Origin of the sequence: Caballeronia sp. GAWG2-1 (assembly GCF_023631405.1) — a bacterium.
Classification (GTDB): domain Bacteria; phylum Pseudomonadota; class Gammaproteobacteria; order Burkholderiales; family Burkholderiaceae; genus Caballeronia.
In genome coordinates this window covers 168,967-219,706 of the sequence record NZ_JALQDD010000029.1, presented here as the reverse complement: position 1 = coordinate 219,706, position 50,740 = coordinate 168,967, and the positions used below count along the sequence as shown (strand labels likewise).

Below are 50,740 nucleotides of genomic sequence, written 5' to 3'. Positions count from 1 at the left end.
CCTGTTTGGAGAGCGTTTTACCAACGCACGCGGGTGACTCCGCTAACCGCCTCGCACACAAAAATGCGGACAGGTTCCACGGGCCATCAGCATCGCGCCTACGCTCTCAATCCAGTCCCGCCGCAGCCTGCCATTCCTCAAGCGCTCGTTCGAGACCACTAAACGTCACCGGCTTATGCATATACCCGTCGAACGACGGAAAGTCGTTGTCGCCCAATTCCGTGCGCCCTGTCATCGCGATCATGTATGCATCGTGAGAAGCGCCTTCGGCCCGCAAGCCCTCACACATTTCACGGCCGTCGCCATCGGGTAGCTCGACATCCGCGAGGATCACATCGAAGGTATGTGCATGCGCAAGTTCGCGTGCGACGCCGCAATCGTGAGCAAGCTGAACCTGATGCCCCAGTTTGCCGATCAGCGAAGCAATGCCTGCCGCGAAATCGCGATCGTCGTCCAACACCAGAATTTGCATAAGTCGCCCCGTTCGCGCGTTGGTTGAGTTGCTAGCGACCTATGCAAGGACAGTGCCATCAGCCCGCGATAAACACAGCGCCTTGCGCCGTGTGGCCGAGCCAACGAAGCGAACGGTCGTATCAGCCGCGATTTGGAATAGTTACCGGGCAAGCGCGCTCATTGTTGACGAGACTGCTACGCGCACCAGACGCCGCGGGCCACGCGCACCTTAATTCTGGGGCGGCACATTCGCCTTGTTCCCCGCCAGCGGCGACCCATACCCGCCACTATTCGCGTTGTTAGGCAGTCCATTGACTAGTTGCGCTCGCGGATCGCTCGGATTCAAATTCAACTCTCCCGCCTGCGCATTCCCGTGCGTCGGGTACTGGCTTCCAAGCGGCGCGTCCGGCATGAGCTTGGGGTTGTTCTGAGGCGCGCTCATATCCGTTTCCGCACTCGGCGGATGCAACTGCGCAAACGCGCTCGACGCCGCGAGCAACAACCCCGTAAAAACACAAAGGCGAACGTTCATGACAAAACTCCCGAGGTGGCGGCGCGAAGCGGTCCGCATTGCTTGAGTCTAGACCCGCGCCGTGCGACGAACGCTGATCTCCCTACCGTCGACCAGTCCAGCGTTTGTCTCAAGCGCGCGCTATTTCTTGTGTTTCTTGAGCTTGGCTTTGCGCTTGCCGCGCTCATCGATTATCCGCACGCGATGCTTGTCCTTCATCTTCTTCCATTCCTTGCATTCTTCCTTCGTGCGCAGGCAACCAATGCAGAAGCCCGTCTTTTCATCGAACTTGCAGATGCTGATGCAGGGCGAATCGACTCCCATGATTTATCCGTGAAAGTGCCGCATGGGCGTGACAATGGGCCAACAATTTCGCACGCTGCGTGCCCGCGTCGCCAACTGATTGTTTCGATGATCCTCATAGCGCCGCCTAGCGGTGCCCCGCAAACCCTCACCTTTGACCCGGATTGCGGCATGACGCTTGCTTCATGCGGACAAATGCGTGACACGTCCGTTGCGCCGATGACGCTTTTCCCTCCTCACGAGCGAGCGAATAATTCAAATGCCTCCCGCACCCGGCTCGCGCCGTCCACCCGCCAAAATACTGCCGCCCGACGCGCCTGGCCTGCGCGCGCTGGCGTCGCTGGTGACTGGTGTCATCGTCATATGCGCTTTGTACTTCGGGCGCGCGGTACTTATTCCGATCATCCTCGCGATTCTGCTGAGCTTTCTGCTCGCACCTTTCGTCGATATGTTGCGGCGCATTCGCTTCGGGCAAGTGCCATCGGTGATCGTCGCGGTGTTGCTGGCGTTGTCGGTGCTGACGGCTGTCGGCGCGCTGATCGGCGCGCAGGTCGCGCAACTTGCGGGCGATCTGCCGAAGTATCAGGTCGCGGTAGAACGCAAGATCGACTCCGTGCAGCGCCTGACAGTCGGTCGCGCCGATGAATTTCTCGGGCGCGCATCGCGTGCGCTCAAACGCATTTCGCCCGCGCGCGAGCAGGAGCAGCGCACCGCCGAGAACAATCCCGCCGCCTCGCCGATCGATCAGCCGATGCCGGTGGAAGTGCACGAACCATCGCCGTCGCCGCTGGAACTGGCGCAGCGCTTTCTCTCGCCGGTCATCAGTCCGCTGGAAACGACGGGCATCGTGCTGGTGGTCGCCGTGTTCATCCTGTTGCAGCGTGAAGATCTACGCGACCGGCTGATCCGTCTATTCGGCTCACGCGATCTGCATCGGGCAACCACCGCGATGGACGAAGCCGCGCGCCGCCTTTCGCGCTATTTTCTGGCGCAGCTCGGCATCAACGTGAGCGTGGGCATCATCATTTCGATTGGGCTCGCGGTTATCGGCGTGCCGGGCGCATTGCTGTTCGGCGTGATGACGGCGCTTCTGCGCTTCGTGCCGTATGTCGGGACGTGGATCGCCGCGCTCGTCGCGGTGGTGTTCGCGGCGGCGGTTGGCCCCGGCTGGACCATGCTGATCTGGACCATCGTATTGTTCGGCGTGACCGACATCGTGGCGGGACAGATCGTCGAGCCGCTCCTGTATGGTCACAGCACCGGGCTTTCGCCGTTCGCGGTGATCGTCGCGGCAATCTTCTGGAGCTGGATCTGGGGGCCAATAGGTCTCGTGCTGTCGACGCCGCTCACGCTGTGCCTCGTGATTCTCGGGCGCCATGTGGATCGCCTCGAATTTCTCGATGTGCTGTTCGGCGACCGGCCAGCGCTCACCCCTGCGGAAAACTTCTATCAGCGCCTGCTTGCCAACGATCCCGACGAAGCGCTGGCGCAAGCGGAATCGCTGCTGACGGAACGCTCGCTGATCGCTTACTACGACGAAGTCGCGCTCGAGGGCTTGCGGCTCGCGCACAACGACGTGCTGCGCGGCGTGGTGACGGTGGATCAGTTGCGGCGCATCAACGAGTCGGCGCTCGACATCATCGAAGGGCTGGAGGAAACCGACGATACCGCCGTGCTGCCGCCGCCTCATCGCGAAGATCCGCCCGCGAGTCTGGAGTCGCCGGACGAAGCGGTGCCGCTCGCCTACGAAGCGCCGCCGCCGCATTTCGACGCGCAAGCGGAAGGTCACACGGCGTCGGTGTTGTGCATTGCAGGGCGCAGCGAACTGGACGATTTGGCCGCGACAATCGCGGTGCAACTCTTTAGGAAGCACGGGCTGGGCGCCGATCTGGCGGGCTACGAACGCTTCTCGCGCGGACGCTTCGGCGAAGTGAACCTGCACGGCGTGTCGATCATCTGCGTGGTCTCGTTCGATGCCGCCGAGTCGCCGCCATATCTGCGCAATCTCTTGCGCCGCCTGCATCAGCGTGCGCCGGCAGCCGAGCTGATCGTGGGACTCGTGTTCCCCGAAAGTCCGCTGCAGGGCGAAGCGCTGGTGCGCACGAGTTCGGCGGCGGTGTCGTTCAAGGAACTGGTCGAGGCATGCGTGGCGGCGGCGCGCCGTCAATCGACCGATGGCGTCTCATGGACCGGACTCGATCCCTCGGATGGCGAAGCCGCGCTCGAAGGACCGTCCGCGCCCGAAGAGGACGCGCCGGCGTTGCGCAACGGCTGAAGCCCGCGGCCGCCTTAGCGGTTGCCGTCGAACAAGTCGTTGAGCATGGTGTCGAATGCGGCTTGCGCCTCTTCGAGCTCTTGCAGGGCGGCGTCGAAGGCCGTCAGCGCGAGTTGCGTCGGGCGGCCGTCGCCTTCGGGCGCGAACTGCTTCTGCAAGGCAAGAAAGGCGGATTGAACCTGGCGCGTCGCGTTGACGATGCGTTCCATCGCGCGCGCTTCTTCTTGCCGGTTGGCTTCTGCGGTCATGTGGGGCACTCCTTGTTGACAATGCCCGATATTATCAAGCGCGGAAGCCTTCGCGGTCCAACTCCGACTCAAGCCGTCGCTTTTGGGCCGGCGACCGTGAACAATCTTACCGCTTCCTCCAGCACCGCCGCCACTTCGCCAGGCGCTTGGCCGTCACCGCCGCCTGTTCGACCAGCGCCGCGTTCCGCTGGGTCGGATCGTCGAGATGCGAGACTGCCTGATTCACTTGCGCGATCCATCCGCCTGCTCGCTGCTGGCTTTCGCCACTTCCATGATGATCGTCATACGCGGTTCACTGCTTCGTCGATAGCACGCATCTGGCGCGTCGTGCGCGTGACGAGGCGTGCGTTTCGTGCCGATATCGGCGCCGCTTCGCCGGGCGCTTTATTGCGCGCTCCAGCCGCCGTCGATCTTCAACTCCGAACCGCGCATTTCGCTCGCGGCGTCGGAGCAGAGGAACACGGCGAGATCGCCGATCTGCTCCGTCGTCACGAATTGCGCCGACGGCTGCTTCTCGCCGAGCAACTTCGCGCGGGCGTCGTCGGGCGAGAGCGATTCGCGTGCGGCAAGATCGTCGATCTGCTTCTGCACGAGCGGCGTATGCACGAAGCCGGGGCAGATGGCGTTGACCGTCACGCCGCTTCGCGCGTTTTCGAGCGCGGCGACCTTCGTGAGTCCGAGGATGCCGTGCTTGGCCGCCACATAAGCGGACTTGCCGACCGACCCGACGAGTCCGTGCACCGAAGCGATGTTGATGACGCGTCCCCAGCCGCGCTCGCGCATGCCGGGCAGCGCGACGCGCATGGTGTGAAACGCCGAGCTGAGATTGATGGCGATGATCGCGTCCCAGCGTTCCACCGGGAACTGGTCGATGGTCGCGACATGCTGGATGCCTGCGTTGTTCACGAGAATATCGACCGCGCCGAAGGTTTCGTTGGCGAAGGCGAGCATGGCTTCGATTTCGGCGGGCTTGGTCATATCGGCGTCGTGATGCACCGCTTTCACGCCGATGGCTTCGATCTGCGCGAGGGCGCCGTTCACATCGCCGAAGCCGTTGAGCACGAGATTCGCGCCGGCTTGCGCAAGCGCCGTGGCAATGCCTAAGCCGATGCCGCTTGTCGAGCCGGTGACGAGCGCGGTCTTGCCGGCGAGCGATTTCGATGCGAGTTGAGTCATGGACGGATTTCTCGATGAGTTTGAAGGGAGATGCGCGTTCGGCTGACTTTACAAAACGTCGCTAAGTTTGCCTAGTGCGTAAAACACCGCGCATCGAAACACGGCCGCAAGGAGCCGATGTTATCTTTGCCAGCAACCCCAAGGAGCCCGACCCATGCTCTCACTCATTTACCGCGACTACATTGCCTGCCTGAACGACAAGGACTGGACGAAGCTCGGGCAGTTCGTTCACGACGAGGTGTCGTATAACGACGTGCCAAGCACGCTGGCGGGCTATGTCGGCATGCTGGAGCGAGATTACGAGCAGATTCCCGATCTGCATTTCAATATCGAACTGCTCGTTGAGGACGCGCAGACGGTGGCGGCGCGCCTGCTGTTCGATTGCTCGCCGAAGGGGACGTTCCTCGGCGTGCCCGTACACGGCCGGCGCGTGTGCTTTCGCGAGAACGTGTTTTATCGATTTCGCGATGAGCGTATCGAGCGGGTGTGGTCGGTCATCGATAAGGCGGCGATTGAAGCGCAAGTCTTGTGAATGATTACATGCCATGTAATTGGCGAGCCTCACGCGCGCTCCTACTCTCTCATCATCGCGGTGCAGCCATGTTGGCTGCACCGTTCGAGAACAAGGAGCCTCTCATGTCGAACCATACCGTTCATACGATTCAAACCGCCCCCGAGCAATCGAAGCCTGTGCTCGAACGCCTGCAACGAACCTTCGGCCTCGTGCCGAACATCGCGGGCGCGATGGCTGCATCGCCCACGCTGATCAATGGCTTCATCGGCTTGTTCGAGCGCGTGCACGCGAGCAGGCTCAGCGAGCCGCAGATTCAGACGCTGCTGCTCACCAACGCGGTGACGAACCGCAGCGAATGGGCCGCCGCGTTTCATACGGCGCTCGCGTTGCAACAGGGCGTGAGCCGCGCCGATGTCGATGCCATCCGCGAAGCACGCTTGCCCGCCGATGTAAACCTCGCCGCGCTCTCGGCGCTGGCGCGCACGCTCATCGACAAGCGCGGCCGGATCGATCGCGCCGACGAAGAGCGTTTCATCGATGCCGGCTTCAGCGCCGCGCAGATACTCGATGTAATCGCGGTCGTGGCGGCATCGACCATTACGAACTACACCGGTAGCGTCACGCAACCGCCGCTCGAAGCGCAGTTCGCCGAGTATGCGTGGCAAGCGCCGACACGTTGAGGAAGGCACATGACGGCAGCCGCTCACGCCGAGAAAAGTCGAACGTCGAACGCTATCGGCGACCTGCTGCGTTACTGGCGCGATGTGCGCGGCGTGAGTCAGCTCGGCTTGTCGCTGGACGCGGGCGTATCGCAGCGGCAGATTAGCTTCATCGAAAGCGGCCGCAGCGTGCCGGGCCGGCAGACCGTACTCGATCTTGCCGAGACGCTCGACGTGCCGCTGCGCGAGCGCAATGCGCTGTTGCTTGCAGCAGGCTATGCGCCGCTCTATTCCGATGCGCCGTGGAACGCCGAAGAGATGCAGGGCGTCGTGCGCGCGCTCGAACGCGTGTTGCGTCAGCACGAGCCTTATCCCGCCATCGTCATGGACCGGCATTGGAACGTGCTGATGACCAACGCTGCCGCGCCGCGCTTCTTCAATCGTTTCATCGATATGTCCGCGCGCACGGGGCCGCGCAACATGCTGCATCTGATGTTCGATCCGCTGGGCATGCGCCCGTTCATCGCGGACTGGGGTAACGTCGCGCGCAGTCTCTTGCAACGCGTGCATCGCGAAGCAGTAGGGCAGTTTGTCGATGAAGGCACGCGTAATCTCTTCGATGCCTTGCTCGCTTATCCCGATGTGCCGCGCGACTGGCGCTCGCGGGAAGTATCACGCGGCGCTTCCGCGTTGCCGGTCGTGCCGCTCGGCTTCGTTTTCGAAGGTACGGTGCTCGACTACTTCTCGATGGTGACGACGGTCGGCACGCCGCGAACCATCGCCGCGCAGGAGTTGCGCATCGAGTGCCTCTTTCCCGCCGACGATGCAACGGAAGCGCGGCATTTGGCGACGTTCTCGACATAGGCGCTTGCAGCGCATAGAGTGCTTCATTCGACTCTATGAAGGAGAAACGTATGACGACCACGGACAAGGTTGCACTGATCACGGCGGCGGGCAAGGGCATGGGCGCGGCCATCGCGAAGGAACTCGCGGCCCACGGCTACAACGTCGCGCTGATGTCCCCTTCGGGCAGCGCCGTTACGCTCGCGGAGCAGTTGAACGGCTTCGGCATGACGGGTTCGGTGGCGCAGGACGCGGATATCGAAAAGTTCGTGCAAGGTACGCTCGAAAAATACGGCCGCATCGATGCCGTGGTGAACAACACGGGGCATCCGCCCAAAGGCGATCTCCTCGCACTCGACGACGCCAAATGGCACGAAGGCCTCGACCTCATCATCCTCAACGTGGTGCGTGTGCTGCGCCGCGTAACGCCGGTGTTTCAGAAGCAAGGCGGCGGCGCCGTCGTCAATATTTCGAGCTTCGCAGCGGTGGCGCCGGAGCCGGTGATGCCGGTTTCATCGGCGTTGCGTGCGGCGTTGAGCGCATTCACGCGCCTCTATGCGGAGCGGCATGCGGCGGAAAACATTCGCATCAATTCCGTGCTGCCGGGGTTTATCGATAGCTGGCCGGAAACGCCGGAGATCGTCGCACGCATTCCGGCAGGGCGCTTCGGTAAGACCGAAGAGATTGCGAAGACCGTGGCGTTTCTGTTGTCGGACGGCGCGGGCTATATCACCGGACAGAACATCCGCGTCGATGGGGGAATCGTTCGGGCGCTTTGAATGCGATGCCTGTGTCCGGCGTCGCTTCGTGTGGCCGTGATCTCAAGGCGCGATGGCGTCCGCCGCTTCCTGATCCCAATACGGCGGCAGCGCCTTATAAGGATTCGAACCTGCAAGCGACGTGACATACACGCCGCCCGCGCCATGTGTCTTCGCATACTGAACGACGCCCGGCAACTGCGCGGCCGTTGCGCCATACACCATATGCACGAAGCGGTTCTTCGGATACGCGGCTTGCCAGCTCATCGGTTGATAGCGCGCGTAACTCTTGACCGTGCTCTCGAAGACCACGAACTGATCGGCGGTCGGCAGGCTCGCATAAAGCTCGGGAACGTTCGTTCCCGGGTTACCCATGACCGAGTATGTCGACTTCAATCCCTTGATGTAGTTGTAGATGGACTGATAGAACTGGATGTGCGACATCTGGCTATCGGCCGTCATCTCGTCGATGAAAAAGCCATCGACCTTATAAAGCGTCACGTACGCGTTGATGTCCGCCACGACCGCCGAAAGCGAGCGCTTTGCATACGACGTCGATACATAGCCAATCACCTTGCCGCCCGCCGCATGAAGTCGTGTTACGGCGGCGGCATAGGCGACGTCTTCCTTGATACCGGGACCGCTGTTCGGATTCAGAATGGCCGTGGTCGGAACCTTGCGCGCGGTGGCGGTCAAGCTGTTCCAGTTCGAGACGCTGCTCGTGGCATTGAAATACGAGGGGACGACGACGCTGGTGGCCGTGTTGGCCGTTGTGGCCGCTAAGGCCGTGCTACCGGTGCCCAACAAGGCGGCGAGAGGCATTGCCCACTTCAGACAATTCAAGCATTTTAAAGCTGCGTTCAGCATTTAGCCTCCTGACGCGGTCATTCAAGCCGCTGTCTTTTGGCCCGCCGCACAGACGGCGGGCAACTGGCAAACTCTCGTTAAGAAAGTCCCTTTAGTTTTGCGTCGCCGGATCACTCCGGTTTTGCCCCTCTCCCCTAACGGCAGGCTTTGAGATTTCTTTAGCGTAATAAAAAGAAATCTTTGGCATCGCTTGATGACGCTTGGACGACTCGTTATCTCTCAGCGCGTCGCCAAACGTTTGCCTTAAAGTTCTATTGAACATGGTCGTTAATGCCTAGCAACGTGCACTGGTTTGTTCGATGCATAAGCGGACTTGAGCGGCTAAAGGTCATGTGCTATCGTGCGCGCCCTTGGCATTTAAGCAAAAAAATATTGCTTCACGACCCGCGCAACGCGGGCTTTGCGTAGCGCGATTGCGGCTAGCCGAATGAGCTTGCGGTGACGATTTCCTCAAGGCGATGTCCTTGAGAAAAGCGCGCTGCACTCGTATAAAAATCAAACGGGGAAAAGATCTTGCCGATGGAGAAGTGGACCCGGGCACGCGCCGGTATGTTCTCTTGCGCGCGTGCGGAACGTGCGCCTGAACGTTTCGTGATGCGCGTAATGGCAGCCGTTCTGTTGAGCACGGCGGGCCTTGATCCGTTCATCGCTTATGCGCAAGCGGCGGCGCTGCAGTCCAATGCGCCGCGCGCTTCACAGTCCGCTGCATCTCAACCCAATATCGCTTTCTATTACGCGGCGAATCCGCCTGTCGATCAATTGCAGGCATTCGACGCAGTGGTCATCGACCCGGTAGCGGGCTTCGATCCGTCCATGCATCCGCTTGCGCATACGACATGGATCGCGCGTAATCAAAGCGGCAATGCCGCTGAAATCGAAGCGCTGTGGCAGCGTGGTTATCGCGGATTTTTCCTCGATACGCCAATCGCTCTTGCCGCAGCCCTTCGAATTCATGCGGCGCATCCGGACGCGCGTCTCATCGCGGGTGGCGAGAACATTGCGCAAAGCGCGTTGCCCTATGCAAGCGCGCTATACGCGGTTGTCGGCGATTCGCTGATTCGCGGTATAGACGAAAGTGGTCAGTTCACGGAAGTTCCTGAAGCGTTGCGCGCACGGCGCATGGCGGCGGCGCGCGAATTCACGCAGCAGAGCGGCGTGCCGGTCGTGTCGATCGAGCATTGCAATCGCAACGACCGGCAGTGCGCGCGCGATACAGCGAGCCGCGTCGTGTCCGCAGGCATGCTGCCTTACGTGACGAGCAAGGCGCGCGATGTGGTCGGCATCGGCAAGATAGAAGTGCTGCCGCGCAAGATTCTCGTCGTGCAGGACCGCGATACCAAGGACCCGCTCGATTTAAGCGCGGGGGTGCGTGACCTCGCCACGCCGCTCAATTACATGGGCTACGACGTCGAGTACGCCGACTTTTCGTCGCGCTTGCCGGATAACATCACACCCGACCGTTACGCAGGCGTGGTCGCATGGATTCAGCGCGGCGCGGTGCCCGATGCACAAGTCTGGCAACGATGGGTTGCCGCGCGCATGGCGGATCACATTCCTGTCGCGTTTCTCGGTCAGTTCGGTTTCGATGCAGCCGGTTCCGCTGGCGCCGCGCTCGATCTGCAACCGGTCGGCGGAACGTTCGCGGCGCCCGTCACGGTCGTCAAGAGCGATCCGATGATCGGCTTCGAGATCAGCCCGAAACCGGAACCGCGCGATCTGCAAGGGGTGCGCGTGGGTCCGCGCAGTCAAGCTTTGCTGCGCGTCTCGGCAAGCGGAGAGGAGGTGGACCAAGTCGCGCTCACGCCGTGGGGCGGGTACGCGCTGAGTCCTTACACAGTCGTATCGTTGGACAGCATCGAACAGGAACGCTGGGCCATTCAACCGATGGCCTTCATGAAGGCGGCGCTGCATCTGCAAGACATGCCCGCGCCGAGCGTGACGACGGAAAACGGCCGACGCCTTTTCATGTCGCACGTGGATGGCGATGGCTTCGCCTCACGCGCGGAATTCCCCGGTCCCGACTACTCGGGCGAAGCGTTGTATCAGCAGATATTCACGCGCTATCAAGTGCCGATGACGCTCTCCGTCATCGAAGGCGAAGTCGGTCCTGCCGGTCTGCATCCGCATATCTCGCCCCGTCTGGAAGCCATCGCGCGCAAGATGTTCGCGCTGCCGCATGTCGAGATCGGCACGCATACGTACTCGCATCCGTTTCAGTGGGAACAGGTCGACAGCAAGGGCGCACAGATGGATCGCGGCGGTGGCGACGCGGCGTTCTCGTTGTATATCCCGGGATATCGCTTCAATATCGATCGTGAGATCACGGGCTCGATCGACTATATCAACTCGCGTCTTGCACCTGCCGGCAAGAAGACCGTGCTCCTGCAATGGTCCGGCGACTGCCGTCCGCCTGGCTTCGTCGTGCGCAAGGTGGCCGAGGCGGGCGTCTACAACTTCAATGGCGGCGATACGGTCATCACGAAGTCGGCCAGTAGCTGGACCAATATCGCGCCGGTCGGCGTGGACAAGGGACCCGGCGCGTATCAGGTCTATGCGCCGAATCAAGACGAGAACGTCTATACCAACGACTGGCAAGGTCCATTCTATGGCTTCACGCGCGTGCTGGAAACGTTCGCGATGACCGAGCGTCCGCAGCGCTTCAAGCCGATCGACATCTATTACCACATGTATAGCGGCACCAAGGTGGCGTCGCTGCGCGCGTTGGATCAGATCTTTTCGACGACACTCAAGCAGCCGGTGATGCCGGTCTATGTGAGCGAGTACATCCGCAAGGTGCTCGACTGGCATACCTTCGCGGTGGCAAAAGACATCGATTCGAAGTCCGGTCAATGGCTCGTGCGCGGCAATGGCGAAGTGCGCGAATTGCACTGGCCGCAAGCGGCAAAGCCATCGGTCGATGATGCTTCGGGCGTCACGGGTTTCGCGCCGGGGCCTGACGGTACTTACATCCATATCGATAACGGCAGTGCGCGTTTTGCCATGGGCGGTACAACGACCGCGCCGTATATCGAAGAGGCAAATGGTTTCGTGCGCAACTTTCGCCGCACGCCGCAAGGCATGCAGTTCGAATTTGCCGGCCACTATCAGCCGTTCGTCAAGGTAGCGAACGCGCAGCAGTGCAAGGTTCGCGTCAACGGTCAAAGCGTTGCTGTCCGACGCGATGGCGATTTCCTGCGCTTCGACACGTCGGCCGACGTCGGATCTATCTTGAACTACAAGCCGGTCGAGGTCGCCTGTGCTCGTTAATCGCCCTCGTATTGCGCCAACGTGGCTCGTGATGTTGCTCGCGGGCGTCGTGTTGATCACGCTATGGTTCATGCATCCGCGTGGCGGATTGCGCAACCGCTTGACATCCACCGATGCACCGAGCGATCTCAGCATCGCTTATCTTGAAGCGTGGCTGCGCGTGCAGCCCGGCAACACGGAGATTCTCTCGGTGCTCGGCACGCAATACGTGCGTCTCGGGCGCGATGAAGATGCGCGCCGCATTGCTGACCGCATGGCCGCCGCGCCTGGTGACGAGCTTCATCGCGCCGCACAGTTGCTGCGCCTGACCGTGGATACGCGCGAGACCTTCGCATTGCCCGCGAACGATCCGGGCCGCGAGGCCGCGCTGGTTCGCCTGCGCACGCAACTGACCAACGCGGCGGCGCTGTCGTGGTCGAATGCGGACCTGCAAATGCTGGCCGAAGCGGCTGCATCCGCGAATGCGCAACAGCTTGCGGGGCAGCTCTATGCGCGGCTTGCCGTGCAGGACCCGGCACGACAGACGCGCTGGAATCGCGAAGTGGTGCGCTTTGCCATGTATGGCGGCGACTATCGCGGCGCGGCGGAAGGCTGGTTCCGTTTGCAAGCGAAGGCACCCACGTTCGATGCGAAGCGTGATTGCTTCATCAACGGCATTCGCGCGCTGCAGTCGGGCAATCTGCTCGATGAAGCGCTTGGCGCCGCGAAGGAACATGGCGCGGCGTTCGCGCACGATCACGCGACGCTTGTCGTGCTGCTGAATCTGGCGCGCGCGGCGCATCGGCCGGACCTCGTGGATCGTTATGCAAAGGCGCTCGCGGGTTATGCGCAAGCGCAGCCAACGGATGAAGACGGCGCGCTACGGCTGGTCGCGTATCTTCGCGAGCGCGCATCACAGAAAGAATATGCGTACATGGATGGTTCGCAGCCGATGCATACGCACCGTCACGATGTGCATGTCGTTCGTGTTGCCACGCCTGCATCGGCTCCGAACGCCACGGACGATGTCCCGGGTCTCCTGTACCAATCGTTCCTCGAATCGAACGACTTGCAGAACGCACAGCGCGTCGCGAGCGAACAGGTCGAGAAGAATCCCGGCTCGGCGGTGTGGACGAAGCGGCTCGCTCAAGTATCCGAATGGAATCACGCGTCGCCGCTCGCGCTCAAGATGTGGCTCGCTTACGCGCAAGCCACGCACGACCCGGAAGGCTGGAAAAACGTCATGCGTCTGGCTCCGATGCTCAACGACGACCACGCGTATCTCGCCGCGTTGATCCAGGCATCGAATGCCGCACCCGCCGATCTCAAGCTGCTCGACTCGGTCGTCGCGGCATACGAACGTCTCGGCCGTCCGGACGATGCACTGGCGTTCCTGCGCACCCGTCAGCGCACGATATCGAACGAGGCCATCGTTTTGCGGCTTGGCCAACTCGCGGAACGCTCGGGCCACGACGATGAAGCGCTCGCCGCTTATCGCGCGCTGAACAAGCGCAATCCGGCGAACACGCAATACGCATTGCGCACCGCGAGCCTTTTGTATCGTCATGGCGACTACAAGGGTGCGCTCGATGCCTTGCTCGCTGCACGCCAAGGCGCCAGGAACGATGACATTCTGTTCTGGCGCAACGCGGCGCAACTGGCGCGTCTCCTGCAACGGGATGACATCGCCAACGACGCATACAAGCATCTGCTTGCAAGCGGCGAGGCCACGCCCGAAGACTTGAGCGCCATGACGTACTTCTACGACGCTTATCCAGTCGATGCCGCTCGCACCTCGGAGTTGCAGTATCGCCGCGATCGTTCGCCGCGCTCGCTGGAAAGCGCAGTCCACTATTACACCGATGCCGAGCAATACGGTCGCGCCGATGCATTGCTCAAAAGCCTGAGCCCGGAGCAACTCGCCGTTGCGTCGGAGTCGCCGTCGTTCCTGCGCATTCGCGCCGAATACTATCGACAGACGAACCGTCCGCTCGATGCGCTCGCCGATCTTCAACATGCCGTCACGCTGCCGGGTGCCGCGCTCGACTTGCGCGCGGCATTGCTCTGGACGCTCGTCGACTACGGCACGGATGCGCAATTGCACGACGCGCTCAAGCCATGGCGCGATACGCCCGCGCAAGAGCCCGCGTTGTGGGGCCCGCTCGCTGCTGCCTATATGCGCTTGAACAAGCCTGAAGCTGCGCTCAAGTACTTGCGTCTGCAAGCGGCGTCCGCATCGCGTGATCCGCTGTGGCAGTTGAGCTATGCCGAAGCGCAAGAGATGGCCGGACGCAGCGATCTCGCATGGTCCATTCGCCGCAATGTCTGGCGCCAGATGCAGGACGAGGAAGCGGCCGTTCGCGCGAACACGGCGGTGGGAAAGAACATCGTGCAGACGCGCCAATCGCAAGGCAGTGAAGTGCGTGAACAACTGCAAGGCCGGCGCGTGACGCTGGCATCGATATTCGAGAACGCGGATGTATCGAAGGCATTGCTCATCAACCTGCTCGCAACCGATGCCGGGCGCAACGACGACACCGCCGCACGCCGCACCTTGCTGGGCGATACGGCCGGTTTGCCTGCTGCGCAATTGAAGGCATCGAACGCGAGTGCATCTGCGAAAGAGTCACAACTGACGTCGTCCGTTGCACGCGATGTCGCGCTTGCCTGGGCCATGTCGCACGAAGCGAATCCGTTGGCGAAGCGCTGGCTCGCGCGTCAATACGCCGACGTGCTGGTTCAGCCTTCGGAGCAGTTGATCGCCGTTGCGCTTGCCGACAACGACAAGCCCGCGATGGAACGTCTTCTCGATGATCAGAAGGCGCGTTTGCCGATCTATGACCGTATCGATGCATCGATCGCGGTGGATCGTCCGGGCGATGCACAAAAGCTCGCGTTTCAAGGCCTCGAAGATGCGCCCTATGACGATGAACTTCATGGCCGCCTCGTGCAGACCTCACTGACGTGGCCGCAATTGCTCGATGCAAGCGTCACGAGTTATGTCGAACATCCGCTCGATTACATCGAGCAGACGCTTAGCGGCAGCCTCAAGATCGCGGACAAATACATGATCGGCGTAAAGGGCGTTCAACGCTTCCAGCATTCGACGGATTCATCGCAACTCACCGATGTCCCTTCGGTGGATCGCTCGTTGGAAGTCTTCGCGCGCCGCCAGACTTACGACACGGCGTTCATGGTCACCGTGGGCCGCCGCGAAGCGCTCGACAGTTTTTACAGCGTATCGGCGGGTGCCGAATGGGGCCGAAATTCCGCTTTGTCGCTCGCCGTGAAGGCGGGCTACAACCAGACCGCACGCGAGTCGCAAGTGTTGCAAGTGGGCGGTGTGAAGGACAACGTCGCAGGCACCGTGACGTATCGCGCGACAGAAAACCTCTATGCCACGGGCACGGTCGAAGCCGATCGCTTCTATAGCCAAGCGCGTAACTATCTCGGTAGCGGCGTGCTGTCGACGGGCGAGATCGGTTATCGCATTCGCACGAATTATCCGGACTACACGCTGCGCCTGATGGGCGCGCATGGCGGATACGGCGCAAGTGGCGCCGCCGATGGCCTGATCTCGCGCCTCATTCCGGTGACCGCCGGTCCGGTGAGTGCGGCGAGCTTCATTCCGCAAAGCTACTCGCAATACGGCCTGTTCTTCGGTTTCGGCAACGATCTGCTCGATCAATACACGCGCGCATGGCGGCCATTCTTCGATGCAGGCGTGCTGCACGACTCGAATCAGGGCTGGGGACCGTCCATCAGTCTTGGCCTCGCGGGCACCGTGTTCGGCGGCGATCATGCGGCGCTTTATTTCTCGCATCAGCGTGTGTCGCGTCTCGGTACGCCGGTCACGCAAATCGGTGCGCGCTATAGCTGGTTTTATTGAAACGATTCTGGATCCACGGAAGGGGAAGCAACATGCACGGTATCAAACGACTCGCGCGTTCAGGCGCATGGTGTGTGGCGGCAACCGCGCTCGCGCTTGCAATGAGCGCATGCGGAACGGTGCGTCAGACGGCCGGCCCGACGCTCACGCATGGCGACAAGGTGGCTGTCGTGTCCATCGCCAACTACACGGAAACGCCGGATGCGGGCAAGAGCGCCGAATCCATCGCGGCGAATACGCTGCGCGCAGGCGGTGTCGGTGATGTACGTATCGCTCCCGCCGATACCAACCGCAACGCGCTCTTCGATAACGCGCAACGCGGCGATGGCGACAAATCGCTCGAATGGGCACGCTCGCAAAACGCGCGCTATGTGCTGACGGGGGCGGTCGAGGAATGGCGCTACAAGACCGGCGTAGATGGCGAACCGGTAGTGGGCGTGACCTTCGAACTGATCGATGTCGCGAACGGCTCGGTCGTCTGGAGCGCAACGGGAACGCGTACGGGCTGGAGCCGCTCGGCATTGTCGAGTGTGGCGACCACTTTGATCGGCAATGCGCTGTCGCCGTTGCAAGCGCGCCAGTAAGTCGCCGATCAAGCTTGCCCGCCTGCCGCCGAGATACAGGATGCAGGCCGATACGAAATAAGCACGAGACAAGAAAAGGAAATGGCCGTGAATACCGCAGCCGTCGAAACCAACCCGGGCGCCGCCAAGCGCCACGCGCATCCGTTCGGCAATCTGGGCCGCGTGCGCCGCTTTCTCGCGCCCGCGGTGGCGCGGCCCTTCGCTATCGTCGAAAGCGTCGCGCTGATGCTCATCATGCTGTCTGTCGCGCGCTGGCTTCAGCATGACGATCCCTTACTCGTGCGCGGCGGCTTTCCGTGGCTATGGATGGTGCCGCTGCTCGTCGCGTTGCGCTACGGTACGCTGCTTGGCTTGCTGTCCAGCTCCATCATGTTCGGTGTGTGGGAGTTGTTCTATCCACCGGGCGGCACGTTTCCCGCGTTGTATTTCGCGGGCGGTCTTTGTCAGACGATCCTTGCCGGTCATTTCGGCGATACGTGGGGCAGCCGCGCGGAACGTGCATCGTCGCTGAACGATTATCTGAACGACCGCCTCGTTGCGTTGACCAACAGTCACTACTTGCTGCGTCTTTCGCATGAGCGGCTTGAGAAGGATCTGCTGTCGCGTCCGACGACGTTGCGCGATTCGATCACCGAGTTGCGGCGGCTTTCCGTCGCCGGCGACACGGCGAAGAACGATTCATCGATGCGCGGCGCGGATGGCCTGCTCGAGTTCATCGCGCAAGCATGTCAAATTGAAGTGGCCGCGCTTTTTCCGGTGCATCGCGGCAAACTGGGCATGGAGCCGATCGCCCAACTCGGCGATGCCTTCACGCTCAAGCTCGACGATGAACTCGTCATGCATGCGCTCGCCACGCAAAACGTCGCGCATCTGAAGAACGTCGATTCGACCGTGCCGGTCAGCGAGTATCTCGTCTGCGCGCCGCTGGTTTCCGCCGATGGCGAATTGCGTGCGTTGCTCGTCATCAAGCGCATGCCGTTCCTGTCGCTCAACTTCGACAATCTGCAACTCCTGCTGGTGCTGTTGGGTTACTACGCCGATGGCGTGGCGCACGCGTCCTTCGTGCAGCGCATCGTCGATCAGGTACCCGAATGCCCGCATGAATTCGCGCTCGATCTCGGCCGTCTGACGCGTCTGCAGAAGAAGGCGGGCGTGGCTTCCTCGCTGGTCGCGCTCGTGTTTCCGCGCGATGAAGAAGGCGATGAACTCTTCGAACACGTCATACGCCGCCGCCGTTCGCTCGACGTCATGTGGCCCCTGCAGACGCCGCGGCAATCCGTGCTGCTCAATCTCATGCCCGCAACGGATACGACCGGCATCGACGGCTATCTCGCGCGTATCGAAGCAAGTCTGAAAGCGCAGTTCAATACCGACCTCGAAGGCGCGCGCGTTGGCGTGCATACGCTGCATCTCGGAGGCGAGGAACCTGGCGCGGCGCTCAAGCGTCTTCTCAAGCGAAGTGGCCTCGATGTCTAAAGGGTCCTCACTCCTCCTCGGCGCGCTTGCGGCTATCGTCGCGGGAATCGTGCAATACCTTGCGATTGCGAGCCTGATGCAGGCGCCGGGCGCGTTCGATCCGCTCATGCGCTTCCTGGCTTGGCAGGCCGCAGCGGGTCTGGCCGAAGCCGTTGCGTTTCGCGCCTGGTTGCCACAAAACTATCGCGAGCCGCTCGCGTGGTCGTTGCTCTCGTTGTGGCTTGCGTGCACGTTCGTACCGCTCTTGGGTGGCGTCGTGGTGCTCGTGAGCTGCATCTGGGCAGCGCTCTTTCCCGCGCTCAAGGAAAGCGGCGAACTCGACGATGTCGCGCGTCCCAAGTTCGTCACGTATCTGGTGTCGCGCGTTCAGCATGGCGGCGGCGCGCGCTTGCAGGCACGTCTTGCGAACACGCAGGTGGCATCGACGGATCGACTGTCCGCGCTGGTTGCCATTCAGAGCATGCCGACCCGCACCACCGGCACCTTGCTGCGCGACTTGCTCGCCGATCCCCTGGAAGATATTCGCCTGATTGCATACGGCACGTTGGACCATGCCGAGAACGAGATCATGCAGAAAATCTTCAGAACGAGCAAAACGCTCGAAGCAACCGGGAAGCCGGCCGAGCGTCACGCGCTGAATCGTCTGCTTGCCGAACTCTACTTCGAGCTCGTGTACCAGAATCTCGTGCAAGGCGCGGTCTATAAGCACACGCTGCAGCAAGCCGACCGCTACGCGCAAGCCGCGCTTGAAACCGATTCATCGGATGCCGCACTGTGGCTCATTCGCGGACGTTTGGCGCTCGCAAGCGGCTTGCCCGATGAAGCGCATGAACACATTGGCTGCGCGCTCGAGCTCGGCTTTCCGCGCGAACGTCTCGTTCCCTGGCTTGCCGAAGCGGACTTTCTGCGCGGCGAATATTCACGCGTGGCGAACCTTCTGGCGACGCTCGGCAATGCCGCTTCGTTGCCCACGCTCAAACCGGTTGTGAAGTACTGGTCATGATGAAAGAACTCCCGATCCGCCGCGCCGCCAATGCCGATGTCTGCCTTCTCCTCGAAGGCACGTTCCCGTTCGTGCGCGGCGGCGTATCGAGCTGGGTCAACGAGATGATCCGCTCTTACCCCGACACACGCTTTGCGATCGTCTTCATAGGCAGCCAGAAGTCGGACTATGCGGGCGTCGCTTATGCATTGCCCGACAACGTCGTGCATATCGAAACGCATTACCTGTACGAGCCGACCACGGCGGATTTCAAGCCGCGCGCGGCCGCTGGCGACAGCGCCGCGTTCGTGCGCTCGCAGCAGTTGCACGACACCTTGCGCGACCCGCGTAACGGCCGCGATGCTGGCGCGTTGCTCGCCGACATGATCCCGATGATCGGCACGAGCGGCGCGCTCAACGAAGAGCAGTTCCTCACGAGCCGCGCGGCGTGGCATACCATCGTCGATCAATACGAGCAGTTCTGCACGGACCCGTCCTTCACCGATTACTTCTGGACCGTGCGTATCATGCACAAGCCGCTGTGGCAGCTTGCGCGCGTGGCGGAGCAGTTGTTGCCGGCCAAGGTTTATCACACGGTATCGACGGGATATAGCGGCTTTCTCGGCGCGTTGATGCACTACCGTACCGGACGGCCCTTGCTGATCTCCGAGCATGGCATCTATACGAAGGAACGCAAGATCGACTTGCTGCAAAGCCAGTGGATTCGCGACAACCGCGGTGTGTTCGAACGCGACATCTCGCGGGTGAGTTACTTCCGCGAACTGTGGGTGCGTTTCTTCGAAGCGATCGGTAAGCTTGCCTACGACGCCGCCGACGATATCGTCGCGCTCTACGAAGCGAATCGCCAGCGTCAGGTGATGGACGGTGCGCGTGCCGAGCGCACGCAGTGTATCCCCAACGGCATCGACGTCGATGCGCTCGGGCCGCTCGTCGCGCAACGCAAGCCGCGTTCGAATCGCGTGGTTGCGCTGATCGGACGCGTGGTGCCGATCAAGGACATCAAGACTTTCATTCGCGCGATCTTCATCGCGTCGCGCAGCATGCCGGACCTGGAAGGCTGGATCATCGGACCGGAAGAAGAAGATCCCGCTTATGCGCTCGAATGCCGCGCATTGGTGGAGAGTCTCGGCTTGAGCCGCAATCTCAGGTTTCTCGGCTTTCAGCGTATTGACGACATGCTGCCGCAAGTCGATGTCATCGCACTGACCTCGATCAGCGAAGCGCTGCCGCTCGTGGTGCTCGAAGGTTTCGCAGCGGGCGTGCCGGCCATCACGACGGATGTCGGGTCGTGCCGCCAATTGATCGAAGGCGTGGATGAGGAAGATCGCGCGCTCGGATCGGCGGGCGGCGTCGTGCAGCTTGCGGACCCGGCCGCGTTCGCGCAGGCCGTGCTGTCCTTGCTCGCGGATGAAACGCGCTGGCAAGCCGCACAACAAGCCGGTCTCGCACGCGTGCGCCGCTATTACACGAAGAAGCAGATGATCGACCGTTATCGCGCGCTGTATGACCGTCTGTCGGCACTGCCGGATCGCGCGCGCAGCGGCATGTCGGCCAGCGCCGCGCAATGCCCGATGCATCATCACAAACCGGCAGGCGCCGCGAAAGAGCCGCTTGCATCGCAGGAGTCACGCTGATGGCCGGCATTGGTTTCGAATTGCGCAAGATCATGCGCCGCGACACGCTCGCGGGCGTGGCGCGCGCGTATGCCTATGCAGGGTTGATCAGTTCAGGTCCGCTCATTCTGTCGATCTTCGGCATTTTGATCATCGGGCTCATCAGCCTGGCTTCAGTCATACCGAAGTTTGCGATCGTGCAGTTTCAGGTGTCGGTGACATATTTGATCGCGCTTAGTCTGATATTGACAGGACCGTTGCAACTCTCGTTCACGCGCTTCATTTCCGACCGCTTGTTCGAGAAGCGCGATGACCTCGTGCTGTCCAATTACAACGGCGTCGTGCTCGTGTCTTCGGCTCTTTCGAGCGTGGTTGCGGTCGTTGCGATGTTGCTGGGCTTTCGTGAAGAGCCGATCGTCTATCGCCTGTTGATGATTACCGGCTTCGTCGTGGTCGGCAATATCTGGATCGCGGTGATCTTTCTGTCGAGCGTGAAGCAGTATCGGCAGATTCTTTACGTGTTTGCCGTGGGTTATGCGTGCGTCGTTTGTCTTGCGCTCGCACTGAACGGCTATGGACTCATCGGTTTGCTGGGCGGCTTCGTGGCCGGCCATATCGTCTTGCTGGCGGGTTTGTCGGGCTTGATTTACCGTAACTATCGCAGCGAGCGCTTCGTGTCGTTCGAAGTGTTCGAAGGACGTTATGCCTATCCTAGTCTTGCGCTCGTCGGCTTGCTGTTCAATATCGGCGTGTGGCTCGACAAGTTCATGTTCTGGTATGCGCCGGGCACGGGTACGCGAGTCATTGGGCCGCTGAATGCATCGGTGATCTACGACATCCCCATTTTTATCGCTTACGTATGCGTGATGCCGGGCATGGCGACGTTCCTCGTGCGTATCGAAGCGGACTTCGTCGAATACTACGACGCGTTCTACGACGCCGTGCGCAGCGGCGCGACGCTGCGCCATATCAGCGAGATGCGCGACATGATGGTGGGCAGCGTGCGTGCCGGACTCTATGAAATCATCAAGGTGCAGACGGTGGTGCTGCTGCTGATCGTTGCGTTCGGTGAGCGCGTGCTGGGCTTGCTCGGCATCTCGCCCTTGTATATGCCGCTTTTGGTCGTCGATGTCGTGTCCGCGAGTCTGCAAGTGCTGCTGCTCGGCCTGCTCAACGTCTTCTTCTATCTCGATGGACGACGCACCGTCATGAAGCTCACCGGCGCGTTCGTCCTGTTGAATGGCCTTTTCACGGGCATTACGTTGCGGCTCGGACCGGATCTCTACGGCTATGGGTTCGCACTGGCGTTGCTCGTCGTCGTGGTGGCCGCCGTGAAGGTGCTCGACCGCAAGTTCCTGTCTCTCGAATACGAGACTTACATGCTGCGCGGCTGAGTGGCTTAACGACATGAACAGATTCGTCCGACGATCTGGCCTGCGCGCATTGCTGCATTTCGCGCGAATCGCCGCCTTCGGGGCGATGGTGACGGCCGCGCACGCGCAAACGCCATCGGTCGCGCTGTATTACGGCGCAAATCCGCCTGTCGAGGAACTCACCGGTTTCGATGTCGTCGTAGTCGAGCCCGATGCACATTTCGATCCGCAAGCTCATGCGGATACGCACACGGCGTGGTTTGCTTACGTGAGCATCGGCGAAGTGAATCCGCATCGCGCTTACTTCAAGGCAATTCCGTCTGCGTGGATGCCTGGCGTGAATCAGGCGTGGGCGTCGCATGTGGTGGATCAAACGGCGGCGCAATGGCCGGCGTTCGTCGTGAACAAGGTTATCGCACCGTTGTGGAAGAAGGGTTATCGCGGCTTCTTTCTCGATACGCTCGATTCGTATCAGCTGATCGCCACGACCGATGCCGCGCGTGCGGCACAGGAAGCGGGACTCGTGCGCGTCATTCGCGCCATCAAGGCGCGTTATCCGGAAGCGAAGCTGATCTTCAATCGCGGCTTTGAAGTACTGCCTCAAGTGCATGAATCAGCCTGGATGGTCGCGTTCGAATCGCTGTATCGCGGCTGGGATGCAGGCAAGCAACGCTATACGGAAGTACCGCAGGCCGACCGCGACTGGTTGCTGATGCAGGCCACGACCATACGCGATCGATACCATCTGCCGGTCCTTTCGATCGACTATTGCGCACCCGCCGATGCCGATTGCAAGGCCGCGACGGCCGCACGCATCGCGGCCGACGGCATCGTGCCCTTTGTCACCGACGGCGCGCTCGCCACGGTAGGTACAGGAGCGCCACCAGCGAATTGAACGCAACGAAGAACAACATCATCTGAGAGAGCAAAGCCATGTTTGGCATCGTCGGCGCCGTACCTAACGCAATATCGTTCCCTTATTGATCGAAGGGCTGCACGGATGTGGATAAGCCGCGGACTCTGGCAAAGTCGGTCACGGTGGAGTAAGGGGCCGTTGCGAACACTGAGCAGCAGCGTGTTCCTTGGCCTCACCCATTATCCCCACCCGCCACGGCCAGCACCGCACCCGTGATATACGCAGCCTCATCCGAGGCAAGAAAGAGAATCGGCGCTATCTGCTCGTCGAGCGTGCCGTAACGCTTGAGGAAGGTCGACTCGGTGACCTGCTTGACCGCCTCGCCCATCCATGCTTTCTCTTGCTCGCTATCGCCTGAGGCGTTACGAGGCACTCGTCGCGGAGGTGCCTCTGTCCCGCCGGGCGCAGCCGCAACGACGCGGATGTTGTACGCGCCATACTCCATCGCAAGCGATTGAGTCATCGCGTTCACGCCACCCTTCGCCGCGGAGTACGGTACGCGCCGAATCCCGCGAGTCGCATTCGATGAAATGTTGACGATGGTGCCGCAATCCTGCGCGAGCATGTACGGAAGCACGGCATGACACGCGTAAAGCGTTGGCATAAGCGAACGCCGAATCTCCGCATCGATATGCGCGGGCTCGAACTCCGCGAAAGGGCGCATGCGAATGGCGCCGCCCACGCCGTTGATGAGAATGTCGATCCGACCGAACCTGTCCTTTGCAAAAGCCATCGTCGATGCCGCACCGTCGTAGGTTTCGAGATCGGCGACAAACGCAGCCGCATCATCGCTTTGTGCTTCAGCGGCGACTTCCGCCACGAAGTCCGCTCGATCGACGAATAGAACCTTCGCTCCTTCCGCGATCGCACGAAGCGCAACGCCCCGCCCGATCCCTTGCGCCGCGCCTGTGACCACCATGACTTTGCCGACGAATCGGTTGGTGTTCATGCGGTCTCCGGCGCGGCGTTAGGGGTGAACTTCTCGTAGTGGAAGCTATTCGGCTTCACGCCGGTATCGTCGAAGTACTTGCGCACGGCATCGACCATTGGAGGAGGACCGCAGAGATAGACATCGACGTCACCGTCATTCAATGACTCTGCCGACATGTGCTGCGTGACCCAGCCTTTGCGTGGATGATCCGATTCGGCGTCGGCCACGACGGTGCTGTAAGTGAAGTGCGGGAGCTTCATGGCATACGCAGCTATTGCATCGGTTTGCACGAGGTCGAGGTCTCGCGTCACACCGTAGATGAGATGAACCCTCTGCTGCGCGTTTGTCCGGTATAAGACTTCCAGCATCGACAAGAAGGGCGCTAAACCAGTGCCACCCGCAAGAAAGAGCAACGGCCGCTCGACGGGGCGCAGATAGAAGCTACCCAGCGGCCCGGTCAATTGGGTCTTGTCGCCCGGCTGCGCGGATTCGAGCCAGGTACTCATCACGCCGCCTGGAATTTTTTTGATCAGGAAGCTGACCTTGCTTGCACCAGGCGCGGAAGAGAACGAATAGGAGCGATGCTGCCCGCTGCCCGGCACATCGATATTGACGTATTGACCGGCGAGGAACACAGGCGCGGCAGCTTCGACATCGAATTCGAGCACGACGGCTGCGTCGTTATGCGGTTCGACCTTCGCGACGGTCACGGCGAATTTGCTTTGCTCGGTCTTGCACACTACTGACGATGCCGGCACTGCAATCACGCAGTCGCTTTGCGGCACCATCTGGCACGTGAGGACAAGGCCGGTTTCCTTTTCGTCGTCGCTTAGCGCGTCTTCGATATAGTCGTCGCCGAGGTCGTACGCGCCGCTTTCCGCGCGGCATTTGCAGGTGCCGCATACACCGTCGGAGCAATCCATCGGCAAGTTGATCCGGGCTCGAAATGCGGCATCGAGGACCTTCTCGCCCGCCTTGCATTCGACAAAGCGAGTCACGCCGTCTTCGAAGTTCAATGCGATGTTGTAGCTAGACATGTTGTCTCCTGCTTCGTGTCTCGTTCCCATCAAGCGCTTCAGACGTGATAGACGTCGAGTACCTGGCGGATATAGTCGTTCTTCAACGCAATCTTCTTGCTGGCAATCAAGAGACGGTCATCCACCTTGCGGAAGGTAACGAAAATGGTGCCGAAGAAATAGTCGGTCATCTTGTAGCGATGGCTCTGCGTAGTGAAGTTGTAGCGCACGTCCACTTCATTCGCGCGTTCGGCCAGCAGCTCGACGTTCGTCACGTTGTGGCTGGTGCGCGGTTCCGGCATCGACGCACCGCTGCGCTCGGTCTTGATGCGGAACACTCGATCTTCCAGGCCGCTGCGGTCGGCGTAGTACATCAAGGAGATTTGACTGTGCGGGTCGTCGGTGAGCTTGTCATCGTCGTTCCAGGCGGGCATCCAGTACTCGACGTCTTCGGTGTAGCAAGCGAGCCACTCGTCCCACTGACGGTCATCCAGAAAGCGCGCCTCTTGATAGAGCGCGGCACAGACCTTTTGATAGTCGATGCTCATACCGTCGCCTCCGTCTGTTCCTTGCGCAGAGCTTCGCGCATGACGTGCATCCAGTACTCGTGTTGCACCACGAAGAGCCCTTCGTCTTCGCTGCGCTCGCCCGAGATAAGGGGCTTCAGTCCCATGCCTTTTGCATTTGCATCGGGTCCGTGCACCCATAGCGGCGCGCCGCGCGACATGTCGTTCCACATCGATGTCGTGCTCGCATAGCCCGCCTGACACGCGCGAAATTCTTCGAGGTCGTCGCTCGTGCCCATGCCCGAGACGTTGAAGAAGTCTTCGTATTGACGAATGCGGATGGCACGGCTTTCCGCGCTTTCGCCTTTGGGTGCGAAGCAGAAGATGTTCACTTCGGTCTTGTCGACGCTGATCGGGCGGATCACGCGAATCTGCGTGCTGAACTGGTCCATCAAGAACACGTTCGGATACACACAAAGATTGCGTGTCTGATTGACAATGTACTTCGCCTTTTCGTCGCCCACGCGTGCTGCGATCTCTTCGCGATGTTGATACACCGGACGCACTTCCGGATTCATCGTGTTGGTCCAAAGCAGGATATGTCCATGCTCGAAGCCATATACGCCAGCGACGGACTTGCTCCAGCCGTTGGCATCGACGGCCTTCGTGCCTTCGACCTTGCGACGGCCCATGGTTGCAGCGTAGTTCCAGTGCACGGTGCTGACGTGATAGCCGTCGCAGCCGTTTTCCATCTGCATCTTCCAGTTGCCGTCGTAGATGTACGAGGAATTGCCGCGCAACACTTCGAGACCTTCAGGCGCCTGCGAGACGATCTGATCGATGATGACCTTGGTCTCGCCGAGATAGTCTTCGAGCGGCATGACGTCTTCGCTCAGGCTGCCGAAAAGGAAGCCACGGTAGTTCTGAAAGCGCGCAACCTTCTTCAAGTCGTGCGAGCCTTGCTTATTGAACTGCACCGGGTACTCGGTCGTCTTCTCGTCCTTGACCTTCAATAGCTTGCCTGCGTTGGAAAACGTCCAGCCGTGGAACGGGCACGTGAAGCTGCCCTTGTTGCCGTGCTTGCGACGGCAGAGCATCGCACCCTTGTGTGCGCAGGCGTTGATGACGGCGTGCAATTCGCCGACCTTGTCACGCGTGATGACGATCGGCTGACGGCCGATCCACGTGGTGTAGTAGTCGTTGTTGTCTGGAATCTGGCTCTCGTGCGCGAGATACACCCAATTACTCTCGAAGATGTGCTTCATCTCGAGCTCATACAAATCGGCGTTCGTGAAAATATCGCGGCGGCAGCGGAACACACCGCTTTCCTTGTCATCCTGAACGGCGTTGTTCAGCAAGTCGTCCAGTTGTCGCGCTTTATCGATGGTTGCGGGCATGACTCGTCTCCCTATGCAGGCTTCGTGCGAAGCGCTTGCATCGGTTCAAAGAATTTGCGAAAGAGGTTTGGCCGCGTAACAGCGGCGGCCGCGTGGGCGGTTAAGCCGCGACAGATACGCGAGGGCGATTGACCAACTGGTTGTCCTTACCCTGAACCAGCGGAGTCAACTCGATGTTGAATTCGATTTCCTTGTACGCGTCGGACTTGAGTCCCAGCGCAGCACCGCCCGTCTTCCCGATCACGCGCGGCACGAGTTCTTCGCGAGTCGCATAGGCAAAATCATCCCAGACGAGCGGGTCGCCTTCGATGTTGATTTGCGTCGTGAGCTTGCGAGTCTTGTCGCTAGTCACGAAGAAATGCACGTGCGCCGGACGATTGCCATGGCGCGCGATGAGGTCGAGCAGTTGCTGAGTCGCGCCGTGCGGCGGGCAGCCGTAACCCACGGGCATGAGCGTGCGGAATTCGTATTTGCCATCGGCACCCGTCTTTACCGCGCCACGAAGATTGAAGGCGTCTTGCGCGCCCGTCGGGTCGAAGTGCGAATAGAAGCCCTTCGAGTTTGCGTGCCAGCATTCCACGACCGCATTCGGTACGGGCTTGCCATCCGGGCTCGTCACCGTGCCGCGGATGATGAGCGGACCCGCGTCTTCGTCCGCGTTGATGTCGATTCTGGAGACACCATCACGCACCGGAGCGCCGGCAACGTACAACGGACCTTCAATGGTGCGCGGCGTGCCGCCGTGGATATCTGCTTCACGGTCTTCCGCATCCATGCGGATGTCGAGATACTTCTCGATACCGAGACCAGCGGCCAAGAGTGCAGCCTCGCCATCTTGTCCGAGCTTGTTGAAGTAGGTCACGCCGGCCCAGATCTCGTCGGGTGTCATGTCGAGGTCGTCGATGGCCTTGAAGAGGTCACCCAGCAAGCGATGAGTGATCTGCTTGGCGCGTGCGTTACCGTCCTTGCTTCCGAGATTCGCAGCGGCCTTCAAGAGGTCCTGCGCTTCCTTTGAATCGAACACTTTGACGCTCATTTGTCTGCTCCTGAATCTCTTGTTCGGTGGGGGTTAACCCTCGTTTTTCCCCAGTCCGTATAATGTTTGGAAGGTATGATCGGCGGCGAAAACAGAGTGTGATTGCAGAATAATGAGCCGCTAGAGCGCCGTCCAACACTGATTTGGTATCGGGCTATACCAAGGAGGTATAGAAATGGAATTGCGACACTTGCGCTATTTCGTGGCCGTGGCGGAAGAGCGGAACTTCACGCGCGCCGCGCAGCGGCTCAACATCGCGCAGCCGCCACTGAGCCGTCAGATTCAGCAGCTCGAAGAGACGCTGGGCGTTCAACTGCTCGAGCGCAACTCGCGGCCGCTCAAGCTAACAGAGACGGGCAAGTTCTTTTATTCGCATGCCGCGCAGCTGATTGCGCAGACGTCCGAACTCGAATCGATGACAAGGCGCGTTGGCAATATCGAACGCAGCTTGTCCGTTGGTTTCGTAGGCTCGACGCTATACGGCATGCTGCCCAAGATCATCCGCCGCTTTCGCGACGAAAATCCTACCGTCGAGTTGAGCCTGCATGAGATGTCGACGATGGACCAGCTTCGCGCGCTCAAGGACGGTCATATCGACGTGGGGTTCGGTCGAATCCGCAATGAAGACGCGAATATTCGCCGGGTCATTCTGCGGGAAGAAAAAATGATCGTGGCGCTTCCGCAGGGGCATGCGCTCTCGGTTCTCAAGCCGGTGCTCGCGCTGCGTGACTTGCTCAACGAAACGTTGATCGTCTATCCGAAGGCGCCTCGCCCGAGTTACGCGGACCAGGTGCTTGCCGCTTTCAAGGACCGGGCGCTCGAACCCCGGCGAATTTACGAAGTGCGCGAGCTGCAGATAGCGCTTGGTCTCGTGGCGGCGGGTGAAGGCATCTCGATCGTGCCGAGCAGTGTGTATGGCCTCAAGCGTGATGATGTGAGTTACAAGGACCTGGACGACCCCACGCTGGTTTCGCCCATCATCATGAGCATGCGAGCGCTAGACGAATCGCGCGACATACGCGAGATGCTCGAATTGATTTATCGGCTCTACGATGAGGAACACGTGCCTTACGCGCCCCGCACCGACCGGGGGCGCTAAGTTTCGATACCTGGCGAGTATGGCATTAGACGTCGAAGGTCTTGGACAAGGTGTTATTCGCCGTTCGATACTTCGTTCAACCCATCCACTTCGCCAATCCAGGTATGAACCCTCACATCGAATCCGTCGAGGCGATTCTGGTCGATTTACCGACCATTCGCGCGCATCAGCTTTCCATGGCGACGATGCAGCAACAAACCATGGTCATCATCCGCCTGCGTTCGAGCGATGGCATCGAGGGCATCGGCGAAGCCACGACTATCGGTGGCTTGTCTTACGGCGAGGAAAGTCCCGAGGGTATCAAGCTGACCATCGATACTTACCTGGCTCCGGCGCTCGTCGGACAGGACGCGAACAATATCAACGCGGTCATGCTCAAGCTGAACAAGGTCGCGCGTGGCAACCGCTTCGCCAAGTCGGGGATCGAGACGGCGCTGCTGGATGCGCAAGGCAAACGCCTTGGCGTGCCGGTGTCCACGTTGCTCGGTGGCGCGGTTCGCAAGACGCTGCCGGTGCTGTGGACGCTTGCCAGCGGCGACACGAATCGCGATATCGAAGAAGCCGAGATGCTGCTCGCCGAACGCCGCCACAATGTGTTCAAGCTGAAGATCGGCCGCCGCGGCGTTCGCGATGACGTCGCCCATGTCTCGAAGATAAAGTCGGCTTTGGGTGACCGGGCCAAGGTAACGGTAGACGTCAATCAGGCATGGAGCGAAGTCGATGCCACGCTCGGCATTGCAGCGCTGGAAGCGGCGGGCGTCGATCTCGTCGAGCAACCGACGCCGCGTGAGCATCGCGGCGCGCTTGCCCGGCTCGCCGCGCGATTCAACGTGCCCATCATGGCCGATGAAAGCGTGACCGGTCCCGAAGATGCCCTCGAACTCGTGCGCGACGCATGCGCCGATGTATTCGCGCTGAAGATCGCGAAGTCCGGCGGCATCTTCGGCATGATGCGCACGGCTGCGATTGCCGATGCAGCGGGCGTGCTGCTTTACGGCGGGACGATGCTAGAAGGGAGTATCGGTTCCGTTGCTTCCGCACATGGCTTTAGCGCGCTTCCGCAACTCGCTTGGGGTACGGAGCTCTTTGGGCCGTTATTGCTCAAGGACGACATAGTGACCGCTCGTCCGCGGTATCGCGACTTCGATCTGCATATGCCGGCAGGTCCGGGGCTGGGGCTGCAAATCGACGAGGAAAAGCTGGCGTTTTATCGTCGCGACAAGAAGGCCTGAAGGTTCATTGCCGGATGAGACATGACGCTTGTTTTCGCTTTGCGGAATCAGCGTCGCCGCTTAGGAGGAAATATGCTGTATCTCGTAAGAATGGCCGTGCATCTGCCGCACGACATGCCGCAAGCGCAAGCTGAAGACATCAAGGCTCGCGAGAAGGCGTATTCGCAGCAATTGCAGCGTGAAGGAAAGTGGCAGCAGTTGCATCGCGTGGTTGGTGAGTACGCGAATTTCAGCGTCTTCGACGTGGACTCGCATGACGAGCTTCATACGATCTTGTCCGCGTTGCCTTTGTTTCCGTTCATGACGATGCAGGTGACTGCGCTGGCGCATCATCCTTCTTCTATTCGCTAGCCGCGACTCACGCGATTAGTGATCTTTAGCCCCCTGACGCAAGCGCCTAAGCTGCGTGAACGCGTAGATTGCATAATCCTGAGCCGCGGCCGCCGGGTCCCAGTTGATTGCGCGGCCGATGTCGGGCCACGCTGCTCCGCCTTCCAGCATGCACTCGATAGTCGAAATGTGGCCTTGCGTGACGAGGCCAATTCGCACTTGCGAGTTCTCAGAGAGGTATTTGTTGGTCGTAGGCATGGCTCTGGCTGCTTTTCTAACGGTTGCTTCAATGGCATTACGTTGTCGGGACGTCACGGCTCCGCGTGCATCCTCGGACGCCTGGGCCATGCTTCTCGTGTACCAAAGTAACGTCACAGGGCTGCGGTTTCTATTCGCTACACCACACATCGGCGCGGCCGTCGAAAGGCTACTTACGGGAATGGCGACGGGCGTTTGAAGTCGCACGCTCCGACGCAATGTCTCGACTCATCTTCCGACAAAGAAGGACGTTTGCGCGATGTGCGGTAAGCTAGAGGGCTTTGGGAGACACTTTATGACGCGTTACGTACAGGAAGAGCTCACCGACTTTTGGGGACGCCTGACACCTTACCTCGCGTTGCTCGAATCATCGCAAGAGGGCGATGCGGAACCCGTCAAGGGTCCGATTGGACGCGTAACTGTCGATACGCACGACCGCCAGGCCTTTGCGCTTCACACCACGGATGCAGTGCAGGCCGACGATGCCTCGGACACGCCGACAGGCCAAAGCGCAACGTACACGCGCACCAAGTCGATGGGCGGTGAGTGGGGACCGTGGCAGCACGAAACCTACGTTTAAAGCTTTAATTGAACGATGACACATTGCCAGTGGTTCCTGATCTCACCAGGGCCGCCGGCTTTCAACGGTGCTTCATGCCTTCGAGGAAACCGTAGCGATGGTTGCCTGCATCACCGCTATCAACTTCGGCGCCGATTGAGCATCGCCAATAGCGAACACCTCGCCGGTACAAACAGTCAGAAGCCTGCCCGCGTTGACGACCTTGCCCACGGCTAGAAACGACGTTCCTATTGCGGGCCGCAGAAAATTCACCTTGAATTCCGCCGTCACCACGTCGTGCCCTTCCGGTGCCTTGGTTAAAGCGGCATAGCCACAAGCATTGTCCACGATGCTCGTAATCACACCGGCATGAGCGAAGCCTTGCTGCTGCGATAAAGCCGCTGAAAAGGGCAGACTGATTCGGACTTCGCCTTCGGATACCGACGTCAATGTGGCGCCAAGCGTTTTCATCAAGCCTTGAGCAAAGAAGCTCGATGAAATTCTCGATTCGATATCGTTCATGTCGCGCGTTATGGATAGGCCGGGGATGCCTTTAGTCTAACGGCACTTAGGCTCGTGCGCCTCAAGGCTTATGGCAACTGAAGATGGCGTCGAACAACTCGAATTTTCCTTCGGTCGTCGGAAGCACGCGAGTTGCGTGAGTAATGGCGTTATCGAGCGATGCATGATCGAGCGCCTGTATCACGAGCAGCCCGCAAAAAGCGCCTTCCTGACTACGCCGCATCGACTTTTCTCGTGTGGCAATGGACGTTCCGTCGGTTTGAACCGTCATCGCTTGAACGGTGACGACCCAATCGAGCCGCGCCAAAGCGTCGATCAGTTCTTGCCCTGTCGAACCGGTCAACTCGTCCGGCATGATGTCTTCAAAGCGTGCGATGGCGATATGACTTCCATATCCGCCGACATGACCCCCCTTCAGCACCACTGAACCCCCGCCACGCCGGAAGCGCATCAGGTTCGGCATGATTCGTCGCGTCCATTCGCTCGGGTCGTTGAGACGCGAAAGATAGCCGGTACTCGACATCACGTTCGCAGTGTCGAGCTCGTAGAGCATGAGGTATTCCGAAGGCTTGCTTGCGCGACGCTTGAATACGCGGCCCGAACGAAATCCCGGCACGCCTACCCGCTCGAAGACATGTTCACGCGTGAGCCAGTGCAAGTAATCGGTTTCGTTGTGTGCTTCGATCGTGCTCCAAATGGCGAGCAAACCTGTGTGTCGATCGGTCATGTGCTTTCTCGCGGTATCGATTGAATGGTGGATGGAGGCGTGATTCCACGCGTCTCAGTAAGTAGCCTGATGCGCGCTCGGATTCTGTTTGCCGATGACGTCGTCGGTGGAATCGAGCCGATTCATGTCGATGCCTTTCGTCTCCGGTCCGATCGCGATCATGCAAAAGGACAGCGCATTCAACGACGCCACGAGTGCGACCAATGTCCACGGCGAGCCGTGACTGAGATTCAAAAGCCACGTGGCGACAACCGGAATCGGGCCGCCTGCGAAGAGGCTTGCGCCGGTGAACGCGAGTGCCGATGCCGAGTATCGGACGTTCGTCGGAAAGGCTTCCGCAAACGCGACCGGCTGAATGCCCGTCTGAACCTGAACGAAGCCCATGAAGAGGCCCATGGCGATGGCCATCGTCGCAAAGTTCTTCGTGGCGAGCAGCGGGAAGTAGAACATCATGATGACGAACGTCGCTGCGGATGCGATGAGCAACGCGCGCTTTCGGCCGATGCGGTCGCTCAACAATCCGCCGAGAATGGAACCGGCGATTGCGCATGCGTTGCCGATCATTAGCAGCGTGAACCCAGTCTGCTTCGGCACGCCGAGCGAGTTCGTTAGATAACCGAGCGTGAACACGACCGCAAGATAGAACAGTGCCGTGGGGCCGCAGAAGAAGAGCATCATGCGAATGATGGTCTTGTAGTGAAGACGAAACGCGTCCTTGAGCGGGCTGCTTACGTTGGCTACCGCAGACTGCTTCATCTGCACGAATGCGGGCGTTTCCGACACGCGCAGACGAATGTAGATGCCGACGATCACGAGCAGGAAACTCATGACGAAGGGAATGCGCCAGCCGTAACTCGTGAAGGCATCGGCGCTCATTGTCGCGGATAGAATCAACAGAACGGCATTGGCGAGGATCTGACTCAGCGGCGCACACATGCCGATCAAGCCGGAGTATTTTCCGCGCCGGTCCGCGGGCGCGTGTTCGAGCGCCATCAGTTGTCCGCCGGTGGATTCGCCACCGAGCGCGAATCCCTGGATGATGCGCAAGACGACGAGCAGAATGGGCGCGAGCATGCCGATCTGCAGGTAAGTCGGAAGCAAGCCCATCAACACGGAGGTGATGCCCATCACCGAGACCGTGCCGAGCATGAGGTTGCGCCGTCCGATTTTGTCGCCGAAATGGCCGCAAATGATGGCGCCAAGCGGCCGCGCCGCGAGACCCACGCTGAAGGTCGCGAGCGACGCCAGCAGCGCGGAGTTTGGCTCCATGCTCGGGAAGAAGAGTTTGGGAAGCACCGTGGCCGCGACCGAACCGTAAAGCGTGAAGTCGAACCATTCGAGCGCCGTTCCGAGCGTGGCGGCGCTTACCGCGCGATTCGCCATGGAGCGTTGCGAGCCGTCCGCGTTTTCCATTCCCATTTGTGTCTCCTCCTGATGTGTCAGAATCGATCTTCGGGTTATATATTTAGTTATACGATTTAATGAGGACGCGTTTTCAACGCTTTGTTTCGCCGCGCATCAACTAGCGATGCTGACCGCGAAGTTAGGGCCTTTCATCGCCTGACGAAGCATGGGCGACACTCCGCTTGCTTCAGACAGCTCTTTCGACGTCGACATCAATGACGGCACGAGCTCTTTCATCTTTGCGTCGGTCAATCGCGACATGGGTCCCGCGATGATGAGAATTGCGCGAACCTCGCCGTTCTCGGCATGCACGGTTGTCGCCATCGAGCTCATCGCAGGCAAGAACATGTCGTGCGTGGTTGCGTAACCGTTGGCGCGGGCGGCATCGATATGCGGAATCAGTGCCTTGAACGTCGTGGGCGCGTTCGGGCCGAAATCCGACGGCACGCCGAATCCCTGTTTCGATACGAGCCGCATGACTTCTTCGTCGCTCTTGCCCGCGAGCCAAATCATTCCCGCCGCGCTGCAGGACAACGTAACGGGGCGTCCCATCTCCGGGTCGTAGCGAATGCCTTGCCGCGCGCCTTGCGCCTTCGCGACATAGATCAGTTGTTCGCCATCGACGATTGCAAGCCGCACCAATTCTCCCGATGTCGATGCGAGACGCTCCAGAATGGGCTGCGCAATATCGACGACGCCGCCCGCGCTCAAGAAACGCAGTCCAAGCGACGGCATCTTCATGGTCAGCGTGAATTCCCCGCGCCGTTCGTCTTTGCGAACGTAGTCCTGCTCCATGAGGTCGGCGAGCAAGCGGTGCGTCGCGGTAATGGGCAGGTCGAGACTCGTCGACAACTCGGAGAGCGTCTTGCCCTCTGGCGAGTTGGCAAGCTCTTCCAGCACACGAAGAATGCGTTCAGCGACGGCGCTCATGGTCGGGGCATCGGACGGTTGTTGTTCGTCGACTCGGGGTATGCGTGCCATTCTAGTGAAAAGTCTTTGCAAATTGCAAACTCTTTTCACTTTTATGTTTTGGATGTTTTTGGGGCCCGGGGTGTTCACCTATCCCGAGTCGACGGAAGACGGGTGAAGTAAGCCTTCAACGCTTCGACCGCTGCGCGAACCTTCGCAGGCTCGGTGCTCTTCTTCGGCGATACCAACGTCACCGGTAGCACAGGAAGCCGCCAGTCTGGAAGCACATGAACGAGCGTCCGACGCTTGATCGAGCTTTGCGCGTCGATATATGCCAAACGCGCAATGCCTAAACCTTGTTCGCAGATCTGTTGAACCGTGGGTTGTGTAGTGCTTGCAATGCGCACTGGCGCGCGCACCGTCTCTTTCACGCGCTTGTCTCCTTGCAAATCGAGGACGAGCGAAGGTGCGTCATCGTCGGGCGTGCTGGCGTTCTGGCCGGATTCGTCCAGTTCGCGTTCCAGCGATATCCAATGATGCGTCGTCAGTTCTTGCGGACTTTGCGGCGTGCCGTGACGCTGCAAGTACGCCGGCGAGGCGCAGAGAATCGTTTCGAGTTCGCAGAGTGGACGGCCGACCCAACCGGAATCCGCGAGCTTGCCAACGCGAATGGCGATATCGACGCGCGCATCGATGAGATCGACCATCTCGTCGCTGACCAAAAGGCGCAGTCGCAACTTTGGCCACGTGGAAAGGACCGGAGCCAGCGCGGGCGCGATATACGACCCGAAGCCAATCGGCGCGGCGACGCGCAATTCGCCGGTTGGCGCGTCCCGTGCCTGAGCGAGCGATTCGGACGCTGCTTTCCACGCCTCGATCAACCTCAGGCAATGGGCGTAACAGCGCTCGCCGTCCTCGGTCAGCGTCAATTTGCGCGTCGACCGATGAAGCAAGGTCACACCGGATTCCCGTTCAAGCGCCTTGATTGCCTGACTCACCGCCGATGCACTCATCCCTAGACGCGCAGCGGCAGCGCTCATGGAACCGTGGGAGACGGTCTCCGCAAAGATCACGAACGGCCGAAGATCATTCATTTTGAAGTGTGACTTAAATTTGATTGTCGTTTTCGGCGGATTATAAATCGCTGCTTGAGAAGCTAGCATCCTCGTATCGCTATTTTTTTAGAGGATGTCACGTGAAAGTCGCTCTCATTGGTTCGACCGGTTTTGTTGGAACGCATCTCAAGAAAGAACTTCTTCAACGAGGCCACGAGGTCACGGTATTGCTTCGCAACGCCGCAAGCGCGGCGTCGTCCGAGCGTCTCAAAGTCGTTGTCGGCGACGCGTATTCGTGGGAGTCGGTGGCGAACGCCGTGCGCGGTCACGATGCCGTGGTGTCCGCGTTCAACCCCGGATGGAACGACCCCGAGCTGTTCGAGAACTTCACTCGCGGCAATTCGGCAATCGTTCGCGGCGTCGAGGCAAGCGGCGTTCGGCGCTATGTGGTCATTGGCGGCGCCGCGAGCCTGTTCGTCGCGCCTGGCGTGCAACTCATCGATACCGACGAGTTCAGTTCGCATGTGCCGGCGAACATCATTCCGGGCGCAACCGCCGCCCGCGACGCGCTCAATGCAATTCGCGGCAACACGGTCCTGGATTGGACTTTCGTAAGCCCGCCCGCTTTTCTCGAAGAAGGTGAGCGCACGGGTTCTTATCGACTTGGCTCGGAAAACCTTTTAATGGATGGCGACAAGCCGGCCGGCATCTCCGTCGCCGATTTAGCGGTCGCAGTGGTCGATGAACTGGAGAATCCAAAACACGTCAGAACCAGATTCACGGTTGCGCGCGAACTTTGAGCATTCGAAGCCGCTGCGAGATTCCATGCGTGGACGTAAGACGCAAAACGGACGAGCAGACTCGTTTCGAGTCCATGGCTTGCGCGAGAAGTCTTATAATGCTTCTACTCCACGCATCGATGGCGATACGGCTCATCGAACAAATACTACGCACATGGCTTATCAAAACCCTGAAATTACCCGCCTCGTCGCGCAGCAGCAAGCGCTGGAGCGGCAGTTGAACGAAGCTAAAGAACAAGAGACGCAGCTCGTACTGAAGGAAATCGTTCAGAAGATGCGTCAGTACGGTATTTCGCTTAACGAATTGTTTGGCCCGAAGTCGGGCGCCCAGCGCGCCGACGCCCCGGCGAAATATCGCGACCCGGTGAGCGGCGCGACCTGGAGCGGCCGCGGCCGTGCGCCGCAATGGATTGCCGGGAAAGACCGCGACGAGTTTCTCGTCGACAAGGGCGAAAATGTCCGCGCGATGGTTCAAGCCGCGCTATTCCCCGAAAAGCATTAAGTCGAAAGAAAGCTCGCCCGCGCCCGCTTCGAACCACGGGCGCAGCGATCTATTTTCCTATGCGTAGGCGTTAAATCGCCATGCCGCCCGACACTTCAATACGCTGAGCGTTGATCCACCGATTATCTTCGGAGAGCAGCGACGCGATCATCGGGCCAATGTCGTCGGGTAATCCGGCACGGCCCAGCGCCGTCATGTCGGCAATGCGCTTATTCAGCTCGGCATTATCCCGCACTATTCCGCCGCTGAAATCCGTCTGAATTGCACCGGGCGCGACCACGTTCACTGCGATCCGGCGCGGCGCGAGTTCCTTCGCCATGTATTTCGTCAATATTTCGACCGCGCCCTTAAGCGAGCCGTAAGCGCCGCTTTCCGGTACGATGATTCGCGTCAGCCCGGAAGACAAGTTGACGATCTTCCCGCCGTCGCGAATAAGCGGCAGCAGCTTCTGCGTCAAAAAGAACACGCCTTTGAAGTGCACGTTATATAGGCCATCCAATTCTTCCTCGGTCGTTTTCTCGATGCTGTTGTGATGTGACGTACCCGCATTGTTGATGAGGAAATCGAAGCGTTCTGCTTTCCATTCGGCTAGCGTTTCGCGGACCTTGCCGATAAAGCTATCGAAGGCGCCGACATTTCCAGTGTCTAGCCGAAGCGCCACTGCTTTTCGACCGAGATCGGACACGGAGCGGACGACGTTTTCAGCTTCCTCGCGATTCCGGTGATAAGTAAAGATAATATCGACGCCTCGCTTGGCGAGATTCAGCACTGTGTTTCGGCCTAAGCCCCGGCTGCCGCCGGTGACAATCGCAATCTTTTCTGCGGACATGTTTGCTCTCCTGTGACAGGAGACAGAATAGCCAACCGAGCCTCGAAAGATAACGTGCTCGAGTCTGCACAGGGTGTACTGAAAGAGCGAACAATGGGACCCAACCTCAAGGAACTGGAAGCATTCGTGGCCGTCGTCGAAGCGGGCGGTTTTCGCGATGCCGCGCGCGCCATCGGCAGCAGCCCTTCCGGCGTAAGCGAAGCGGTGCGCCGTCTCGAAGCCCGCACCGGCGTGCGTTTGCTTCATCGCACGACACGCAGCGTCACGACGACCGAAGCGGGTGCGCGTCTCTTGGCTCGACTCAAGCCCGCGCTCGATGGCCTCGACGCAGCGCTGGACGTGGTGAACGGCTTTCGGGACAAGCCAGCTGGCAAGTTGAAGCTGAATGTGCCGGTGGTCGCGGCCAAACTCATCCTGCCGCGCCTGGTGCCGGCGTTTCTCGCGGCTTACCCGGATATCGAACTGGAGGTGATTGCCGACGACGGCTTCATCGACCTGATGGCGGAAGGATGCGACGCAGGCATCCGCTACGGCGAACGTCTGGAGCAGGACATGATCGCCGTTCCTATCGGTCCGCGCGAGCAACGAATGGCGCTCGGTGCGTCACCCGCGTATCTGGAGCGTCGCGGTCGTCCTCAGCATCCGAGCGAACTCTTGCAGCATGCGTGTGTGCGCTATCGCTTCGCGAGCGGCGCGATGACCACATGGGAATTCGAGCGCGACGGCGGGCACATTCGCGTCGAGCCGAGCGGCCCGCTCATCGTTCGAGCGGGCGCCGCAACCGATCTTGGAATAGATGCCGCGCTGGCGGGTTGCGGCATCGTGCAACTCTTCGACGACTGGATGAAGCCGTTCTTCGAGAACGGCTCGCTCGAGCCTGTGCTCGAACCTTGGTGGCAGCGGTTTCCGGGGCCGTTTCTGTACTATTCCGGTCACCGCTACGTGCCGACGCCGCTGCGTGCGTTTCTGGATTTCATCCGCTCGGCGTCGTTCTGAAGCGCGACGCGAACAGCACTTCCAACGCTCAAACCAGCCCCGTCATGTAATACACCGCGATCACGAAGAACACCGCGAGCGTCTTGATGACCGTCACCGCAAAGATGTCGCGATACGACTCCCGATGCGTCAGACCCGTCACCGCGAGCAGCGTGATGACGGCGCCGTTGTGCGGCAAGGTGTCCATGCCGCCGCTTGCCATGGCCACGACGCGGTGCAGAACTTCCAGCGGAATATGTGCGGCTTCGGCGCCCTTGATGAAGGTATCGGACATGGCGGCCAGCGCGATACTCATGCCACCCGACGCCGACCCCGTGATGCCCGCGAGCGAACTCACCGATACCGCCGCATTGACGAGCGGATTCGGAATGCTCTTCAGCGCATCGGAGACGACGAGAAAGCCCGGCAACGCGGCGATCACGCCACCGAAGCCATATTCCGACGCCGTGTTCATCGCCGCGAGCAAAGCGCCCGCGACGGCTACGCGCGTGCCCGTGGCGAAGCGATCTTTCACGCGCGAGAAAGCCGTCAGCAACACGAGCACGATGCCGAGCAGCAGCGCGCCTTCGACTGCCCAGATCGCGACGACCGTCTTGACGGCCGTGGTCACGGGCGCATGCACGCCGGGCAGCACTTCCGGCGCGATGGTGTAGCTCGCGCCGTACCACGTTGGAATCCACTTCGTGAGCGCGAAGTTGGCGACGCCCACGAGAATCAGCGGCGCAATCGCCAGCGCCGGATTCGGCAGATTGGTCGACTCGACGCGCTCGGGCTCGTTCACGAGCGAGGTGCCGTAGCCTTCGCCCGTGGCCATCGCGCGGCGGCGGCGCCATTCGAGAAACGTCAGTCCCACCACGATGATGAACACCGAGCCGATCACGCCGAGCCACGGCGCGGCCCAGCCAGTCGTCTTGAAGAACGTCGTCGGGATGATGTTTTGAATCTGCGGCGTGCCCGGCAGCGAATCCATCGTGAACGAGAACGCGCCGAGTGCAATCGCGCCCGGCATGAGGCGCTTGGGAATATTGCTCTGCCTGTACATCTCCGCCGCGAACGGATACACGGCGAACACGACCACGAACAGTGATACGCCGCCGTACGTGAGCAGCGCGCACACCGCGACGATCACCGCATTGACGCGCGACTTGCCGATATAGCGAATCGCGGCGGCAACGATCGACTCCGAGAATCCCGACAGTTCGATGACCTTGCCGAACACCGCGCCAAGCAGGAACACCGGGAAGTACAACTTGACGAAGCCAACCATCTTCTCCATGAAGATGCCCGAAAACACGGGCGCGACGGCTGCCGGGTCGGTCAGCAGAACAGCCGCGAGAGCGGCGATCGGCGCGAAAAGAATGACGCTGTAACCGCGATAAGCGGCCAGCATCAGGAACGCCAGGGCGGCGAGCACGATGATGAACGACATGGAGTCTCCATTGATGTTTTGTTATCACGGGTCTCTCTTGAAGACCCTCGACGCGACTGATCGCGCGCCGCGCGGGCAAATGCAGCTTCCGTGCCATCCGCGTAGTCACCGGGCTTTACGCTCGTTTGACCATGCATGAAGGCCGCAAATGCATTCGGAATGTCTCTGTGCCGAGACAAACTCCCGCGCGTCACGGTCGGGCACGCGCCTCGAAGCCTAGCAGATTGCCCCAATGCAGGCAGTCTCCCGTTTGAGATATCCTGTCTCGATAAAGAGATATCGGAGACAAAAGCAGCATGCTCAACGACTGGATCAACGTTCCCCTGGACTATAGCGACGTCATGCGCCGCGCGATGGAATCGCTTTTCAAGACCTTCGAAAATTTGAGCGAAGGCACCTTCATCGTCGACGCGGACGCCCGCGTCGTCTGGATCAACAAACGCTACGCGGCGCGCTTCGGTTTCCCCGATCCCACCGACGTGATCGGCCTCGATTGCGAAGCGGTCATTCCCAATAGCCTGATGCGCGAAGTCGTCGCGACCGGCAAGCCGATTCTGCTCGACGTGCTGGAGACCGACCGCGAACCGCTCGTCGTCACGCGTTTGCCGCTGAAGGACGAGCGGGGCGCGACCGTTGGCGCCATCGGCTTCGCGCTCTTCGACGAGATGAAAGCGCTCACGCCGCTTTTCGCGCATTACTCGCGCGTGCAGCAGGAACTCATCGCGACGCGCCAGTCGCTCGCGCAGGCGCGGCGCGCCAAGTACACCTTCGCGAGCTTCGTCGGCACGAGTGCGGTGAGTCTCGAAGTGAAGCGGCAAGCACGGCGCGCGGCGCTCGTCGATTCGCCGGTCTTGCTGCTCGGCGAAACCGGCACCGGCAAGGAGCTGCTTGCACACGCGATCCACGGTGCCTCGACACGCGCCGCGAAGCCGCTCGTCACCGTCAACGTGGCCGCGATTCCCGATACCTTGCTCGAAGTCGAGTTCTTCGGCGCGGCACCTGGCGCGTACACCGGCGTGGAGCGCAAGGGACGCGTCGGCAAATTCGAACTCGCCGATGGCGGCACGCTGTTCCTCGATGAAATCGGCGACATGCCGCTGCCGTTGCAGGGCAAGCTCTTGCGCGTGCTGCAGGACAAGGAATTCGAGCCGCTCGGGTCGAACCGCATCGTGCGGGCGGATGTTCGCATCATCGCCGCGACTTCCGCCGATCTGCCCGCGCTTGTCGCGGCGGGGCGCTTTCGCGCGGACCTGTTTTATCGCCTGAACGTGCTGACCATTCACGCGCCGCCCTTGCGCGAGCGTCCGGGCGATATCGAAGCGCTCGCCTATGCCATTCTCGAAGACCTGTCGGGCGAGGCGCGCACGGGCCGCATCCGCCAGTTCGTGCTGCATGAAAACGCGCTGCGGCTGCTAGCCGGTTACGCCTGGCCGGGCAACGTGCGCGAGCTTCGCAACACGCTCGAACGCGCACTCATGCTTTCCGATAGCGAACATATCGATGCCCGCGCGCTCGCAGGCTTCATCGATTCGACACCGGCCGCGCCCGCGCCGCCAATCGAAAGCGCGTCCATGCCCTATGCCGCCGCGATGACCGACTTCGAACGGCGCTTTCTGTCCGACGCCCTGCGCGCGAACAATGGTCGCGTGGCGGAAACGGCGGAACGCATCGGTATCGGGCGGGCGACGCTTTACAAGAAGATCGCCGCGTTGGGCATCGACGTATAGGACATGTAAAGGCATGTGAGATTGTGTCAAACGTGAGCGCGCGCACATTTGCGGCAATCGTCGCGAAAGGCCGGCGTGGCATACTCGCGAAGGCATCGACATCGAAAATAACGACTGAAAACAAGGGGTAAGGGATGAAACTCGGCACTGCGATCGGCTTTTCCGTGATGCTCGCCGCGAGTGCATGGGCACTCGCCGGATGCAGCAGCGCGCCGCCTCTTTTCTCAGCCGATGGCCGTCCCACTCAGCTCGTGCAATGCCCGGCCTACGGCGGCTGGCGTCTTTGCACCGACAACGCGAAGGTCGCCTGCCCCGGCGGCTACGACGTGCTCGAACAATCCAGCGCCGACAACCAGAACGGCTTGTTGATCGCCTGCAAGGCAAACTAGCTGGAACCCGTCGCGCGCTTCCTCATCGAAGCGTGATGCCGCATGCGGCGTCTTTCTCTGTTCTTCGAAGGAGCACCGATGTCCAACGCCGGTTTCGATTCCGCGCGCCTTGCCGAAATGCGCGCCGCCATGCAACGCTTCGTCGATTCCGGTGAGGTCGCGGGCATCGTCACGCTCACCTGGCGGCGCGGCGAGATTGCACAAGTGGATGCGCTCGGCTGGCGCGACACCGGCACGCGCACCCCGATGACGCGCGACACGCTGTTTCGCATTGCGTCGATGACTAAGCCGGTGACGAGCGTCGCCGCGCTCATGCTGGTCGAGGAAGGCCGTCTTGCGCTCGAAGCGCCGGTGGCGAAGTGGTTGCCCGAACTGGCGAACGCGCAGGTGATGCTCGACCCCGAAGGCCCGCTCTCGCAGACCGAGCCGGCGCGCACGCAAATCACGCTGCTCGACTTGCTCACCCATCGCGCGGGCTTCGCATATCACTTCACCGCGACGGGCGAACTCGCCGCCGCGTACGAGAGCGTATTCAACGGCTTCGACGCGATGGTCGATCCCGCAAGTTGGCTGGAACACGTCGCCAGAATTCCGTTGATGTTTCATCCCGGCGAGCGCTGGCAGTACGGCGTGTCCACGGATGTACTCGGCGCGCTGGTGCAACGCGTGTCCGGCATGTCGCTCGGCGAGTTCTTCCGCACGCGCATCTTCGAGCCGCTTGGCATGCACGACACGGCTTTTGCCGTGACGCCCGAACAGGCGACGCGGCTTGCGACGTCCTATGTCGTCGATTCCCCGGGCGCGCAACTAGTGGTGGAGGATCATCCTTCGTCGAGCCGTTGGATCGACGCCGCGCGTTATCAAAGCGGTGGCGGCGGGCTCGTGTCCACCGCCGACGACTATCTGCGTTTCGCGCGTGTGTTGCTTGGACGCGGCCGTCTGCAAGGCGATGCTAAAGAGCGCGCAGCAGGTCCGCGGCTTCTGTCGCACAAGTCCGTCGACTTGATGCGCTCTAACTTTCTTACGCCTGCGCAGCGCGAGATCCCGGCGTTCGGCTATCCATTGTGGCGCGCGCAGGGTTTCGGCCTCGGGCTTTCGGTTGTCGACAATCCGGCGTTTCAATTGCCCGCGGGATATCGTTCGACGGGTTCGTTCAGTTGGCCGGGCGCGCTCGGAACAAGCTGGTTTGCCGATCCCGTCGAGGACATGATCGGCATCATGCTCATTCAGCGGCGTGCGCTCGAACCGTTCCCGCTCGCGCGCGAGTACGAGCGGCTCGTGTATGCGGCTATCGACGACTGACCGTTGTCAGCTTTGCTGCGTCTCCCGCAGCATCGTCACGTCGTAGCCGAGTGCGCGCGTGCGTTCGATCAGCGAGCGCCGCATATCGGGCGATGGCCGCGCGTCGCGCGTGAGAATCCACAGATAGCGGCCGGTCGGTTCGCCGACGATGGACCAGCTGTAGTCGTCGGCGTGATCGAGAATCCAATAGTCGCCGACATAGAACGGCCCGAAAAACGACACCTTCAGCTTCGTTCCGTTCGATCCCGGAACGATCTTCGCGCGTCCTTCCGATGTTTTATATGGCCCGCTCAAGCCGCCTTCGTGGCATGCGTTGATGACCGAGACGAGCCCGTCTTCGCGACGCGCATAGTTCGCGGTCACGCCCTCGCAGCCGCGTTCGAAGCGGTTTTCGTAGCGGGCGAACTCATGCCAGTGGCCGAGGTATCGATCGAGATCGACAGCCTTCGAAGGCTCGGGCACGTTCTCGTTGCCGCTCTTGCGTGCGCCGTTCGAGGCGCATGCCGCAAGCGCCGCAACGCCGCCAAGCGTGATGAGCGCAGCGGCGCCGTAGATCCATGGACTTCTGATTTTCATGTTGCGGGTCTGCTTTTGATTGCGAAGACCTAGCATTGAGCAAACTTCATTCCGATGTTCTTGTGCTCCCGGAAAGCCTCACCTTTCGAGCGTCGGAGGAGGCTTTTGCATGTCTTCCGAGGTTGCAGCATAGAATGCAACTCCTTGTCCCATATCGTTTTTCGTTCGTCGAAATCTAAACCGAGGTCGATTCGACTAGTCGTTTTGACGCGCTCCTGTATTCGCTCACCTCAGGCAAACGGCTGTACGGACGGAGCGCATCAGCGGTCTTCCAGGGTCGAATTGGCGTGCTGGTTGGCACTTTTCGACGTCAAGATGAAAACGTTACAGAACAACGGCTTGTCGACAGAACTTAGAGCACATTAAAACGTTTCGCGGTACGGATAAACTTTGAAGCGTGAGCTTGGGCGGATCTCGCGGCTCACCATCACACCGCTCCCGAAATGCCTCACCTTTTTGACAGCGGGTATTCTCTCGGCTCTTTTCTGTTGAAGCCTTGTCATGCCATCGCCGGATCATCTGCATTTCGCTTTCTCTTCGCTGTCTTCGCTTCTCACGCCGCTTTTCACCATCATCCTGCCGGTCTTCGGACTCATCTTCGCGGGCTACGCGTGCCGCAAGCTCAACAAGCTCGGTCCCGCCGCCGCATCGGAACTGAACCGCTTCGTCGTCTATCTCGCGTTGCCCGCGTTGCTCTTCGACACGATGTCCAGGACGCCGTGGAGCATGCTCGATCAACCGGCGTTCATCGCGGTGTTCGGCATCGGGTCAGCCGTGGTGTTCGTGCTAACGCTTATCGCGCGGCTCGTGCGTGCGCGTCCGCTCGCCGATGCCAGCATCGACGGACTCAACGCTGCTTATGCGAATACCGGTTTCGTCGGCTTGCCGCTTTGTTTGCTGGCGTTCGGCAAGGAAAGTCTCGCGCCCGCCGTCATCGCAACGATCATCACTGTGTGCGTGCTGTTCGCGGTGGCGATCGTGCTGATCGAACTCGGCTTGCAAAGCGAAAAGCACATCTTCTGGACGCTATGGCGCGTGGCGAAGTCGCTTGGCAAGAACCCTCTTTTGATCGCGCCGCTTGCGGGCACGTTGCTGAGCGGTTCGGGCGCGCACGTGCCGGATGGCGCCGAAGCATTTCTAAAGCTGCTGGGCGGCGCGGCGAGTCCTTGTGCGCTGGTTGCGCTCGGACTCTTTCTCGGCGCGAAAGGCGAGGCGCGCAGTCTTCGAACGACGGGCGCACTCGTCACGCTCAAATTGATCGCGCAGCCCTTGCTGACTTACTGGCTGGCGTTTCATGTCTTCAGCATGCCGCCGCTATGGTCGAAGACCGCCGTGATTTTGAGCGCGCTGCCAACCGGCACCGGTCCGTTCATGCTCGCGGAGTTTTATCGACGCGATGGCGGCGTCACTTCGAGCGCCATTCTGTTTTCCACGGTGCTTTCGCTCGTCACCGTGACGCTCTGTCTGACTGTGCTGCTTTGAACCGGCTTCGCCCGCATTCGACCCGTCGCTCGCCCGCGATAAAAAATGCCCGGCGCGCGGGCGTCGGGCAAAGCCACCTTCTGTTCGATGGTGGAGGAGGGCCGGTTTGTTCTGCCTGTCCTTAATTACTGTGCGCTGCTATCGCTGCGAGTGTTGGCTCGCACTTGCGCATGACGTTCCTGATACGGCCGCAGTTGCGGATAGCTCAATGCGTTGACCGCTTCGAGATCGCCCGCGCGACGGGCGCTCGCCAGTTCCGCTTTCACTTCCGCACGCGATTTTGCGCCGTAAGCCGATTGAGCGAAGGCCGGAGCCGTTGCAAAAAGCGCCGAGATGAGCAGGCCGCCGATAAGTGTGCTTTTCATGGAGAACTCCTGGATTCGCTTGCGTCCGGTTGACGCTTGAGAAAAGTCTAGGAGTTTTCCTATTGGACAAAAATACCCATTGAGCCAACACATTGTTGTTGGGAATGGTTGAATGCCGGCGCACGAATCGCAGGTTGGCGGGTGTCACCAAGCGCGATTCTTACCATGCTGGTAAGAATAAATTGAGTTTTGTGGGCTTTTTATGCGGATGCTTCATAGATAGAGTCACGGCATCGATCGAACACGGTCGGCCAAACACTCATTCTGGAGATGTCAAATGAAGCGCATTCTTTCTGCTGTCCTCGCGTCGCTGGCCCTTTTTTCGGCAGTCGGCGCAGCGCAAGCCGCCGATTCGGATCCGACATCGTGCCAAGGTCCCGCATCGCAATGCGGCGTGTTTTTCGGCCACTGATCCGCCGAGGCGCAGCGGTTCGAACGCACTGAAATCATGCTCTTATCGCGGGAATGTTTCGTCAAAGTAACATTTTCGAACCATCTTTTCGGCAAACACCGAGTTATCCACAGTTTCTGTGGATAACAGTGGGGATAATCAGCCACAAACCTCGCAACAATGCGGGGGGAACTGGGTTGCTCAAATCATCGCAAAAATAGGCAGTCTGTTTGGTTCGTGACGGCGGTCAGACGGCTCGCCTATGATGTTGACTCGAAGCCGCGTCGTGTTTTCGCGCGCGGATTTGTTGGCATCCTTCATGGAGCAAACCTCATGGCCTACAAGATTGCGGTGGTCGTCGGAAGTCTGCGACGGGAGTCGTTCAACCGGCGGCTTGCGCACGCAGTCGAATCGCTCGCACCGGAAGATTTCTCGTTCGAGCATCTCGATATCGCCAGCCTGCCGTTGTACAGCCAGGACTACGACAGCGACTATCCCGAAGTCGCGGTGAAATTCAAGCAGAAGATCTCGGAAGCAGACGCGCTCCTTTTCGTCACGCCGGAATACAACCGCTCGATTCCGGGCGTGCTCAAGAATGCGATCGATTGGGGTTCGCGGCCGTGGGGCCAAAGCGCCTGGGGCGGCAAGCCGGGCGCGGTGATCGGCACCTCGGTGGGCGCGATCGGTACGGCTATCGCGCAGTCGCATCTGCGTGGCGTGTGCGCGTATCTCGACATTGCAATGCTCGGTCAGCCCGAGATGTACATCAAGCACGATGACTCGCGTATCGATGCGAACGGCGCAATCGTCAGTGACGACACGCGCAAGTATCTGCAAACCTTCGTCGATAAATACGTCGCGTGGGTCAAGAAAATCGCCGGATAAGAAGGCGTGTTCCAAAACGAATCGGCCCGCGCGTGCGGGCCGATTCGTCATTGCCTAAGCGTCCTGCAATTAAACGTGATGATGTCCCGTCACGCGATCCCAACCATGACGCACGGCAGCCTTGAAGCGCTCCCAGGTTCCGTCTTCCGGATGGCGCGTCTCCCACTCACGGCGCATCTCATATTCCATCTGATCGTCCCATGCGCGGCTGCGGAAGCGGTCGTCGTTGCCGAGCGTGGCGCCGTACCGATACGCGCCTTGATAATCCTCGTACGGCTCGCCGGTTGCAGCGTAGCGGGTGTCGTAGTCGGCGCGGAAGTCTTCCTCATATTCCATGTACTCGTTCGGCACAGCAGCCGTTCCAGCCGGTGAACCCATCGCGCCCATCGATTGCGACTGGCTTTGACTCAGCGTGCCGCTTCGAATCTGCGCGGGTTCATCGAGCGGGCTCAGCGGTTCGACCGGACGCCAGTCGGCGGCGTTATCGGTGCGTACGCCGGGCAGCGGATCGCCCATGTTGCCCGAACGCAGCGGATCGCGACCGGCAAGAGCGTCGCGCTCCGAAAGCGATTCGCCCGAGAGTTCGTCACGGGCGGCAAGCGGGTCGGCCGGCGTGCCGGTCAGCGGGTCGCGGGCAGCGAGCGGGTCCATGCCAGTGGTGGCGAGCGGATCGCGGCCAGTGACGGGATCGCGTCCCGAAAGCGGATCGGCGGCGGTGCGCGTCTCGACTTGCGTGTACTGCGTCGTCTCGTGACGCGTCGTGCCGGCATGCGGCATCAGCGAATCGTCTGCCGGGTCGCTCACGAAGTCGCGTGCACCCAGTGCGGCGGCATCGCGGCGCGTCAACGGGTCGCCGAGCGGATCGGCAAGCGGGTCGAGCAGCGGATCGGCGGCGGCGCCTGTGGCCGGGCTTGCTGCGTCGGTGCGCGGATAAGCGCGGGCGCGCATTGCGTCCATGCGCGCATCGTTCACCGGCTCGCGGCCCGGCACTGCACTGCCGCGTCCGAGTCCCAGTTCGTCGAGTATCGAATGATCGCGGTCATCCACGCCGGCTTGCGGCATCGCGGTGCCGTGTTCGAGCGTGGACCAGCTTGCGGCGCGCTCATCGATATCGATCGCGCCTTGATCCGCAAGCGTCGCGCGGGCGACATCGGCTTGCTCTTCGCTCGGGGTATCGACGGCTACGAGCACTGCGCCACGACGCACGGCTTCCGAATAATGCGCGACTTCTGGCGGCTGATCGCGCCCGCCGAAAAGCATGCTGAAGAAGCGCTCGATGTTCGCCAGCACGCCTGGTTCGGCGTGCGTTTGGGCATCGGGCATGACGGACGGCTCGGCGGCATCGTCGCGTTTTGGATTCGCTTGCAACTCGATATCAGCGCGCGGGAAGCCCGCTGTAACGAGGGCCGAGCGTGCGTCCTCGGCCTGCGCGTAGGTGTCGAAAACTCCGATGACGGTGTGTCGCATATACGCCTCCTGCGGATGGGCGGAACTTCGAAATCGGCAACGTTGCGAAGTTGCCGTGCATGTTTGCCCATCACGCAACGAGCGTGCCGGATGCGCCGTGGCGCGTCTGGCAAGGCTCGCAGCGATGGATCACGCAAGGCGCTTTTACAAAACTGGTACAAAAAGCAGATCAGCGGCCGATTGCCCGAGCTTCGTTGAGACGTTCGCGAATCTCGTGCAGCAAGGCGTCGAGCAGCGCGATATCGAATGGTTTAGACAGCACGCGCGCATCGACGTGACGGGCGCGGTCCAGTTCTTCCGCATAACCCGTGACGAGAATCACGGGGATGCGCGGCTCGAAGCGTTGCAGCATTTCCGCGAGGTCGATGCCGCTTATCTTGCCCGGCATGTGGATGTCGGAGAGCACCACATCGAAGGGAAATTCGGACGCTTCGCGCGCGCCTTCGAGCACGGTGACGGCGGTATCGGCGTTGAATACATAGCTCACGTGATGACCCATCATGGCGAGCAGCGCCTCCGTGCCGGCGGCCACTTCCTCGTTGTCCTCGACGAGTAACACGCGCAAGCCTTCGGTCTCCTTGACCACGGCGGGTTCGTCTTTTACCGCCGCGTTGGCCTCGGCCTCAGCGGCCGCGCGCGGCAGATAAAGACGCACCGCCGTGCCCGCGCCGATTGCGCTGTCGATGGTCGCGAGTCCGCCCGCGCGCTCGCAAAACGCAAACACCTGCGGCAAGCCGAGACCGGTGCCCATGCCTTTCGGCTTGGTCGTGAAAAGCGGCTCGAATGCGCGGCCCAATACTTCGGAACTCATGCCGAAGCCCGTGTCTTCCAGCGTGACCTGAACGAAATCGCCGGTGATCGGAAAGCCGTCTTCGTGACGGAAGCGCACGTTGTCGGCGCGCACGGTGAACGTGCCGCCGCTTGGCATCGCGTCGCGCGCGTTGACCGCGACGTTGATGAGCGCAAGCTCCAGCTCGGCGGGGTCGACGCGCACGGGCCAGACATCCGCGGTCACTTCGACGTGGAGCGCGACCTTCGCGCCAAGCGACGCGCGCAGCAGTTCGCGCCCCGCCGGCACCCATTTGCCGATGGCAATGGTTTCGCTGCGCAATGGCTGCTTGCGCGCCACGCCGAGCAATTGCCGCGTGAGCGACTGTCCGCTCTTGAGCGCGCGTTCCATCGCGGAGAGTTCACGTTCAAGACCGGGCGCGCCGCGCCGTCGCGCGATCTGCACGTTGGTCGAGACGATCATCAGCAGATTGTTGAAGTCGTGCGCCACGCTGCCAACGAGATTGCCGAGCGCTTCCATCTTGCGCGCCTGCCGGTAGGCAGATTCGATCGAGCGCCGCATCGACGCTTCGGCTTGCCAGCGTTCCCACGCTTCTTCCTCGATGGCGAGACGCCGCAGCGATTGTCCGATGACGCCCCACAGCACGATGCAAGGCGCGAAAATCGACAACGCGAGCACGCTCAAATGCCGATACCACTCGGCCCATAACGTGGAGATCGGATAGCCGCTCGACACATAGACCGGATAGCCGCCGACCCTGCGGAACGCGACGATCTTCAGCTCGTTGTCGAGCCCGGACATCATCTCCACGACGCCGCTGCGTCGTCCCGCGCGATATGCCTCGCGCAAGGGCGAACTGGCCGCGAGCGCCATGCGGTCGGGCGGCCGTTGCGGATACCACGCGAGCACTTCGCCATCGCTGCGTGCAAGGCCGAGCGAAACAGTCGGACTGTCGCCGAGGAGTTCGCGATAGAACGCGTTGAAATAAGCAGGACGCAGCGCAATCGACACGATGCCGTTGAACTTGCCCTTGTCGGTGCGTCGCACGACCGCCGTGTTGAAGACCTGTTCGCCCGCCACGCGCCCGAGCATCACGCGCGAAATCTGTTCGATGCTGCGGTC

48 protein-coding genes, 2 pseudogenes and 1 riboswitch (1 of these 51 cut by a window edge) are annotated in these 50,740 nt (G+C 60.7%); of the genes and pseudogenes, 26 read left to right on the top strand and 24 right to left on the bottom strand.

Annotation, left to right across the window (positions count from 1 at the left end; all coding sequences use genetic code 11):
* Positions 1-106 precede the first annotated feature (106 nt).
* From NCR98_RS20185 to NCR98_RS20175, 3 genes are all read right to left on the bottom strand, one after another.
* Positions 107-472, bottom strand: coding sequence for a response regulator (locus tag NCR98_RS20185; RefSeq protein ID WP_244828939.1), 366 nt, complete (start codon positions 470-472; stop codon positions 107-109).
* A 210-nt stretch (positions 473-682) separates the two neighbouring features.
* Complete coding sequence (locus tag NCR98_RS20180) at positions 683-985, bottom strand: hypothetical protein (protein WP_250467680.1); 303 nt, start codon at positions 983-985, stop codon at positions 683-685.
* Positions 986-1,105: 120 nt separating this feature from the next.
* Complete coding sequence (locus NCR98_RS20175; RefSeq protein WP_244828938.1) at positions 1,106-1,288, bottom strand: DUF1289 domain-containing protein; 183 nt, start codon at positions 1,286-1,288, stop codon at positions 1,106-1,108.
* A gap of 238 nt (positions 1,289-1,526) precedes the next feature.
* Here NCR98_RS20175 and NCR98_RS20170 point away from each other — a divergent pair, with 238 nt between their 5' ends.
* Positions 1,527-3,542, top strand: a complete 2,016-nt coding sequence (locus tag NCR98_RS20170; RefSeq protein ID WP_244828937.1) for an AI-2E family transporter — start codon at positions 1,527-1,529, stop codon at positions 3,540-3,542.
* A gap of 14 nt (positions 3,543-3,556) precedes the next feature.
* On the opposite strand, the gene NCR98_RS20165 is transcribed toward NCR98_RS20170, so the two are convergent.
* From NCR98_RS20165 to NCR98_RS20155, 3 genes and pseudogenes are all read right to left on the bottom strand, one after another.
* The gene (locus NCR98_RS20165; protein WP_244828936.1) at positions 3,557-3,790 is read right to left on the bottom strand and encodes a hypothetical protein; all 234 of its coding nucleotides are present in this window, start codon (positions 3,788-3,790) and stop codon (positions 3,557-3,559) included.
* Positions 3,791-3,858: 68 nt separating this feature from the next.
* A pseudogene (locus NCR98_RS20160) lies at positions 3,859-4,131 on the bottom strand (chemotaxis protein); the annotation flags it as partial.
* Positions 4,132-4,174: 43 nt separating this feature from the next.
* Complete coding sequence (locus NCR98_RS20155) at positions 4,175-4,966, bottom strand: 3-hydroxybutyrate dehydrogenase (RefSeq protein ID WP_250527083.1); 792 nt, start codon at positions 4,964-4,966, stop codon at positions 4,175-4,177.
* A gap of 154 nt (positions 4,967-5,120) precedes the next feature.
* Between NCR98_RS20155 and NCR98_RS20150 the strand changes: the two genes are divergently transcribed.
* The 4 genes from NCR98_RS20150 to NCR98_RS20135 all read left to right on the top strand — a co-directional run bounded on the left by NCR98_RS20150 (position 5,121) and on the right by NCR98_RS20135 (position 7,761).
* Positions 5,121-5,498, top strand: coding sequence for an ester cyclase (locus tag NCR98_RS20150; protein WP_250527082.1), 378 nt, complete (start codon positions 5,121-5,123; stop codon positions 5,496-5,498).
* A 104-nt stretch (positions 5,499-5,602) separates the two neighbouring features.
* A complete protein-coding gene (locus tag NCR98_RS20145; RefSeq protein WP_250527081.1) occupies positions 5,603-6,160 on the top strand; it encodes a carboxymuconolactone decarboxylase family protein in 558 nt (185 codons plus the stop codon).
* A 9-nt stretch (positions 6,161-6,169) separates the two neighbouring features.
* A complete protein-coding gene (locus tag NCR98_RS20140) occupies positions 6,170-7,003 on the top strand; it encodes a helix-turn-helix domain-containing protein (protein WP_250527080.1) in 834 nt (277 codons plus the stop codon).
* A 50-nt stretch (positions 7,004-7,053) separates the two neighbouring features.
* Positions 7,054-7,761, top strand: coding sequence for an SDR family oxidoreductase (locus tag NCR98_RS20135; protein ID WP_350029513.1), 708 nt, complete (start codon positions 7,054-7,056; stop codon positions 7,759-7,761).
* A 42-nt stretch (positions 7,762-7,803) separates the two neighbouring features.
* Here NCR98_RS20135 and NCR98_RS20130 read toward each other — a convergent pair whose 3' ends face one another.
* Positions 7,804-8,436, bottom strand: a complete 633-nt coding sequence (locus tag NCR98_RS20130) for a spherulation-specific family 4 protein (protein ID WP_409014887.1) — start codon at positions 8,434-8,436, stop codon at positions 7,804-7,806.
* Between NCR98_RS20130 and NCR98_RS33680 the strand changes: the two genes are divergently transcribed.
* The 9 genes and pseudogenes from NCR98_RS33680 to NCR98_RS20090 all read left to right on the top strand — a co-directional run.
* A complete protein-coding gene (locus NCR98_RS33680) occupies positions 8,426-8,611 on the top strand; it encodes a hypothetical protein (protein ID WP_409014888.1) in 186 nt (61 codons plus the stop codon). The genes NCR98_RS20130 and NCR98_RS33680 overlap by 11 nt on opposite strands.
* A gap of 51 nt (positions 8,612-8,662) precedes the next feature.
* Positions 8,663-8,743: riboswitch (cyclic di-GMP riboswitch) on the bottom strand.
* A 467-nt stretch (positions 8,744-9,210) separates the two neighbouring features.
* Positions 9,211-11,874, top strand: coding sequence for a bifunctional glycoside hydrolase/polysaccharide deacetylase family protein (locus tag NCR98_RS20125; RefSeq protein ID WP_250527077.1), 2,664 nt, complete (start codon positions 9,211-9,213; stop codon positions 11,872-11,874).
* The gene (locus NCR98_RS20120; protein ID WP_250527076.1) at positions 11,864-15,742 is read left to right on the top strand and encodes a tetratricopeptide repeat protein; all 3,879 of its coding nucleotides are present in this window, start codon (positions 11,864-11,866) and stop codon (positions 15,740-15,742) included. The genes NCR98_RS20125 and NCR98_RS20120 overlap by 11 nt, the downstream gene beginning before the upstream one ends.
* Before the next feature lie 32 nt (positions 15,743-15,774).
* The gene (locus NCR98_RS20115) at positions 15,775-16,326 is read left to right on the top strand and encodes an LpoB-related protein (protein WP_250527075.1); all 552 of its coding nucleotides are present in this window, start codon (positions 15,775-15,777) and stop codon (positions 16,324-16,326) included.
* An 87-nt stretch (positions 16,327-16,413) separates the two neighbouring features.
* On the top strand, positions 16,414-17,802 hold the full coding sequence (locus NCR98_RS20110) for a PelD GGDEF domain-containing protein (RefSeq protein ID WP_250527074.1): 1,389 nt from the start codon (positions 16,414-16,416) through the stop codon (positions 17,800-17,802).
* Positions 17,795-18,805, top strand: a complete 1,011-nt coding sequence (locus tag NCR98_RS20105) for a hypothetical protein (protein ID WP_250527073.1) — start codon at positions 17,795-17,797, stop codon at positions 18,803-18,805. The genes NCR98_RS20110 and NCR98_RS20105 overlap by 8 nt, the downstream gene beginning before the upstream one ends.
* Complete coding sequence (gene pelF / locus NCR98_RS20100; RefSeq protein WP_250527072.1) at positions 18,802-20,439, top strand: GT4 family glycosyltransferase PelF; 1,638 nt, start codon at positions 18,802-18,804, stop codon at positions 20,437-20,439. Before NCR98_RS20105 ends, pelF begins: the two co-directional genes overlap by 4 nt.
* Positions 20,439-21,812, top strand: a complete 1,374-nt coding sequence (gene pelG / locus NCR98_RS20095) for an exopolysaccharide Pel transporter PelG (protein ID WP_250527071.1) — start codon at positions 20,439-20,441, stop codon at positions 21,810-21,812. Before pelF ends, pelG begins: the two co-directional genes overlap by 1 nt.
* A gap of 13 nt (positions 21,813-21,825) precedes the next feature.
* Positions 21,826-22,668 (top strand): annotated as a pseudogene (locus NCR98_RS20090) (endo alpha-1,4 polygalactosaminidase); the annotation flags it as partial.
* A 211-nt stretch (positions 22,669-22,879) separates the two neighbouring features.
* Here NCR98_RS20090 and benD read toward each other — a convergent pair.
* The 5 genes from benD to catA all read right to left on the bottom strand — a co-directional run bounded on the left by benD (position 22,880) and on the right by catA (position 27,593).
* On the bottom strand, positions 22,880-23,656 hold the full coding sequence (gene benD, locus NCR98_RS20085) for a benzoate diol dehydrogenase BenD (RefSeq protein WP_250527070.1): 777 nt from the start codon (positions 23,654-23,656) through the stop codon (positions 22,880-22,882).
* Positions 23,653-24,675, bottom strand: coding sequence for a benzoate 1,2-dioxygenase electron transfer component BenC (benC, locus tag NCR98_RS20080; protein ID WP_250527069.1), 1,023 nt, complete (start codon positions 24,673-24,675; stop codon positions 23,653-23,655). The genes benD and benC overlap by 4 nt, the downstream gene beginning before the upstream one ends.
* Before the next feature lie 38 nt (positions 24,676-24,713).
* A complete protein-coding gene (benB, locus tag NCR98_RS20075) occupies positions 24,714-25,202 on the bottom strand; it encodes a benzoate 1,2-dioxygenase small subunit (RefSeq protein ID WP_250527068.1) in 489 nt (162 codons plus the stop codon).
* Positions 25,199-26,557, bottom strand: a complete 1,359-nt coding sequence (locus tag NCR98_RS20070; RefSeq protein ID WP_250467601.1) for an SRPBCC family protein — start codon at positions 26,555-26,557, stop codon at positions 25,199-25,201. The genes benB and NCR98_RS20070 overlap by 4 nt, the downstream gene beginning before the upstream one ends.
* Positions 26,558-26,657: 100 nt before the next feature.
* Positions 26,658-27,593: a catechol 1,2-dioxygenase gene (gene catA / locus NCR98_RS20065; RefSeq protein WP_250527067.1), complete on the bottom strand. Its 936-nt coding sequence runs from the start codon at positions 27,591-27,593 to the stop codon at positions 26,658-26,660.
* A 175-nt stretch (positions 27,594-27,768) separates the two neighbouring features.
* Between catA and NCR98_RS20060 the strand changes: the two genes are divergently transcribed.
* The 3 genes from NCR98_RS20060 to catC all read left to right on the top strand — a co-directional run bounded on the left by NCR98_RS20060 (position 27,769) and on the right by catC (position 30,275).
* Positions 27,769-28,692 (top strand): LysR family transcriptional regulator, encoded by a 924-nt coding sequence (locus NCR98_RS20060; protein ID WP_244828892.1) that lies wholly within the window; start codon positions 27,769-27,771, stop codon positions 28,690-28,692.
* Between the two features lie 104 nt (positions 28,693-28,796).
* Complete coding sequence (locus NCR98_RS20055; RefSeq protein WP_250527066.1) at positions 28,797-29,924, top strand: muconate/chloromuconate family cycloisomerase; 1,128 nt, start codon at positions 28,797-28,799, stop codon at positions 29,922-29,924.
* A 72-nt stretch (positions 29,925-29,996) separates the two neighbouring features.
* The gene (catC, locus tag NCR98_RS20050; RefSeq protein ID WP_250527065.1) at positions 29,997-30,275 is read left to right on the top strand and encodes a muconolactone Delta-isomerase; all 279 of its coding nucleotides are present in this window, start codon (positions 29,997-29,999) and stop codon (positions 30,273-30,275) included.
* A gap of 15 nt (positions 30,276-30,290) precedes the next feature.
* Here catC and NCR98_RS20045 read toward each other — a convergent pair whose 3' ends face one another.
* Positions 30,291-30,512 carry a hypothetical protein gene (locus NCR98_RS20045; protein ID WP_250467598.1) on the bottom strand — a complete coding sequence of 74 codons (222 nt, stop codon included), beginning with the start codon at positions 30,510-30,512 and terminating at the stop codon, positions 30,291-30,293.
* Positions 30,513-30,807: 295 nt separating this feature from the next.
* On the opposite strand from NCR98_RS20045, the gene NCR98_RS20040 reads away from it, so the two are divergent.
* Positions 30,808-31,092: a hypothetical protein gene (locus tag NCR98_RS20040; RefSeq protein ID WP_250527064.1), complete on the top strand. Its 285-nt coding sequence runs from the start codon at positions 30,808-30,810 to the stop codon at positions 31,090-31,092.
* Positions 31,093-31,164: 72 nt separating this feature from the next.
* On the opposite strand, the gene NCR98_RS20035 is transcribed toward NCR98_RS20040, so the two are convergent.
* From NCR98_RS20035 to NCR98_RS20015, 5 genes are all read right to left on the bottom strand, one after another.
* Positions 31,165-31,593 carry a PaaI family thioesterase gene (locus NCR98_RS20035; RefSeq protein WP_250527063.1) on the bottom strand — a complete coding sequence of 143 codons (429 nt, stop codon included), beginning with the start codon at positions 31,591-31,593 and terminating at the stop codon, positions 31,165-31,167.
* A gap of 61 nt (positions 31,594-31,654) precedes the next feature.
* A complete protein-coding gene (locus NCR98_RS20030) occupies positions 31,655-32,320 on the bottom strand; it encodes a DUF4286 family protein (protein WP_250527062.1) in 666 nt (221 codons plus the stop codon).
* A 54-nt stretch (positions 32,321-32,374) separates the two neighbouring features.
* Positions 32,375-33,739: an MFS transporter gene (locus tag NCR98_RS20025; RefSeq protein ID WP_250527061.1), complete on the bottom strand. Its 1,365-nt coding sequence runs from the start codon at positions 33,737-33,739 to the stop codon at positions 32,375-32,377.
* Positions 33,740-33,838: 99 nt separating this feature from the next.
* Positions 33,839-34,654, bottom strand: a complete 816-nt coding sequence (locus tag NCR98_RS20020; RefSeq protein WP_250510452.1) for an IclR family transcriptional regulator — start codon at positions 34,652-34,654, stop codon at positions 33,839-33,841.
* 125 nt (positions 34,655-34,779) lie between these two features.
* The gene (locus NCR98_RS20015) at positions 34,780-35,727 is read right to left on the bottom strand and encodes a LysR family transcriptional regulator (RefSeq protein ID WP_250467594.1); all 948 of its coding nucleotides are present in this window, start codon (positions 35,725-35,727) and stop codon (positions 34,780-34,782) included.
* Positions 35,728-35,828: 101 nt separating this feature from the next.
* Here NCR98_RS20015 and NCR98_RS20010 point away from each other — a divergent pair, with 101 nt between their 5' ends.
* Entirely contained in the window at positions 35,829-36,488 is a 660-nt protein-coding gene (locus NCR98_RS20010) for an NAD(P)-dependent oxidoreductase (RefSeq protein ID WP_250467593.1), read from the top strand.
* Positions 36,489-36,567: 79 nt separating this feature from the next.
* Complete coding sequence (locus NCR98_RS20005) at positions 36,568-36,990, top strand: H-NS histone family protein (RefSeq protein ID WP_350029314.1); 423 nt, start codon at positions 36,568-36,570, stop codon at positions 36,988-36,990.
* A 70-nt stretch (positions 36,991-37,060) separates the two neighbouring features.
* Here the strand turns inward: NCR98_RS20005 and NCR98_RS20000 are convergent, their stop codons facing one another.
* Positions 37,061-37,819, bottom strand: coding sequence for an SDR family NAD(P)-dependent oxidoreductase (locus tag NCR98_RS20000; protein ID WP_250527059.1), 759 nt, complete (start codon positions 37,817-37,819; stop codon positions 37,061-37,063).
* A 93-nt stretch (positions 37,820-37,912) separates the two neighbouring features.
* On the opposite strand from NCR98_RS20000, the gene NCR98_RS19995 reads away from it, so the two are divergent.
* A complete protein-coding gene (locus NCR98_RS19995) occupies positions 37,913-38,815 on the top strand; it encodes a LysR family transcriptional regulator (RefSeq protein WP_250527058.1) in 903 nt (300 codons plus the stop codon).
* A gap of 28 nt (positions 38,816-38,843) precedes the next feature.
* Here NCR98_RS19995 and NCR98_RS19990 read toward each other — a convergent pair whose 3' ends face one another.
* Positions 38,844-40,244, bottom strand: a complete 1,401-nt coding sequence (locus NCR98_RS19990; RefSeq protein WP_250467590.1) for a GntP family permease — start codon at positions 40,242-40,244, stop codon at positions 38,844-38,846.
* Positions 40,245-40,540: 296 nt separating this feature from the next.
* On the opposite strand from NCR98_RS19990, the gene NCR98_RS19985 reads away from it, so the two are divergent.
* The 3 genes from NCR98_RS19985 to NCR98_RS19975 all read left to right on the top strand — a co-directional run bounded on the left by NCR98_RS19985 (position 40,541) and on the right by NCR98_RS19975 (position 43,662).
* Positions 40,541-41,971 (top strand): sigma-54 interaction domain-containing protein, encoded by a 1,431-nt coding sequence (locus NCR98_RS19985; RefSeq protein ID WP_250527057.1) that lies wholly within the window; start codon positions 40,541-40,543, stop codon positions 41,969-41,971.
* Positions 41,972-42,105: 134 nt separating this feature from the next.
* The gene (locus tag NCR98_RS19980; protein WP_244828876.1) at positions 42,106-42,360 is read left to right on the top strand and encodes a hypothetical protein; all 255 of its coding nucleotides are present in this window, start codon (positions 42,106-42,108) and stop codon (positions 42,358-42,360) included.
* Between the two features lie 78 nt (positions 42,361-42,438).
* A complete protein-coding gene (locus tag NCR98_RS19975) occupies positions 42,439-43,662 on the top strand; it encodes a serine hydrolase domain-containing protein (protein WP_250527056.1) in 1,224 nt (407 codons plus the stop codon).
* A 6-nt stretch (positions 43,663-43,668) separates the two neighbouring features.
* Here the strand turns inward: NCR98_RS19975 and NCR98_RS19970 are convergent, their stop codons facing one another.
* Positions 43,669-44,238, bottom strand: a complete 570-nt coding sequence (locus NCR98_RS19970) for a lipocalin family protein (protein WP_250467586.1) — start codon at positions 44,236-44,238, stop codon at positions 43,669-43,671.
* Positions 44,239-44,739: 501 nt separating this feature from the next.
* Between NCR98_RS19970 and NCR98_RS19965 the strand changes: the two genes are divergently transcribed.
* Positions 44,740-45,720, top strand: a complete 981-nt coding sequence (locus NCR98_RS19965) for an AEC family transporter (protein WP_250527055.1) — start codon at positions 44,740-44,742, stop codon at positions 45,718-45,720.
* Positions 45,721-45,845: 125 nt separating this feature from the next.
* Here NCR98_RS19965 and NCR98_RS19960 read toward each other — a convergent pair whose 3' ends face one another.
* Complete coding sequence (locus NCR98_RS19960) at positions 45,846-46,085, bottom strand: DUF4148 domain-containing protein (protein WP_250527054.1); 240 nt, start codon at positions 46,083-46,085, stop codon at positions 45,846-45,848.
* A 724-nt stretch (positions 46,086-46,809) separates the two neighbouring features.
* Between NCR98_RS19960 and NCR98_RS19955 the strand changes: the two genes are divergently transcribed.
* A complete protein-coding gene (locus NCR98_RS19955; protein ID WP_244828871.1) occupies positions 46,810-47,361 on the top strand; it encodes an NADPH-dependent FMN reductase in 552 nt (183 codons plus the stop codon).
* A 69-nt stretch (positions 47,362-47,430) separates the two neighbouring features.
* Here NCR98_RS19955 and NCR98_RS19950 read toward each other — a convergent pair whose 3' ends face one another.
* Both NCR98_RS19950 and NCR98_RS19945 read right to left on the bottom strand, forming a co-directional pair.
* The gene (locus NCR98_RS19950) at positions 47,431-48,828 is read right to left on the bottom strand and encodes a hypothetical protein (protein ID WP_250527053.1); all 1,398 of its coding nucleotides are present in this window, start codon (positions 48,826-48,828) and stop codon (positions 47,431-47,433) included.
* A 169-nt stretch (positions 48,829-48,997) separates the two neighbouring features.
* Positions 48,998-50,740, bottom strand: the 3' portion of a protein-coding gene (locus tag NCR98_RS19945) for a hybrid sensor histidine kinase/response regulator family protein (RefSeq protein WP_250527052.1). It continues 501 nt past the right edge of the window; the window shows 1,743 of its 2,244 coding nt (coding positions 502-2,244); its start codon lies off the right edge, out of view; its stop codon occupies positions 48,998-49,000.

What these genes read in the sequence shown, in the direction of transcription:
- NCR98_RS20185 (WP_244828939.1), bottom strand. Translation starts at nt 472, where the DNA reads ATGCAAATTCTGGTGTTGGACGACGATCGCGATTTCGCGGCAGGCATT.
- NCR98_RS20180 (WP_250467680.1), bottom strand. Translation starts at nt 985, where the DNA reads ATGAACGTTCGCCTTTGTGTTTTTACGGGGTTGTTGCTCGCGGCGTCG.
- NCR98_RS20175 (WP_244828938.1), bottom strand. Translation starts at nt 1,288, where the DNA reads ATGGGAGTCGATTCGCCCTGCATCAGCATCTGCAAGTTCGATGAAAAG.
- NCR98_RS20170 (WP_244828937.1), top strand. Translation starts at nt 1,527, where the DNA reads ATGCCTCCCGCACCCGGCTCGCGCCGTCCACCCGCCAAAATACTGCCG.
- NCR98_RS20165 (WP_244828936.1), bottom strand. Translation starts at nt 3,790, where the DNA reads ATGACCGCAGAAGCCAACCGGCAAGAAGAAGCGCGCGCGATGGAACGC.
- NCR98_RS20155 (WP_250527083.1), bottom strand. Translation starts at nt 4,966, where the DNA reads ATGACTCAACTCGCATCGAAATCGCTCGCCGGCAAGACCGCGCTCGTC.
- NCR98_RS20150 (WP_250527082.1), top strand. Translation starts at nt 5,121, where the DNA reads ATGCTCTCACTCATTTACCGCGACTACATTGCCTGCCTGAACGACAAG.
- NCR98_RS20145 (WP_250527081.1), top strand. Translation starts at nt 5,603, where the DNA reads ATGTCGAACCATACCGTTCATACGATTCAAACCGCCCCCGAGCAATCG.
- NCR98_RS20140 (WP_250527080.1), top strand. Translation starts at nt 6,170, where the DNA reads ATGACGGCAGCCGCTCACGCCGAGAAAAGTCGAACGTCGAACGCTATC.
- NCR98_RS20135 (WP_350029513.1), top strand. Translation starts at nt 7,054, where the DNA reads ATGACGACCACGGACAAGGTTGCACTGATCACGGCGGCGGGCAAGGGC.
- NCR98_RS20125 (WP_250527077.1), top strand. Translation starts at nt 9,211, where the DNA reads ATGGCAGCCGTTCTGTTGAGCACGGCGGGCCTTGATCCGTTCATCGCT.
- NCR98_RS20115 (WP_250527075.1), top strand. Translation starts at nt 15,775, where the DNA reads ATGCACGGTATCAAACGACTCGCGCGTTCAGGCGCATGGTGTGTGGCG.
- NCR98_RS20105 (WP_250527073.1), top strand. Translation starts at nt 17,795, where the DNA reads ATGTCTAAAGGGTCCTCACTCCTCCTCGGCGCGCTTGCGGCTATCGTC.
- pelF (WP_250527072.1), top strand. Translation starts at nt 18,802, where the DNA reads ATGATGAAAGAACTCCCGATCCGCCGCGCCGCCAATGCCGATGTCTGC.
- pelG (WP_250527071.1), top strand. Translation starts at nt 20,439, where the DNA reads ATGGCCGGCATTGGTTTCGAATTGCGCAAGATCATGCGCCGCGACACG.
- benD (WP_250527070.1), bottom strand. Translation starts at nt 23,656, where the DNA reads ATGAACACCAACCGATTCGTCGGCAAAGTCATGGTGGTCACAGGCGCG.
- benC (WP_250527069.1), bottom strand. Translation starts at nt 24,675, where the DNA reads ATGTCTAGCTACAACATCGCATTGAACTTCGAAGACGGCGTGACTCGC.
- benB (WP_250527068.1), bottom strand. Translation starts at nt 25,202, where the DNA reads ATGAGCATCGACTATCAAAAGGTCTGTGCCGCGCTCTATCAAGAGGCG.
- NCR98_RS20070 (WP_250467601.1), bottom strand. Translation starts at nt 26,557, where the DNA reads ATGCCCGCAACCATCGATAAAGCGCGACAACTGGACGACTTGCTGAAC.
- catA (WP_250527067.1), bottom strand. Translation starts at nt 27,593, where the DNA reads ATGAGCGTCAAAGTGTTCGATTCAAAGGAAGCGCAGGACCTCTTGAAG.
- NCR98_RS20060 (WP_244828892.1), top strand. Translation starts at nt 27,769, where the DNA reads ATGGAATTGCGACACTTGCGCTATTTCGTGGCCGTGGCGGAAGAGCGG.
- NCR98_RS20055 (WP_250527066.1), top strand. Translation starts at nt 28,797, where the DNA reads ATGAACCCTCACATCGAATCCGTCGAGGCGATTCTGGTCGATTTACCG.
- catC (WP_250527065.1), top strand. Translation starts at nt 29,997, where the DNA reads ATGCTGTATCTCGTAAGAATGGCCGTGCATCTGCCGCACGACATGCCG.
- NCR98_RS20045 (WP_250467598.1), bottom strand. Translation starts at nt 30,512, where the DNA reads ATGCCTACGACCAACAAATACCTCTCTGAGAACTCGCAAGTGCGAATT.
- NCR98_RS20040 (WP_250527064.1), top strand. Translation starts at nt 30,808, where the DNA reads ATGACGCGTTACGTACAGGAAGAGCTCACCGACTTTTGGGGACGCCTG.
- NCR98_RS20035 (WP_250527063.1), bottom strand. Translation starts at nt 31,593, where the DNA reads ATGAACGATATCGAATCGAGAATTTCATCGAGCTTCTTTGCTCAAGGC.
- NCR98_RS20030 (WP_250527062.1), bottom strand. Translation starts at nt 32,320, where the DNA reads ATGACCGATCGACACACAGGTTTGCTCGCCATTTGGAGCACGATCGAA.
- NCR98_RS20025 (WP_250527061.1), bottom strand. Translation starts at nt 33,739, where the DNA reads ATGGGAATGGAAAACGCGGACGGCTCGCAACGCTCCATGGCGAATCGC.
- NCR98_RS20020 (WP_250510452.1), bottom strand. Translation starts at nt 34,654, where the DNA reads ATGAGCGCCGTCGCTGAACGCATTCTTCGTGTGCTGGAAGAGCTTGCC.
- NCR98_RS20015 (WP_250467594.1), bottom strand. Translation starts at nt 35,727, where the DNA reads ATGAATGATCTTCGGCCGTTCGTGATCTTTGCGGAGACCGTCTCCCAC.
- NCR98_RS20000 (WP_250527059.1), bottom strand. Translation starts at nt 37,819, where the DNA reads ATGTCCGCAGAAAAGATTGCGATTGTCACCGGCGGCAGCCGGGGCTTA.
- NCR98_RS19995 (WP_250527058.1), top strand. Translation starts at nt 37,913, where the DNA reads ATGGGACCCAACCTCAAGGAACTGGAAGCATTCGTGGCCGTCGTCGAA.
- NCR98_RS19990 (WP_250467590.1), bottom strand. Translation starts at nt 40,244, where the DNA reads ATGTCGTTCATCATCGTGCTCGCCGCCCTGGCGTTCCTGATGCTGGCC.
- NCR98_RS19985 (WP_250527057.1), top strand. Translation starts at nt 40,541, where the DNA reads ATGCTCAACGACTGGATCAACGTTCCCCTGGACTATAGCGACGTCATG.
- NCR98_RS19980 (WP_244828876.1), top strand. Translation starts at nt 42,106, where the DNA reads ATGAAACTCGGCACTGCGATCGGCTTTTCCGTGATGCTCGCCGCGAGT.
- NCR98_RS19975 (WP_250527056.1), top strand. Translation starts at nt 42,439, where the DNA reads ATGTCCAACGCCGGTTTCGATTCCGCGCGCCTTGCCGAAATGCGCGCC.
- NCR98_RS19970 (WP_250467586.1), bottom strand. Translation starts at nt 44,238, where the DNA reads ATGAAAATCAGAAGTCCATGGATCTACGGCGCCGCTGCGCTCATCACG.
- NCR98_RS19965 (WP_250527055.1), top strand. Translation starts at nt 44,740, where the DNA reads ATGCCATCGCCGGATCATCTGCATTTCGCTTTCTCTTCGCTGTCTTCG.
- NCR98_RS19960 (WP_250527054.1), bottom strand. Translation starts at nt 46,085, where the DNA reads ATGAAAAGCACACTTATCGGCGGCCTGCTCATCTCGGCGCTTTTTGCA.
- NCR98_RS19955 (WP_244828871.1), top strand. Translation starts at nt 46,810, where the DNA reads ATGGCCTACAAGATTGCGGTGGTCGTCGGAAGTCTGCGACGGGAGTCG.
- NCR98_RS19950 (WP_250527053.1), bottom strand. Translation starts at nt 48,828, where the DNA reads ATGCGACACACCGTCATCGGAGTTTTCGACACCTACGCGCAGGCCGAG.